Raw genomic sequence first — 54,174 nt, 5'->3', positions numbered from 1 at the left:
CGGCGTGCTGCGCCTGATCCTGGAAATGGATGGCGAAACCGTGGTGCGCGCCGATCCGCATATCGGCCTGCTGCACCGTGGCACCGAGAAGCTGGCCGAGTCCAAGCCGTTCAACCAGTCGGTGCCGTACATGGACCGCCTGGATTACGTGTCGATGATGTGCAACGAACACGCCTATGTGCGCGCGATCGAGTCCCTGATGGGCATCGAGGCACCCGAGCGTGCGCAGTACATCCGCACCATGTTCGACGAGATCACCCGCATCAAGAATCACTTGATGTGGGTCGGCTCCAATGCGCTCGATCTGGGCGCGATGGCGGTGATGCTGTACGCGTTCCGCGAGCGCGAAGAGCTGATGGACGTGTACGAGGCGGTCAGCGGCGCGCGCATGCACGCGGCCTATTACCGCCCGGGCGGCGTCTACCGCGATCTGCCCGATCGCATGCCGCAGTACAAGGAATCGCGCTGGCACAAGGGCGGGGCGCTGAAGAAGCGCAACGCCGGTCGCGAAGGCAGCATGCTGGACTTCCTGGAGGAGTTCACCAACACCTTCCCGTCGCGTGTGGACGAATACGAAACCCTGCTGACCGATAACCGCATCTGGAAGCAGCGTACCGTGGATGTCGGCATCATCAGCCCGGATCTGGCACGTGCCTGGGGCATGACCGGTCCGATGCTGCGTGGTTCGGGTATCGAATGGGATCTGCGCAAGAAGCAGCCCTACGCCAAGTACGACGCAGTGGAGTTCGATATCCCGGTCGGCACCAATGGCGACTGCTACGACCGTTACCTGGTCCGCGTGGCCGAGATGCGCGAGTCCAACCGCATCATCAAGCAGTGCGTAACCTGGCTCAAGGCCAACCCGGGCCCGGTCATGGTGCCCAATTTCAAGGTCGCCCCGCCCAGCCGCGAAGGCATGAAGGACGACATGGAAGCGTTGATCCATCACTTCAAGCTGTTCAGTGAAGGCTACTGCGTGCCGGCCGGCGAAACCTATAGCGCGGTCGAAGCGCCCAAGGGCGAGTTCGGCTGCTACCTGATGTCCGATGGCGCCAACAAGCCGTTCCGCGTGCATCTGCGCGCGCCGGGCTTTGCGCATCTGTCGTCGATGGACGCGGTGGTGCGGGGCTATCTGCTGGCCGATGTCGTGGCGATGATCGGTACTTACGATTTGGTTTTCGGTGAGGTTGACCGATGAAGGCGACGGGTAATTTCGAAGCGGCGCGCGACGTCGATCCGCAGGTGGTGCTGAGCGAGAAGACGCGCGCGCACATCGATCATTGGCTGAGCAAGTTTCCGCCCGACCGCAAGCGGTCGGCGGTGCTGCAGGGCCTGCATGCTGCGCAGGAACAGAACCAGGGCTGGCTGACCGACGAGTTGATCGTGGGCGTGGCCAAGTATCTGGAACTGCCGCCGGTGTGGGCGTATGAGGTCGCCAGCTTCTACTCGATGTTCGAGACCGAACGCGTCGGCCGCCACAACGTGGCGTTCTGCACCAACATCAGCTGCTGGCTCAACGGCGCCGAAGATCTGCTGGCCCATGCTGAAAAGAAGCTGGGTTGCAAGCTGGGTCAGTCGACGGCCGATGGCCGCGTCTACCTCAAGCGCGAAGAAGAGTGTCTGGCGGCCTGCTCCGCAGCGCCGATGATGGTCATCAACGGCCACTACCACGAGCACCTGACGAAAGAGAAGGTCGACGCGCTGCTGGACGGGCTGGAGTAAGACATGGCACATCATCACGCACCCACAGGCCCAGTCGGTCCGGCGCCGTTGCCGCATCAGGTCGTCTACACGACCCTGCACTACGACACTCCGTGGTCGTACGAGAGCTATCTGAAAGCCGGTGGCTACGCCGCGCTGCGCAAGATCCTGGAAGAAAAGATTCCGCCGGCCGATGTCATCGAAATGGTCAAGGCGTCGAACCTGCGCGGTCGCGGTGGTGCAGGCTTTCCGACCGGGTTGAAGTGGTCGTTCATGCCCAAGGGCACGATGCAGAAGTACATCCTGTGCAATTCGGACGAATCCGAGCCGGGCACCTGCAAAGACCGCGACATCCTGCGCTACAACCCGCATTCGGTGGTGGAGGGCATGGCGATCGCCTGCTACGCCACCGGCTCGACGGTGGGCTACAACTACCTGCGTGGCGAATTCCACCACGAGCCGTTCGAAAACTTCGAGCTGGCACTGGCTGATGCCTATGCCAACGGTTGGTTGGGCAAGAACATTCTCGGCAGCGGCGTGGATATCGACATCTACGGTGCGCTGGGTGCCGGCGCTTACATCTGCGGCGAAGAAACCGCATTGATGGAATCGCTGGAAGGCAAGAAAGGCCAGCCGCGCTACAAGCCGCCGTTCCCGGCGAACTTCGGCCTGTACGGCAAGCCGACCACCATCAACAATACCGAGACCTATGCGTCGGTGCCGGCGATCATTCGCAACGGGCCGGAGTGGTTCCTCGGTTTGAGCAAGACCAAAAACGGCGGCCCGAAGATTTTCTCGGTGTCCGGTTGCGTGCAGAAGGGCGGCAACTTCGAAGTGCCGCTCGGCACCACCTTCGACGAATTGCTGGAAATGGCCGGCGGTCTGCGCCCGGGTCGCACCCTCAAGGGCGTGGTGCCCGGCGGCGTGTCGATGCCGGTGCTGAAGGCCGACCAGGTCGCTGGCCTGCAGATGGATTACGACACCTTGCGTGCGCTCGGCACCGGTCTGGGTTCTGGCGCCATCGTGGTGCTGGACGACAGCGTCTGCTGCGTGCGTTTCGCTTGCCGCATTTCGCAGTTCTTCCACAAGGAATCCTGCGGCCAGTGCACCCCGTGCCGCGAAGGAACCGGCTGGATGCACCGCGTGCTGGAGCGCATCGTTGCCGGCAAGGCCACGATGGAAGACCTGCATCAGCTGCGCACCGTCGCCGGCCAGATCGAAGGCCACACCATCTGCGCGTTCGGTGAAGCGGCAGCATGGCCGATTCAGGGCTTCCTGCGCCAGTTCTGGGACGAATTCGAATACTACATCGTCAACGGTCGTTCGATCGTCGATACGCACGTCGGAGTGGCTGCATGAGCGCCCAACCAGTGAACCCGAACGTGCCACCGGACCATGTGACCGTCGAGATCGACGGGCAGTCCCTGGTGGTGCCGAAGGGCTCGATGATCATCCAGGCCGCCGACAAGGCCGGCATCCCGATTCCGCGCTTCTGCTACCACGAGAAGCTGCCGATCGCGGCCAATTGCCGCATGTGCCTGGTCGATGTCGAAAAGTCGCCCAAGCCGTCGCCCGCCTGCGCCACGCCGGTGATGGATGGCATGAAGGTCACCACGCGTAGCGAAAAGGCGCTGAAGTACCAGCGCAGCGTGATGGAATTCCTGCTGATCAATCACCCGCTGGATTGCCCAATCTGCGATCAGGGCGGCGAGTGCGAGCTGCAGGACGTCTCGCTCGGCTACGGCCGCTCGGTGAGCCGCTTCAACGAGCGCAAGCGCGTGGTGCCGGACGAGGACATCGGTCCGCTGATCGCCACCGAGATGACCCGCTGCATCCAGTGCACGCGCTGCGTGCGCTTCACTGCGGACATCGCCGGCACCTACGAGCTGGGCGGCATGTATCGCGGCGAAAACCTGCAGATCGGCACCTACGACGGCAAGCCGCTGACCACCGAAATTTCCGGCAACGTCATCGACGTGTGCCCGGTGGGCGCGCTGACCAACAAGGTGTTCCAGTTCCGCGCACGTCCGTGGGAATTGATGGCGCGCGAGTCGCTTGGCTACCACGATGCGATGGGCTCGAACCTGTTCCTGCACGTGCGTCGCGGCGAAGTGCTGCGCACCGTGCCGCGCGAGAACGAAGCGGTCAACGAATGCTGGCTGTCCGATCGCGACCGTTATTCGCACCAGGGCCTGTATTCGGATGACCGTGCGGTCAAGCCGCTGAAGAAGGTCAACGGTGAGTGGACCGAGGTGAGCTGGGTCGAAGGTCTGGCTGCCGCGACGCAGATCCTGCGCGACAATGCCGGCGATCAGCTCGGTGTGCTGGTGCATCCGGCCACCTCGAACGAGGAGGGCGCGCTGCTTGCGCGTCTGGCCGAAGGGCTGGGCAGCGGCAATCTGGATCACCGTCTGCTGAACCGCGACTTCTCCGACGCGGCAGTGGCCGAGCCGTTTGCCACGCCGCTGGCCGAGATCGAGCAGGCCGATGTGGTGGTGCTGTTCGGCAGCAATGTGCGTCATGAGCTGCCGCTGCTGCATGCGCGGTTGCGCAAGGCGCATATCCAGAACCGCACGCAGATCCATTCGGTCAATCCGGTCGATTTCGATTTCGCCTTCACCCAGGCCAGCCGCACCGTGGTCGCGCCGTCGCAGTTGGCAGCTGCGCTCGACGACGCCACCCTGCGTGATGCCGTCAAGGGTGCGACACGCGCGGTGATCGTGGTCGGCGCATTGGCCGAAAATCATCCGCAGGCTGCAGCGCTGCGTGCCGCTGCACGCGACTTCGCCGCCGCAACCGGCGCATCGCTGTGCCGCATCCCGCAGGGTGCCAACGCCGTGGGCCTGGTGTCGCAGGGTGTGCTGCCGTCCGCACGCGATGTGGCCGGCATGCTGGCGCAACCGCGTCAGGCCTATGTGTTGTACGGCATCGAGCCTGGCCTGGATTTTGCCGACGCCGCCGCTGCCCGCACCGCGCTTGCCGGTGCCAAGGTCGTTGCATTCAGCCAGTTCGCCTGCGCGTCGACGCGCGATGTGGCGGACGTGATTCTGCCGATCGGTGCATTACCGGAAATCGATGCCTCGCTGACCAATCTCGACGGTCGCGTGCAGACCGCACGTGCTGCAGGCCGCCTGCCGGTCGAAGCGCGTGAGGGTTGGCGCGTCCTGCGCGCGCTTGGTGGCGAGCTGGGTCTGGCCGGTTTCGAATTCATCGATCTGGTCGGCCTGCGTGCCGGCATGCAGAACCGCACGGTGAGCCCGGCCGCTTCGGCGCAGCCGGCTGTCTCCGGCACAGGTCTGGAAGTGGCGGCAACCGCGGCGATCTATCGCACCGATGCCGTCGTGCGCCGCGCCGCCGCGCTGCAGTCGCACCCGCTCAATATCGCCCCGTGTGTGGCGATGCATCCGGAGCAGGCCGCGCAGTTGCAGGTCGGCGAAGGGCAGATGGTCAAGGTAGGCACCGACGCGGGTAAGGCGACGTTGCCGGTGGTGCTGGACAAGCGCGTCGCACCGGGCACGGTGTGGATCGAATCCGGCCATGGCGCAACCGCGCCGCTCGGTGCCGGTCGTGTAACGGTGGTGGCTGCATGAACGAATTGCTGTTGAACGTGGTCGATCCCCTCCATCAATGGTTCCTTGGGCTGGGCGACGGTGGCGTGGTGCTCTGGGCCGTGCTGAAGATCCTGCTGATCGCCGTGCCGGTGATCGTATCGGTGGCCTTCTACGTGGTGTGGGAGCGCAAGTTGATCGGCTGGATGCACGTGCGCCACGGGCCCATGTATGTGGGCATGGGCATCTTCCAGGCCTTCGCCGACGTCTTCAAGCTCCTGTTCAAGGAGATCCTGCAGCCGGCCAGCTCGCACAAGGCGATGTTCATCATCGCGCCGCTGCTGACGCTGGCGCCGGCCTTCGCCGCCTGGTCGGTGGTGCCGTTCGATGCGCAGCTGGTGTTGTCCAATGCAAACGTGGGTCTGCTGTATCTGCTGGCGATGACCTCGCTGGGCGTGTACGGCATCATCCTGGCGGGCTGGGCATCCAACTCCAAGTACGCCTTCCTGGGTGCGATGCGCTCGGCCGCGCAGGTGGTCAGCTACGAAATCGCGATGGGCTTTGCGCTGGTTGGCGTGATGATCGCCTCGGGTAGCGTCAATCTGAGCCAGATCGTGCTGGCACAGGGCGGCAATTCGGGCTTTTTCGACTGGTTCCTGATTCCGCTGTTCCCGTTGTTCATCGTGTACTGGGTCTCCGGCGTTGCCGAAACCAACCGCGCGCCGTTCGACGTGGTGGAAGGCGAATCGGAAATCGTTGCCGGCCACATGGTGGAATACTCGGGCGGCGCGTTCGCGCTGTTCTTCCTGGCCGAATACGCCAACATGATCCTGGTCAGCTTCCTGATCTCGATCTTCTTCCTCGGCGGTTGGTTGAGCCCGATCCAGGGCTGGGTCAATGCGGATATCTCGCCGTGGATCGACTGGCTGTGGAAGGGCGGTTGGCCGTGGCTGCTGATGAAGGTGTTCTTCTTCGCCAGCGCCTACATCTGGTTCCGCGCCAGCTTCCCGCGCTACCGCTACGACCAGATCATGCGTCTGGGCTGGAAGGTGTTCATTCCGCTCACGATCGTATGGATCGCAGTGACGGCATTGATGGTGTTTTACGGCGTGATCCAGAAGGGCGTGTAACTGATGAACAAGATCACCCATTACTTCAAGAGCCTGCTGCTGCTCGAACTGCTCGGCGGTTTGTGGCTGACGTTGAAATACACGTTCAAGCCCAAGTACACCGTGCTGTACCCGATGGAGAAGTTCCCGCAGTCGCCGCGTTTCCGTGGCTTGCACGCCCTGCGCCGCTATCCCAACGGCGAAGAGCGCTGCATTGCCTGCAAGCTGTGCGAAGCGGTATGCCCGGCGCTGGCGATCACCATCGACTCGGCCAAGCGCGAGGACGGCACCCGCCGCACCACGCGTTACGACATCGACCTGTTCAAGTGCATCTTCTGCGGCTTCTGCGAAGAAAGCTGCCCGGTGGACTCGATCGTCGAGACGCACATCCTCGAGTACCACTTCGAGAAGCGTGGCGAGAACATTGTCAACAAGCCGCAGCTGCTGGCGATCGGAGACCGGCTCGAAGCCGAGATCGCCGAGCGTCGCGCTGCCGATGCCGCCTTCCGTTGAGGTCATGATGGACTGGGTCACTATTGCTTTCTACGCCTTCTCCGCCGTCGCGGTCGTTTCCGCCGGTGCGGTGATCAGCGTGCGCAACCCGGTGTACGCCGTGTTGTGCCTGATCCTCACCTTCTTCTCGATGGCCTGCATCTGGTTGCTGGTCGGCGCCGAGTTCCTCGGCGTCACGCTGGTGCTCGTCTACGTCGGCGCGGTGATGGTGCTGTTCCTGTTCGTGGTGATGATGCTCGACATCGACACCAGTCGCCTGCGCGAGGGCTGGGTCAAGTACATGCCGCTCGGCGTCATCGTCGCCGTGGCGATGCTGGCGCAGATGGTCACCTTGATCGGTGTCAAGGCGCGCAGCGTCACGCCGTTCCCGGCAGACAACGCAGCGGCACAAGCCGCAGACAGCTCGAACCTGACCTGGCTGGCCAAGAGCCTGTACACCGAATTCTTGCTGCCGTTCGAATTTGCCGCAGTGATCCTGACCGTGGCGGTGGTGGCGGCGGTGATGCTGACCCTGCGCAAGCGCACCGGCATCAAGATGCAGAATGCGTCCGAGCAGTCGCGGGTCAAGGCTGGCGATCGACTTCGCATGGTCAAAATGACGGTTGAAACGCCGGTACAGGTCGCACCGCAGGGCGACGCGGCCGACGGACAGGAGGCAAAGTCTTGATTACCTTGGGCCACCTGCTTGGACTGGGCGCGGTGCTGTTCTGCATCTCCCTGGCCGGCATCTTCCTCAACCGCAAGAACGTCATCGTGTTGCTGATGTCGATCGAGTTGATGCTGCTGTCGGTCAACGTCAACTTCATTGCGTTTTCGCGCGAGCTTGGCGACACCGCCGGTCAGTTGTTCGTGTTCTTCATCCTGACCGTCGCCGCCGCGGAGGCTGCGATCGGCCTTGCGATCCTGGTGACTCTGTTCCGCACACGCCGCACGATCAATGTGGCCGAAGTCGATACGTTGAAGGGCTGACCTGTAGATGGAAATCACTCTCTCCAAGAGTCTGCTGATCGCAGTGGTGCTCGCACCGCTGGTCGGCAGCATCATCGCCGGCCTGTTCGGTCGTCAGGTGGGGCGCAAGGGCGCGCAGTACGTCACCATCCTCGGCGTTGCGGTCAGCTGTGTGCTGTCGTGCCTGACGCTGTACCAACTGGTGGAGCAGGGCGCCAGCCCGTTCAACCAGAACCTGTACACCTTCTTCGACGTCGGCAGCTACTCGGCACACGTCGGTTTCATGGTCGATCGCTTGACCGCGATGATGATGGTGGTGGTGACCTTCGTGTCGTTGCTGGTGCACATCTACACCATCGGCTACATGGAAGAAGATCCGGGCTACCAGCGCTTCTTCAGCTATATCTCGTTGTTCACCTTCTCCATGCTCACGCTGGTGATGAGCAACAACTTCCTGCAGCTGTTCTTCGGCTGGGAAGCGGTGGGCCTGGTGTCGTACCTGCTGATCGGTTTCTGGTTCAAGCGCCCGACTGCGGTATTCGCCAACATGAAGGCGTTCCTGGTCAATCGCGTCGGCGACTTCGGTTTCATTCTCGGTATTGCCGGCGTGCTGCTGTGGTTCGGCTCGCTGGATTACTCCACCGTGTTTGCCAACGCGACCACCATGGCCGGTGCCAAGGTGCAGCTGTTTGCCGGTCACGAATGGAGCGTGATGACGCTGATCTGCATCTGCCTGTTCATCGGTGCGATGGGTAAGTCGGCGCAGGTACCGTTACATGTGTGGCTGCCGGACTCGATGGAAGGCCCGACGCCGATCTCGGCGCTGATCCATGCCGCAACGATGGTGACCGCCGGCATCTTCATGGTGGCGCGCATGTCGCCGCTGTTCGAGCTGTCGGAAACCGCGCTGAACTTCATCTTGTTCATCGGTGCGACCACGGCCTTCTTCACCGGCCTGATCGGCATCGTGCAGAACGATATCAAGCGCGTGGTGGCGTATTCCACGCTGTCGCAGCTGGGCTACATGACCGTGGCGCTGGGCGTGTCGGCCTATTCGGCGGCGGTGTTCCATCTGATGACCCACGCCTTCTTCAAGGCGCTGCTGTTCCTGGCGGCCGGTTCGGTCATCATCGGCATGCACCACGAGCAGGACATGCGCAAGATGGGCGGCCTGCGCAAGTACATGAAGGTGACCTACTGGACCAGTGTGATCGGTACCCTGGCCCTGGTCGGTACGCCGTTCTTCTCCGGCTTCTACTCGAAGGACACCATCATCGAGGCGGCTGCGCACCATGCGCACGAATCGCACAGCTGGGTGGCGACCTATGGCTACTGGGCGGTGCTCGGCGGCGTGTTGGTGACCAGCTTCTACAGCTTCCGTCTGCTGTTCCTGACCTTCCACGGCAAGGAACGCTTCCGCGATGCGCATGCGCACGACGCGCATGCACACCACGACAGTGCGCACACCGATGCCGGGGCGCAGGTCCACGCGCACGACAGTCATGCGCACGACGTACATTCACACGATGCGCACGGCCACGACGACCACGGTCATGGCCACCACGGTGTGCACGAGCCGCACGAGTCCAAGTGGGTGGTCACGCTGCCGTTGATCCTGCTGGCGATTCCGTCGGTGGCGATCGGTTTCTTCACCATCGGTCCGATGCTGTTCGGCACCGACTGGCAGGGCCACCACGCCGCGCATGCGCTGCAGGGCCAGGCGGTCTCGTTCTTCACCGGCATCGTCGATTTCTACGACCCGGCGCGCGATACCGTCGGCGCCCTGGCCGAAGAATTCCATGGCCCGGTCGCGTTCGCACTGCACGGCATGATGGCGGCACCGTTCTTCCTGACCGTTGCCGGCCTGTTGCTCGCCGCGCTGTTCTACCTGTGGAAGCCGGAGCTGGCCACCAAGTCGCGCAAGGCCTTCGCGCCCATCGTGTGGCTGCTGGAAAACAAGTACGGCTTCGACAAGCTCTGGATCAATGGCTTCGCCGGTGGCGGCGTTGTCCTTGGCAAGGCGTCACGTGCAGTCGATACCCATGTGGTCGACGGTGCGGTCGTCAATGGTTCTGCCCGACTGATCGACCTGGCTGCAAATCTGCTGCGTCGCACGCAATCCGGTTTCCTCTATCACTACGCCTTCGCAATGATCATCGGTTTGATCGCCTTGTTGGCGGTACTGATGCATTTCTGGCGTTGACCTGTACGGAATAAGAAAACGTGTCGAACTGGCCTTTACTGTCTATCTTGATCTGGCTGCCGATTATCGGTGGCGCCCTGATCCTTGCGTTGCGCAACGCCGAGACTGCCCGCTGGGCAGCGTTGGCGGTGTCGGTGGCGACCTTTGTGCTGAGTCTGCCGCTGCTGGGCTACGACACCGCCAACGGCGCGATGCAGTTCATCGAACTGCATGCCTGGATTCCGGCCTACAACATCGGCTACAACCTGGGCGTGGACGGCATCGCGGTTGCGTTGATCGTGCTGACCACGCTGGTGACGGTGCTGGCGTTGATCGGCGCCTGGCGCTCGATCGACAAGCGCGTCAATCAGTACGTGGCCGCGTTCCTGATCCTGGAAGGGGTCACTGTCGGTATCTTCGCTGCGACCGACGCGATGCTGTTTTACGTGTTCTTCGAAGCCATGCTGATCCCGATGTTCCTGATCATCGGCGTCTGGGGTGGCCCGCGGCGCATCTACGCGGCGATGAAGTTCTTCCTCTACACCTTCCTCGGCTCGGTGCTGATGCTGGTGGGCCTGGTCTACCTGTACCTGAAGGGTGGCAGCTTCCAGCTGGCCGACCTGTACGCACTGCAGCTGACCGCCAAGGAACAGACCTGGATCTTCTTCGCGTTCCTGATCGCGTTCGCGGTCAAGGTGCCGATGTTCCCGGTGCACACCTGGCTGCCGGACGCGCATGTGGAAGCGCCGACGGCCGGTTCGGTGATCCTGGCTGCGATCGCGCTGAAGATCGGTGGCTACGGCTTCCTGCGCTTCAACCTGCCGATCGTGCCGGATGCCAGCCATGATTTCGCCTGGCTGGTCATTACGCTCTCGCTGATCGCGGTGATCTACGTCGGCCTGGTGGCGTTGGTCCAGGACGACATGAAGAAGCTGGTGGCCTATTCGTCCATTGCGCACATGGGCTTCGTCACCCTGGGCACCTTCATCGCCTTCACCCTGGTGCGCGACTACGGCAGCATCGATGCTGCGCGCCTGGGCCTGCAGGGTGCGATGGTGCAGATGATCTCGCATGGTTTCGTCTCCGGCGCGATGTTCTCCTGCATCGGCGTGCTGTACGACCGCATGCACACCCGTCGCATCGCCGATTACGGCGGTGTGGTCAACGTGATGCCGTGGTTCGCCACCTTCGCCATGCTGTTCTTCATGGCCAACGCCGGCTTGCCGGGTACCAGCGGTTTCGTGGGCGAGTTCATGGTGATCCTGGCCAGCTTCCAGAAGCATCCGTTAGTCGCCTTTGCCGCCGCCACCACGCTGGTGATCACTGCTGCCTATACGCTGTGGCTGTACAAGCGCGTGTTCTTCGGCGAAGTGGCCAATGCGCATGTGGCCGAGCTGAAGGACATCAACGGTCGCGAGGCCTTCGTGCTGGGGGTGTTCGCCGCTGGCGTACTGGCCCTGGGCCTGTATCCGAAGCCGCTGACCGATCTGATGGAACCGTCGATCGCCAAGCTGGCGACCCAGATTGCTGCGACCAAGCTCTAACGGCTTGCCGTCCGTTTTGAATTCAGGATTTGATGATGACCACGCCAACGCTCGCGCCGTTGACCGCCGCTGACCTGGCTCCGCTCGTACCGGAGCTGGTGCTGATCGGCGGCGCCTTCGCCCTGCTGATGCTCGACCTGTTCTTGAGCCAGCGCAACAAGGTCTGGACCCACCTGTTCTCCGTCGCCGTCCTGGCCGTGGTGCTGGCGTTGCTTGCGACCGGAACAGGCGGGCAGGGCGAGATCTTCAGCGGCATGTTCTTGCGCGATACCGCCGCCGACGTGATGAAGACCGTCATCGTGCTCGTCAGCGGACTGAGCCTGATCTATGGCTGGACCTACCTGCGCGAGCGCAATCTCTATCAGGGCGAGATCCCGGTACTGGTGCTGTTCGCTACCGCCGGCATGATGTTGCTGGCCTCGGCCGGCAGCTTGCTGATGGTCTACCTGGGTCTGGAGTTGCTGGCGCTGTGTTCGTATGCGCTGGTTGCATCCAACCGCGACAACGGGTTGGCGACCGAAGCGGCGATGAAGTATTTCGTGCTGGGTTCGCTGGCGTCTGGCCTGCTGCTGTACGGCATGTCGCTGGTCTACGGCGCTACCGGCACCCTGAGTCTGGCCGGCATCCACGATGCCATCGAAGGCTCGGGCGAGCGCACGCTGCTGCTGACCGGCACCATCTTCATGATTGCCGGCGTGGCCTTCAAGCTGGGCGCCGCGCCGTTCCATATGTGGCTGCCCGACGTCTACCAGGGTGCGCCAGCGCCGATCGCGCTGTTCATCAGCTCGGCCCCCAAGCTGGCCGCATTCGGTATGGCGTACCGCTTGCTTGAAGTGGGCATGGGGCCGTTGTCGCCGGAATGGCACCTGCTGATCGGCGGTCTGTCGGCAGTGTCGCTGGTGATCGGCAACCTGATGGCCATTGCGCAGAGCAATCTCAAGCGCATGCTGGCCTACTCGACGGTTTCCCACATCGGCTTCCTGCTGATGGGCGTGGCCGGTGGCGGGGAAGAGGGCTATTCGGCCGCGATGTTCTATGCGGTGAGCTACACCATCATGTCCACCGCTTCGTTCGGCGCCATCATCGCGTTGTCGCGCAATGGGTTCGAAGCGGAGAACATCGACGACTTCAAGGGACTCAACGCGCGTAACCCGTGGATGGCCGGCCTGGTGCTGTGCATCATGGCCTCGCTTGCAGGTATCCCGCCGTTCCTCGGCTTCTGGACCAAGCTGGCCGTGCTTGGCGCCGCGGTGCGGGGCGATATGTTGTGGCTGGCCCTGGTCGGCGTGATCTGTGCAGTGATCGGCGCGTACTACTATCTGCGCGTCATCAAGGTCATGTACTTTGATGAGCCGGTCGGCGAGGCGCTGCCGGCCAACAACGACCGCGTGCTGGGCACCGTGCTGGGCGTCAATGCACTGGCCTTGCTCGCACTGGGCGTCGCTTGGAATCCGATCATGGTGTGGTGCCAGCGCGCGTTTGCGGGCCTCGCCTAAGCGGCGTGCCTGCGTTTCCCGTGCGTGCGTTGTGCTGGGCCGACGCGCAGCATGACTGAATTAATGTTGTGATTGGTGTTTCGTTTTTGTTGCATTGCGGTTATCATTCGCCGCGACGTTGAACAGCCATCACGGTGTCCAACAGATGAAAAACTAGGGCTTGCAATTGTCGCTCAAGTTCTTCATAATTCCGCTTCTGCTGCGGGGTGGAGCAGTCTGGCAGCTCGTCGGGCTCATAACCCGAAGGTCGCAGGTTCAAATCCTGCCCCCGCTACCAAGTTTCGAATTGTTGCTTCATCGCAGTGATTCAAGTTCTTGGATCGTAAGGACGCATGTTCCCGTCCTTGCGCCGACCCTGAGAGGTCGGGCTTTTTCCACGCAAGGGGCCCATCGGGCCCCTTGTTTTTTCCGGAACCGGAAAGTTTGCTGCCGGTTGCCGGGGTTCTACTGGCAATCATCTGATCAGGGCAGTCTGTGAGCGAAAAAGCGACCGAAATCGCGAATCTGCTGAGTCCAACGGTTGAGTCCCTGGGCTTGGAACTGCTGGGCGTGGAGTATCTTCCCGCGCCAGGTGGCGCTACGTTGCGTCTCTACATCGATGTGCCGCTGGCCGAACGGCCCGAGCGCGTGATCAACGTCGACGACTGCGAGCGTGTGAGTCGCGAAGTGTCTGCCCAGCTCGACGTCGAAGATCCCATCAGCGGCAACTACACCCTGGAAGTGTCCTCGCCGGGTGTGGATCGTCCGTTGTTCACGCTGGAGCAGTTCGCCCGCCATGCCGGCGAGTCGGCCAAGATCGTGTTGAAGCTGGCGCAGGATGGTCGGCGCCGCTTCCAGGGCCAGATCGTGCGGATCGAGCCCGCCGCGGACGCGGTGGTGTTCGCCATCGATGGCAAGGACGTGCAGATCGGCTTCGACAACATCGACAAGGCGCGCATCGTGCCGGATTGGGCTGCGCTGGGTCTGGCACCGCAAAAACCGAACAAACCCGGCCCGAAAAAACCCGGGCACGACAAGAAGAAACCATCCAACGAGTCGGCGGCTGGCAAGCCGCGCGCGGAGTGACGAAATGAGCAAGGAACTTTTGCTGGTAGTGGATGCGGTCGCCAACGAAAAAGGCGTGCCGCGCGAAGTGATCTTCGATGCGATCGAGGCCGCGCTGGCGTCCGCAGCGAAGAAACGCTATCCCGACCAGGACGTGCTGGCACGCGTCACCATCGATCACAAGGACGGTACCTACGAAACCTACCGTCGCTGGGAAGTGGTGGCCGACGACGTGGTGATGGAGTCGCCGGACCGCCAGGTGCGCCTGATGGATGCCATCGACGAAGCCGACGGCGTGGACGTGGGCGACTACATCGAAGAACAGATCGAAAACCCCGATTTCGGCCGTATCGCCGCCCAGGCTGCCAAGCAGGTGATCGTGCAGCGTGTGCGCGAGGCCGAGCGTCAGCAGGTGGTGGATGCGTGGAAGGATCGCGTGGGTGAATTGATCACCGGTGTGGTCAAGCGCGCCGAGCGCGGCAATATCTTTGTCGATCTTGGCGGCAATGCCGAGGCCTTCATTCCGAAGGACAAGGGCATTCCGCGCGACGTGCTGCGCCCTGGCGACCGCGTGCGCGGCTACCTGGCCGAAGTGCGTTCGGAGCCGCGTGGACCGCAGCTGTTCATCAGCCGCGCCGCGCCTGAATTCATGATCGAGCTGTTCAAGCTGGAAGTGCCGGAAGTGGGCCAGGGCTTGGTCGAGATCAAGGCCTGCGCACGTGACCCGGGCGACCGCGCCAAGATCGCGGTGATTGCGCACGACACCCGTACCGATCCGATCGGCGCCTGCATCGGCATGCGTGGTTCGCGCGTGCAGGCGGTGTCCAACGAGCTCAATGGCGAGCGCGTGGATATCGTGTTGTGGAACGAAAATCCGGCCAACTTCGTGATCAATGCGATGGCGCCTGCCGAAGTGCAGTCGATCATCGTCGACGAAGAGAAGCATTCGATGGACCTGGCGGTGGCCGAAGACCGCCTGGCCCAGGCGATCGGCAAGGGCGGCCAGAACGTGCGCCTGGCCAGCCGTCTGACCGGCTGGCAGCTCAACGTGATGACCGCCGACCAGGTGGCCGCCAAGTCCGAGGCCGAACAGGCTTCGGCGCGCCAGCTGTTCATGGATCGCCTGGAAGTGGACGAGGAAATCTCCGCCATCCTGGTGTCCGAAGGCTTCAACACGGTCGAAGAAATCGCCTACGTCCCGGTCGGTGAGTTGTTGGCGGTGGAAGGCTTCGACGAAGACATCGTCGAGGAACTGCGTGCCCGTGCCCGCGATGCGCTGCTGAACGCCGCGCTGGCCGAGGAAGAAGGCCTGGAAGGAACTCAGCCCACCGAGGACCTGCTGGCGCTGGAGGGGATGGACGAGGAGACGGCTTTTGCTCTGGCCGAGCACGGCGTGCGTACCAGCGAGGACCTGTCCGACCTGGCCGCGGACGAGATCGTCGACTTCGGCATCGAGGGCATGACCCAGGAGCGCGCCGCGGCGCTGATCCTGGCGGCCCGCGCCGAGGAGATCGCCCGGCTGGAGCGCGGCGAATGAGCCGGCAATGAACCGCGCCCTGACCCCATCAGGGCTTAGAATCAGCGTTTCCCTTGCTCTGGGCGAGGGGGCGCCAACCAGATCATAGGATCCGAATGTCGCAGCAAACCACCATCCGCAAGCTTGCCGAACTGGTCAATACGCCGGTCGATAAACTGCTGGTTCAACTGGCCGAGGCCGGAATGAAGTTCAGCGGTCCCGACCAGGTCGTGACCAGCACCGAGAAGATGAAACTGCTTGGCTTCCTGCGTCGCACGCATGGCAAGGCCGAGACGCCTGCCGAAGCGGCGAGCGAAGCAGCCAAGAAGATCACGCTCAACCGGCGCAAGCTGCAGGAAGTCACGGTCAACGCCGGCCGCACCAAGACCACGGTCAACGTGGAAGTGCGGCAGAAGCGTACCTACGTGAAGTCCGAGAACGAAGGCAGCGGCCGCGCCGCACCGATGACGCCTGACGAAGAGCGCGCCGATATCCTGGCCAAGCTCGCCGCCTCGCGTCAGCGCAATCTCGACGAGCAGCAGGCGCTGGCCGAAAGCGATCGTGTGCGCGATGAAGCGATTCAGCGCAAGCGCGACGAAGAGCAGGCGGCCAAGGACCGTGCAGAAGCCGAGCGCAAGGCTGCCGAGGAAGCCGCTGCGGCTGCCAGTGCGCCGGCCCCGGTGGCTGCTGCGCCGACGCCGTCGGCGCCTGCCGCGCGGGTATCGTCTTCGCCGTCTTCGGCACCGCGTCCGGCCCGTCCGGCTGGTGCCTCGCCTGCCTCGCGTCCGGCCACGCCGGCGCGTCCGGACGACCGCAACAATGCTGCCAAGCACAAGACGCGCGGTTCGCACGTCATGGTGGCTGGCGTCGAAGACGACGATGCGACCAAGCGCTTCGCCGGGCAGTTGCACCTGTCTGCGGCCGATCGTGCACGCCGTTCCAATGTGCGCGGCAAGCCGACCGGCCGCCCGGGTTCGTCGTCCTCGCGCCGCGGCAACGACAACGGTCGTGGCGGCAACCACGGCAATAGCGGCCCGCACGGGTTCGAGCGTCCCACCGCACCGGTGGTGCGTGAAGTGGCCATTGGCGAGACCATCACCGTTGCAGACCTGGCGCAGAAGCTCGCGCTCAAGGGTGGCGACGTGGTCAAGGCGCTGTTCAAGATGGGCGTCATGGCGACCATCACCCAGAGCATCGATCACGACACCGCCGCACTGGTGACCGAAGAACTTGGCCACAAGGCCGTGCGTGCCGACAATGCCGACTTCGAGGACGCGCTGCTGGCGCATGCCGAAGACGCGCAGGGCGAGACCACGTCGCGCCCGCCGGTGGTCACCATCATGGGTCACGTCGATCACGGCAAGACCTCGCTGCTGGATTACATCCGTCGCACCAAGATCGCCTCGGGCGAGGCTGGCGGCATCACCCAGCACATCGGTGCGTACCACGTTGAGACCAATCGTGGCGTCATCAGCTTCCTGGATACGCCCGGCCATGCCGCGTTTACCTCGATGCGTGCGCGCGGCGCCAAGATCACCGACATCGTGGTGCTGGTGGTTGCAGCCGATGACGGCGTGATGCCGCAGACCAAGGAAGCGGTGGCGCATGCCAAGGCGGCAGGCGTTCCGTTGATCGTGGCGGTCAACAAGATCGACAAGGCCGGCGCGGATCCCCTGCGGGTCAAGAACGAGCTGCTGGCCGAAAACGTGGTGGCCGAAGAGTTCGGCGGCGATACCCAGTTCATCGAAGTGTCGGCCAAGGTCGGTACCGGTGTGGACACGCTGCTGGACGCGATCTCGCTGCAGGCCGAAGTGCTGGAACTCAAGGCAGTGGCCGACGGACGCGCCAGCGGTACCGTCATCGAATCGTCGCTGGACAAGGGCCGCGGCCCGGTCGCGACGGTGCTGGTGCAGCAGGGCGCGCTGAAGCGCGGCGACTACCTGGTGTGCGGCATTCAGTACGGCCGTGTGCGTGCGCTGTTCGACGAAACCGGCCACCAGCCGGCCTCGGCGGGCCCGTCGATTCCGGTGCAGGTGCTCGGCCTGTCCGGCGTGCCGGAAGCCGGCGACGACTTCGTGGTCGTCGACGACGAGCGTCTGGCCAAGGATGTTGCGCAGCAGCGCGAAACCAAGCGCCGCGAGTCGCGTCTGGTCGCCTCGGCCACCAACCGCATGGAAGACATCCTGGCCCAGATGGGCAAGGGCGAAGGCCAGCAGGTGTTGAACCTGGTGATCAAGGCCGACGTGCAGGGCTCGGTGGAAGCGCTCAAGCAGTCGCTGGTGGCCTTGTCCAACGACGACATCCGCATCAACGTGATCCACTCCGGCGTGGGCGGCATCACCGAGTCGGATGCGAATTCGGCAGCGGCCTCCAAGGCCACGGTGATCGGCTTCAACGTGCGTGCGGATGCCTCGGCGCGCAAGATCGTCGAGTCCAACGGCATCGATCTGCGTTACTTCTCGATCATCTATGACGTGATCGATCAGGTGAAGCAGGTGGCCTCCGGTCTGCTCGGCGTGGAAATCCGCGAAGAGATCATCGGTATCGCACAGGTCCGCGATGTGTTCCGAAGCTCGAAGTTCGGTGCGGTTGCAGGCTGCATGATCATCGAAGGCGTGGTCAAGCGCTGCAAGCCGATCCGCGTGCTCCGCGACAGCGTGGTGGTGTTCGAAGGCGAGCTGGAATCGCTGCGCCGCTTCAAGGAAAACGTCGACGAAGTGCGTAACGGTACCGAGTGCGGTATCGGCGTGAAGGCTTATAACGACGTCAAGGCCGGCGACCAGATCGAGTGCTTCGAGCGTATCGAAGTGGCGCGTACGCTGTAACGAAGACGGGACCCGGGACCCGGAACCGGGGACCCCGGAGAAGCGAAAGCCACGGCTCTTGCTCTTCCGGGTCCCCGGTCCTGGGTCCTGGGTCCTGGGTCCCGAACCAAAGGCTCCGACCATGCCAACCAAATCATTCCATCGCACCGACCGCGTTTCGGCGCAGGTGCGTCGCGACCTCGGCACCATCGTGCACGCGGCCGTGCGCGATCACGGCTTGCCGTCGGTCAGCGTGTCCGATGTCGAGATCAGCCGCGACCTGGCGCACGCCAAGGTGTTCGTCACCGCGCTACAGCAGGAGCGGTCGGCCGAAGCGGTCAAGGGGCTCAAGGAAATCGCCGGGCAGCTGCGCACGCAGCTGGCGCGCGCCATGAAGCTGCGTCACGTGCCCGAGCTGCACTTTCACTACGACGACTCGGTCGACCGTGGCGAACGGATCGATAACCTGCTGCGTGACCTGGACGATGTCGGCCCGCAGGCCACCTCCAGCGATGAAGACGCCGAGCAGCGCTAAGCGCTGCGTTGGCTGGGCGAGATTGCTGCGCCCCTGGATTCCCGCGGACGCGCACGGCGTCCGATTCGAGCACCGATCTTTTGAAATCCCGCATCGTCTATCGCCCGCTGCACGGCATCCTGTTGCTGGATAAACCGGCCGGGCTCAGCTCAAATAATGCCTTGCAGGCCGCGCGCCGCTTATTGCGCGCAGACAAAGGTGGCCATACCGGCAGCCTGGACCCGCTGGCCACCGGCTTGCTGCCGTTATGCCTGGGCGAGGCAACCAAGATCGCCGGCTTGCTGCTGGGTTCGGCCAAGGCATACGACGCCGAGGTGGTGCTGGGCGTCACCACCGATACCGACGATGCCGACGGCGAGCCGCTGCGCGAGCGTGCGGTGCCTGCGCTGAGCGAAGACGCATTGCGTGCGGCCTTGGCTCCATTTGTCGGGCGCATCCAGCAGCAGGCTCCGATCTATTCGGCGCTCAAGCAGGGCGGTGAGCCGCTGTATGCCAAGGCACGCCGGGGCGAGGTGATCGAGGCCCCGGTGCGCGAGGTCGACGTGCATGCGATCGAGTTGATGAGCTACCAGGCGCCGCATCTGCAACTGCGCGTGACCTGCGGCTCGGGCACCTACATCCGCAGCCTGGGCCGCGATCTGGGCGAAGTGCTCGGCTGCGGTGCGCATATCGCCTCGCTACGCCGGCTCTGGGTGGAGCCGTTCCGGGCGCCACAGATGATGACCCTTGAAGCGTTGAGCGCGGCATTGGAATCGGGCGCGCGGGCGGAAGATCTGCTGTTGCCGATCCAGGCCGGGCTGGCAGATTTTGCGCAGATCGCCCTCGACCAGGCCCATGCGACCCGCTTCCGGATGGGTCAACGGTTACGCGACCCGGCGTTTCCGGTCGGTCAGGTGGCGGTTTTCGGGCCGGATGGAAGCCCGTCAGGCCTTGGCCTTGTTGACGCTGACGGTCGGCTGTCGCCGCAGCGCCTGTTCAACGGACTGAACCAGTCTGTGAGTTGTTAAGGCTTGGTCAACTTGTTCCTGGCGCCATGCAACGGTACAATTTCGCGGCCCCGATCGGGGCACCTCAGCGCCAAGCGCGCATATTCCTAGCAAACGGCGAGTCCGACGGTGCGTCACGCACGTTCCTGTCGACCACGCATCTATCGAGTAAACATCATGTCAGTCGACACCCAGAAAGTTATTGAAGACAACAAGCGCAGCGCCCAGGACACCGGTTCGCCGGAAGTGCAGGTTGCTCTGCTGACCGCACGCATCGAGCTGCTGACCGGTCACTTCAAGACCCACAAGAAGGATCACCACAGCCGTCGTGGTCTGTTGCAGATGGTCAACCGTCGCCGCAGCCTGCTCGACTACCTGAAGAAGAAGGACAACGACCGCTACAAGTCGCTGATCGAGAAGCTCGGCCTGCGCCGCTGATCGAGTCCTACCGCCGCGGCGCAGCGATGCGCCGCGGTTTTGTTTTGGTCCTTCGCAAACGCGTCATCGCATTACCAAGTTCATGGGCCGGAGCCTCCCGGCCGCCCGTTCTCGGCATGGGTCGACGACGGTCCAACGAAGACAGCAACACCTAAGGAAAAACCTCCGTGGCAAAAATCACCAAAACCTTCCAGTACGGCAAGCACACCGTCACCCTTGAGACGGGCGAAATCGCTCGCCAGGCAGGCGGCGCCGTCATCGTCAAGTTCGACGACACCGTACTGCTGGTCACCGCCGTCGCCGCCAAGAGCGCGCGCGAAGGGCAGGACTTCTTTCCCCTGACGGTCGATTATCAGGAGAAGTTCTACGCCGGCGGCCGCATCCCGGGCGGCTTCTTCAAGCGCGAAGGACGTGCGACCGAGAAGGAAACGTTGATCTCGCGCCTGATTGATCGTCCGATCCGTCCGCTGTTCCCGGAGGACTACAAGAACGAAGTGCAGATCATCGCCACCGTGATGTCGATGAACCCGGACATCGACGGCGATATCGCCGCGCTGATCGGCGCATCGGCCGCGCTGTCGCTGGCCGGCACCCCGTTCAACGGCCCGATCGCTGCAGCGAAGGTCGGTTACAAGAACGGCGAATACATCCTCAACCCGACCGTGACCGAGCTGAAGGATTCGCAGCTGGAGCTGGTTGTGGCCGGTACCGCCAATGCGGTGCTGATGGTCGAGTCCGAAGCCGAACTGCTGTCGGAAGAAGTGATGCTGGGCGCTGTGACGTTCGGCCATCGCGAGATGCAGAAGGTCATCAACATCATCAACGAGCTGACCGTCGAAGCCGGCACCAAGCCGTCCGACTGGGTGGCCCCGGCAAAGAACGACGGCATGATCGCCGCACTGAAGGACGCGGTGGGCGATCAGCTCGCGTCGGCATTCCAGGTGCGCGACAAGCTGCAGCGCCGCGATGCGATTTCGGCGATCAAGAAGGACGTGCTGGGTGCGCTGGCACCGCGCGCCACCGTCGAAGGCTGGGCTGCCGGCGATCTGTCGAAGGAATTCGGCGAGCTGGAATACCAGACCATGCGTGGCTCGGTGCTGAGCACCAAGGTGCGTATCGACGGCCGTGCGCTGGATACCGTGCGTCCGATCAGCGCCAAGGCCGGCGTGCTGCCGCGTACCCATGGCTCGTCGCTGTTCACCCGCGGCGAGACCCAGGCGATCGTGATCACTACGCTGGGTACCGCGCGCGATGGCCAGGTCATTGACGCGGTGTCGGGCGAGTACAAAGAGAACTTCCTGTTCCATTACAACTTCCCTCCGTATTCGGTGGGCGAGTGCGGCCGTTTCGGCGCGCCGAAGCGTCGCGAGATCGGCCACGGCCGTCTGGCCAAGCGCGGCGTGCTGGCCGTGATGCCGAGCCTGGAAGAATTCCCGTACACCATTCGCGTGGTCTCGGAAATCACCGAGTCCAACGGTTCTTCGTCGATGGCATCGGTCTGCGGCAGCTCCCTGGCGCTGATGGATGCCGGTGTGCCGATCAAGGCGCCGGTCGCAGGTATCGCGATGGGTCTGGTGAAGGAAGGCAACGACTTCGTGGTGCTGTCGGACATCCTGGGTGACGAAGATCACCTGGGCGACATGGACTTCAAGGTGGCCGGTACTGCCGAAGGCGTGTCCGCGCTGCAGATGGACATCAAGATCGAAGGCATCACCGAAGAGATCATGAAGCAGGCATTGCAGCAGGCCAAGGCCGGCCGTCTGCACATCCTGGGCGAGATGGCGCATGCGCTGACCACCCCGCGTCAGGAGCTGAGCGACTACGCGCCGCGTCTGCTGACCATCAAGATCCACCCGGACAAGATCCGCGAAGTGATCGGCAAGGGCGGCTCGACCATCCAGGCGATCACCAAGGAAACGGGTACGCAGATCGATATCCAGGACGACGGCACGATCATCATCGCCTCGGTCAACGCGATCGCCGCGCAAGCTGCCAAGTCGCGCATCGAGCAGATCACCTCGGACGTGGAGCCGGGCCGCATCTACGAAGGCAAGGTCGCCAAGATCATGGACTTCGGCGCGTTCGTCACCATCCTGCCGGGCAAGGACGGCCTGGTGCACGTCTCGCAGATCTCCAGCGAGCGCGTGGAGAAGGTCGGCGACAAGTTGAAGGAAGGCGATCTGGTGCGCGTCAAGGTGCTGGAAGTGGACAAGCAGGGCCGCATCCGTCTGTCGATCAAGGCAGTGGAAGAAGGCGAGGGCGTGCCGGCTTCGGCCGAGTAATCGCTGCTTGCTGATGCATCACGTAGGTGACGCATGACGAACAAGCGGGCTTCGGCCCGCTTTTTTGTTACGTGCGTTTGGTAATAATTCCTTCTCCCCTCGGAACAAGGTGGCGCGCAGCGCCGGATGAGGGTGCGTGGAAAGCCTGGTGATATTCGAAAGGTGAGTGGTTTCACCCGCACCCTCGCCCCAACCCTTCTCCCGCAGGAGAGGGGCTTTGAATCCGTCCTTACTCCGGTTGCTGTTGTTGCGTCGGCGCAGGCTGCGTCTCCGGGCGCGGCGGCACGACGCGTGGAAAGCCTGGCGGCATCGTTTGCTCCGCGGGCGCGATGCCGGGTGCCGGCAACAGCGCCGTCGGTGGCGGGCTAGCCACTGCCGCATCCGGGCGCAGTTTCAGCAGTGCGGCCCAGTCGCGTCGGTTGAAGTCGCAGAGTTCTTCCTTGGCTGGCGTGCATTCGCTGGCGATGCCCAGGCTGTCCTCGTTCTGATCCTGGTTGCTGTCCGACTGCGGCGTCGGCAGGACGACGCGGCCGGCGCGATCCAGCGGCATCTTGCGCATCATCACCGTATTGAACACGTTGCCGCCAATCAGATACAGCGTGCGATCACCGCCGACGTTGGCAGCTACCACCACATCGCAATGCGATTGCCACGGCATCGGTGCGCTGCCGCCGAGCGCGGCCTTCAGTCCGGCATAGCCGAGCGCGGTGCTGCGCCCGCGCAGCAGGCACAGCAGATCGCCAGGTGCGGGCTTTTCGACTGCCGGATCGCTGAACTGGTACGGGCCGGTGGCGCCGTCGTTGTAGGCGCTGCGGATGTAGTCCAGATGGCGCGCCGAACGATGGAAGCCGCTCAGCCCGGCTTGCGTCATCACCCAGGAGATGAAGGCGGCCGACCATGGGTTGTCGATCAGAAACGCGCGGCAATCGCTGGCGGTGTAGCGCGTGCCGTCCAGTGCGGCACAACTGGAGGCACCCGGACGCCCACCCATCGAGTCGAGCGTGCCGCTGTCGCGCCAGTAGCCTGCAACACGCTGCCAGGCCACCACGCCGTGGTCTGCCAGATAACCGGATTCGGCTTCGGTCACGCCCAGGCTGGCCAGCCGGCCCTTGGCATCGATAAACGGACGTTGCCACAGGCGATGTTCGTTACAGGCGCTGCGCACGATGGCGATGGCTGCCGGGCTGGTGCCGAAGCGCGGCGGGACATCGCACACTTCGGCAGCGGCGGCGCTGCCTCCCCATCCGGCAAGCAGCAGACAGATCCACGGCCAAGGTCTTGCAGTCATCGACTATTCCGCATGCAATCAATCATGGCAGGCTGCCAGAGCGGGCGGCGTGCACGCGTGAAATCAGTGCGGCGGCGGTCCGAGCTTGAGCGACAGATCCACCGCCTGCACGTGTTTGGTCAGCCCGCCGATGGAGATGCAGTCCACACCGTCTTCGGCGATGGCGCGAATGCCGGCCAGATCCACGCTGCCGGAGACCTCCAGAGGAATGCGCTGGTCGCGCGGCAGTGCGGCAACGATACGCACCGCTTCGCGGCGCATGGTCTGGTCGAAGTCGTCGATCAGGATGCGCGTGCAACCGACCTTTAATGCTTCGCGTAGTTGCTCCAGCGTTTCCACTTCGACCACCAGCGGCAACTGCGGTTGCTGCGCACGTGCTGCATGCACGGCAGCGCTCAACGAACCGGCGGCGCGGATGTGGTTTTCCTTCAGCATCACCGTATCGAACAGACCGATGCGGTGGTTATCGCCGCCGCCGCAACGCACCGCGTACTTCTGCGCCGCGCGCAGGCCTGGCAGCGTCTTGCGTGTGTCCAGGATGCGCGCGCCCGTGCCAGCCACGGCGGCGACATAGGCTGCAGTGGCAGTGGCAGTGGCCGAAAGCGTCTGCAGGAAATTCAGCGAGGTGCGCTCGGCGCTGACCAAGCTGCGGCTGCGACCCTGCAGCAGGGCCAGCACGGTGCCGGCGCTCACGTGCTGGCCTTCGTGGACGTGCCAGTCGATGCGCACCAGCGGATCGAGTGCGCGGTGGGCGGCATCGAACCAGGGACGGCCGGCGATCACCGCATCCTGCTTGCACAGCAGGTAGGCGCTGTCGGCCTGGTCGGGCAATAGCGCGGCGGTGACGTCGCCGCTGCCGATATCCTCGGTCAGCGCGCGCGCTACATCGGCTTCGACCACGGCCGCAGGAGGCGCCTCCGGCACGCTGGCACGCACGGACGAGCTCACTTTTCGGGGAAGTCGGCGATCTGCGCGGTGGCGATGGCCTCTTCGGCCAGTAACACCGGAATACCGTCGTCGACGCGGAAGATCTGCTTGCGGTCGCGGGTGATCAACGCCTCGCGCAGCGGCTGCGCCTGTACGCTGCCGTCGGCGCGCTGCAGGGTTCCGCCGGCAATGGCGGTGTTGAGTGCTTCCAGACCCTTGCCATCCAGCAGCGAAAGCGGCTGACGGGTATCGGGCGAGCACAGCAGGTCGAGCAGTTTGCGATCCATCGAAGTCTTGTCTTGCGTGGAGATTGGCTAGAATACGTCTTTACCGCAGGGCAGGGCCATGACCTCCAACCACTCCGCGCCGCTGGTCGGCATCGTGATGGGCTCCCGTTCGGATTGGGAAACCATGCAACACGCGGCTCAGAAGCTCGATGCGCTGGGCGTGCCGTACGAAGTCAAGGTGGTCTCGGCGCACCGCACCCCGGATGTGTTGTTCACCTACGCCGAGCAAGCGGGCGAGCGCGGCCTGCGCGCGATCATTGCCGGCGCCGGCGGCGCGGCGCACCTGCCGGGCATGCTGGCCGCCAAGACCGCGGTGCCGGTGCTGGGCGTGCCGGTGCAGTCCAAGGCGCTCAACGGCTTGGATTCGCTGCTGTCGATCGTGCAGATGCCGGCTGGTATTCCTGTGGCTACCTTTGCGATCGGCAATGCGGGTGCGGCCAATGCAGCGTTGTTTGCCGCGGCCATGCTGGCACCGGAGCAGGCGCAGATCGGCGATGCGTTGGCGCAGTTCCGCGCCCGGCAAACCAACGATGTCATGGCCAGCGACGACCCGCGCCAATGAGCACGGTCGGCATTCTGGGTGGCGGCCAGCTGGCGCGCATGCTGGTCCTGGCGGGCGCTCCACTGGGCTTGCGCTTTGCAGTGTTCGACCCGGCCGCCGACGCCTGCGCGGGACAACTGGCGCCGCTGCAGGTTGGGGCCTTCGACGATGCCGCCGCGCTTGCCGCATTCGCCGCACCGCTGGACGTGATCACCTTCGATTTCGAGAACGTGCCGTCGGCCAGCGCGCAGCACCTGGCCGCGCAGCGGCCGGTGTTTCCGCGTCCACAGGCGTTGGCGGTGGCGCAGGACCGGCTCAGCGAAAAGACCCTGTTTCGCGAGCTCGGCATCCCGGTGCCCGAATTCGCTGCGATCGACGACCGCGCCGGCCTGGATGCCGCGCTGGCGCGCATCGGCGCGCCCTGCGTGCTCAAGACCCGCCGCTTCGGCTACGACGGCAAGGGCCAGTTCCGCATCAGGACGCTTGCCGATGCCGATGCCGCCTGGGACGCGCTGGGTGCGCAGGCCGAGCGGGTCGGGCTGATCCTGGAGGCTTTCGTGCCGTTTCAGCGCGAAGTCAGCGTGGTGGCAGTGCGTGGTCGCGATGGCGAATTCCGCGCCTGGCCGTTGACCGAGAACTGGCATGTGGATGGCGTGCTGTCGGCGAGCCTGGCGCCGGCCAGCGTGGATGCCGCCATGCGGGCGCTGGCCGAAACGCATGCGCGCGCAATCGCGCAAGCGCTGGACTACGTGGGCGTATTCGCGCTGGAGCTGTTCGTGCGCGATGGCGAGCTGCTTGCCAACGAGATCGCCCCGCGCGTGCACAACTCCGGCCACTGGACCATCGAAGGCGCCGAGACCTCGCAGTTCGAAAATCATGTGCGTGCGGTCCTTGGCCTGCCATTGGGCAGCACCGCGATGCGGGGGCATGCCTGCATGTTGAACTGGCTGGGCAGCATGCCCGATGCGGGCGCGTTCCTGGCTGTGCCGGGTGGGCACTGGCACGATTACGGCAAGCAGGCACGCGAAGGGCGCAAGGTAGGGCATGCCACCGTGCGTGCCGATGCGCCGCAGGCGCTGGCGACTGCGCTGGTGCAGGCGGGCAAGGCATTACAGCGCGAGGCGCAGGTCGCGCCGGTTGTCGGGCGTCTGCAGGAAGGCTGAGCCAGCGCGTTACTGGCTGCTTGCGTGGCGGCGCCCTCGTCCGGCAGTGCCGGATCCCCGCGAGGACGTGCGTGCGCTGTTGCAGCGCGTGGGCTGCGCCACAAGCGGTAACCGGTTCGGCTACCGCGTCGAGGGTCAGCTCAGATCAACTCAATCGGCTGGCCACGAAATCCCAGTTGATCAGTTTCCAGAATGCGTTCAGGTACTGCGCGCGGTCCTGTTGGTAGTCCAGGTAATACGCGTGTTCCCAGACGTCGCAAGCCAGCAGTGGCCGGTCCGGTCCGGTGAGCGGGGTGGAGGCGTTGGGCGTGGCAACGATGGCCAGGGTGCCGTCCGGGCGTTGCACCAGCCAGACCCAGCCCGAGCCGAAGGTGCGCAAGGCCACGCGATTGAATTCCTGTTTGAAGTGCGCGAAATCGCCGAACGATTTGCCGATGCTGTCGGCCAGCCTGCCCAGCGGTTCGCCGCCGCCGCGAGGGCGCAGGCACTGCCAATAGAAATTGTGGTTCCACACTTGCGCTGCAAGATGGAACACGCTGCCCTGCGCCTGCCCGATGATCTCCTCCAGGGTCAGCTCTGCGAACTCACTGCCTTCGATGCAGGCGTTGAGTTGTTCGACTTCGCTGCGGTGGCACACATCATGGTGGGCTTGCAGTGTCGCGGCCGACAGATGCGGCTCCAGGGCCGCGCGGGAGTAGGGCAGGGCAAGGTGTTCGATCGGCATGGTGTGCAGGGCAGCGAAGGGAGTCCGGCGGCAGGTCGCGTGAAGGCTTACAATGCGCGCCTTTGCGGAAGTCTATCCGACCCGGCGGTCGGGCCTGCCGCGCCCAGTCAGGAGAGTCCAATGCCGGTGATGGAACGGATCCAGGCCGAAGTCGAACAGCACCCGATCGTGCTGTTCATGAAAGGCACCCCGCAATTCCCGATGTGCGGTTTTTCCAGTCGCGCGGTGCAGGCCCTGGTGGCCGCCGGCGCAGACCAGCTGCGCACCGTCAACGTGCTGGAAGAACCGGAAATACGCGCCAACCTGCCGCGTTACTCGAATTGGCCCACGTTCCCGCAGCTGTTCATCCATGGCGAGCTGATCGGCGGCTGCGACATAACGCTGGAGCTGTTCGAAGCCGGCGAACTCAAGCGCATCGTCAGCGAGGCCTACCAGCCGTGAGTGCAGCGCAGTCCGCCGCGTCGGCCGACCTGACCGGGCGCGTGGTGCTGATCACCGGCGCGGCCGGTGGCTTGGGCAGCGCTGCGGCGCGGGCGTGCGCACAGGCCGGTGCCACCGTGGTGCTGTTGGGGCGCAAGTTGCGCGCGGTCGAACGCGTGTACGACACCGTAGCGGCGCTGGGCGCCGAACCGTTGCTGTATCCGCTGGACCTGGCCGGTGCCACCCCGGACGACTATGCCGCGCTCGCGCAGCGCCTGCAGTCCGAACTCGGGGGCGTGTCCGGCGTGCTGCACTGCGCGGCCGACTTCGCCGGGCTGACGCCCGCCGAGCTGACGGCACCCGATGCCTTTGCACGCACCATCCATGTCAACCTCACCGCGCGCGCCTGGCTCACGCAGGCTTGCCTGCCGCTACTGCGCCAGCAGGACGACGCGGCGGTGGTCTTCGTCGTCGACGACCCGGCGCGCGTCGGCCAGGCCTACTGGGGCGCCTATGGCGCTGCCCAGCATGCGCAGCGTGGCTTGCTCGCCAGCCTGCATCACGAGACCGCCGCTGGCCCGGTGCGTCTCCACGGCCTGCAGCCCGGCCCGATGCGCACCGCCCTGCGCGCGCGTGCCTTCACCCATCAGGAAGACGTCGACGCAGCCGACCCCGCGCGCTATGCCGCTGCGTGCGTCACCCTGTTGTCCATGGCAGGTGCTCCGCACCGCGGTGCGATCTGGAACCCTTCGGCATGACCATTCTGTCGGCAGCCCTGCTGCTGTTCTTGATTCTCGACCCGCTGGGCAATATCCCGGTGTTCCTCAGCGTGCTCAAACCGCTGCCGCCCACGCGGCAACGCTTCGTGCTGGCACGCGAACTGCTGATCGCCCTGTGCGTGCTGATGGCCTTCCTGTGGGGCGGCAAATACGCATTGGAGCTGATGCACCTGCGCCAGGAGTCGGTGGCGATCGCCGGTGGCATCGTGCTGTTTTTGATCGGCATCCGCATGATCTTCCCGCGCCCGGAAGGGCTGATGGGCGAAATTCCCGACGGCGAGCCCTTCATCGTGCCGCTGGCCATCCCGCTGGTGGCCGGCCCCTCGGGCATGGCAGCGGTGATGCTGATGGGCAGCAACGAGCCTACCCGGCTCTGGGACTGGAGCCTGGCGCTGATGATCGCCTGGATCGGCGCCTCGTCGATCCTGGCCTCCGCACCGCTGCTGTACAAGCTGCTGGGTCACCGCGCACTGACCGCCATCGAACGCCTGATGGGCATGTTGCTGGTGGCGATCTCGGTGCAGATGTTCCTGGATGGCCTGGGGACGTATTTCAAGTTGCCGGTGTCGATCTAAGGCGCTGATGGAGTAGGGACATCGCACGTCTGGACGCGGGCGCTCCGGGGATGCAGATGCGCTGCGAGAGGCGCGGCGCATCTGGACGCAGTCGATTGCCATGCTTTGTTTGCTGCGAGCGTCTGGATGGCGAGCCTATCCGGAAAGAGAAAATAGCGCGCTGCCTGGCCCAACCGGCCGTGGCGGGGCGATAAAGGGTGCACGCATCGACAATGCGTCCCCCTAGACTCTTGTCGCGCAGTGCGAGCTCAACGCATACGGAAGGTCGCCAAGCCTAAGCGGCTTGTCACAATCGGACGACTTTCTGGCTACCAGGTCTGTGCGCACCGAGACGCACGAGAGGCCCTTTCCCGCGTCTGCCCGTTAAAAACCGGCGGAACTCGAGACCTGCATCGCGTTCCCGCTTGCGACCTTTCGCAAATTGGCGTTGCGAAGCCACATGTGCAGTTCATGTTGCGCTGCGCGAACTTTGTCACGCCGCCGTCACAATCAGGCTTTAGCGTGTTAATCTGTTGTTAACCGTTGCGGCAGCAACCAGCCGCGCGGCGAGGGACCCCAGATCATCGGCAGCCCAACTCCGGGAACGGTTGGGCTGACTGCGCTTTTTGTCACTGCCCAACCTGTATCGAGGCCACCGAAATGACCCACCCCCGTTGTCTCCGCATGTCCAAGCTCACGCTTGGCCTTGTCGCCGCACTCGCCGCCGCCCCCGTGTTCGCACAGAGCACCTCCGCCGGCGTCGCTGGCCTGGTTACCAGCAGCGGCGGTCAGCCGGTTCCGAATGCCGAAGTCACGATCACCCACGTGGAGTCTGGAACGGTCAGCCGTACCACCACCGATGCCAGCGGACGCTACAACGCGCGCGGCCTGCGTGTGGGTGGCCCTTACACCATCACCATCACCAAGTCCGGCGAAGGCACCAAGACCGAAGAAGGCGTGTACCTGAACCTCAATCAGGTCAACAGCGTCGATGCTTCGCTGGGCGGTGATGTGACGACGCTGGGCGCGGTGCAGGCCATCGGTGGCGATTACGGCTCGGCGCTGTTCAGCGCCAACAAGATGGGCACCGGCACCAACGTGACCCGCGAGCAGATCGAATCGCTGCCGTCGATCAACCGTAACCTGCAGGACTATGTACGTCTGGATCCGCGCGTGGCGCAGACCGACAAAGCACGTAACGAGATCTCGGTCGGTGGCCAGAACCCGCGCTTCAACCTGATCCGCGTGGACGGCATCAGCACCAACGATGCGTTCGGCCTGGAATCCAATGGGTTGCCGACGCCGCGCCAGCCGTTCTCGATGGACGTCATCGACGAAATCTCCGTCGACGTCGCCAATTACGACGTCACCATCACCGGCGCTACCGGCGGCGTGATCAACGCGGTCACCAAGTCCGGTACCAATGAATTCCACGGGTCGGTCTACGGCACCTACCGTGAGAATGACTGGTCGGGCAAGAATCAGAACGACATTCGTCCGCAGCTGTTCGATAACGAGGCCACCTACGGGCTGACCCTGGGCGGCCCGGTCATCAAGGACAAGCTGTTCTTCTTCGCCAACTACGAGAAGTACAAGGGCAAGGGCGTCTTCACCGGCGCCTCCGGCTATGGTCCGACCGGCTCGGGTGCAAGTAATATCGTTCCGATCTCGCAGGCGCAGGTCGATCAAATCATCGACATCTCGCGCAACACCTACGGGTTTGATCCGGGAACGTTGGCGCTGCCGGCTCTGGATTCGGAATCCGAAGAGAAAGGCTTCAAGCTCGACTGGAACATCTCCGACAAGCACCGCGCCTCGCTTCGCTATGGCGAGAGCGAGCAGAGCACGGCCAACCTCAACGGCTTCGGCAATCAGGCGCTGTCGCTGAACTCGTTCCATTACGTTCGCGACTTCAGCCTCAAGACCTATACGGCGCAGTTGTTCAGCGATTGGACCGATACGTTCTCCACCGAAGCCAAGGTGTCCTACCGCGATTATTCGGCCGTGCGTACCGCTGCATCGCAGCTGCCCGCCATCGCCGTGCGGATCGGTAACAATACCGTTAACCTGGGTACCGAGCAGAGCACCCAGGCCAATGAGCTGCGGACCGAAACCTGGAATGCGTTCTTCGCAGGCACGCTGTTCTTGAACGACCACACCGTCAAGTTCGGCTTCGACTACGAAGACAACGACCTGTTCAATCTGTTCGGTCAACGTGTCTTCGGTTCTTACACGTTTAACTCGATTGCCGACTATGCGGCCAATCGCCCGCTGAACTACCGTTACTCGCGCTCCAATAGCGGCAACATCGACGACATCGCCGCAGATTGGGGCATGCGTAACGTCGGCGTGTTTTTGCAGGATACCTGGGCCGTCAACAACAACCTGACGCTGACGTTCGGCGTGCGTTACGACGAGCCGATGGTCAAGAACAGCCCTGCCTACAACGCAACCGCCTCGACTCTGTTCGGCTTCCGTAATGACCAGACCATCGACGGAAACGGCCTATTTGAGCCGCGCTTCGGTTTCAATTACACCTTCGACAGCGATCGCCCCACCCAGCTGCGTGGTGGCGTGGGCCTGTTCCAGGGCGCCGCGGCAACCGTGTGGTTGTCTAATCCGTACTCCAACACTGGTCTGGCTTACACGGATTACAACTTCTCCAGCCAGGCGCTGGTCAACGCCAATGGCATTCGCTTCACGCCAGACATCAATAACCAGCCGACCGGTAATGGTTCGGTGAATGGCGCCACACAGTCCGTCGATTTCGTCGACAGCAAGCTGGGTCAGCCGTCGGTATGGAAGGCCAACCTGGCATTCGATACCGAGCTGCCCTGGTACGGCATTGTGGCATCTGCCGAGGCGGTGGTGACCAAGGTCAATGAGGCGATCTACTACCAGCAGCTCAATCTTGGCAATACCAGTCGCGTGGGCCAGGATGGTCGTAATCTTTACTGGAATACCGCCGGCTTGAACCCGGCCTGCTGGCTGGATGATGGCCGTAACCCGACCGGTGCAGGCGCCCCGGCTGCTTGTGTGCGTGGCACTGCATCCGTGGTCGATGCACGCGGCTCGCGCGATCCGCGCTTCAACGATGCCATCATCGCGCGCCCCACCGATAAGGGCGGCAGCGAGAGCTTTACCGTCGGCCTGAACAAACCCTTCAACGGCGGCGACTGGTCGTGGGGCCTGTATTACACCTATACCGATGCCGACGAAGTCAGCGGCCTGACCAGTTCGACCTCGGGTTCGCAGCTGGGCAACAACGCGGTATTCCAGGCCAACGAAAACGTCGCCTCGACCGCCGCGTACGAAGTGAAGAACAGCATCCTCGGCACGTTGAACTGGAAGCATGCGTTCTTCGGCGACTACGAGACCAAGCTGGGCCTGATCTACCAAGGTCGCAATGGTCGCCCGTATAGCTATGCGTTCGACAACGACGCCAATGGCGATGGTCGCTTGAACGACCTGTTGTATATCCCGGCCGGCCGTGGCGATGTGCTGTTCGGTACCGCTCGGGAAGAACAGGCGTTCTGGAACTACATCGAAGGCAACGAGTATCTGGCCGCCCGTCGTGGCCAAGTTGCCGAACGCAATGGCGCACGTAACTCCTGGATCAACCAGTTCGACCTGCACATCGAGCAGGAAATTCCGGGTTTCTTCAAGGACAACAAGGCCTCTGTCTGGCTTGACGTCATGAACGTAGGCAACCTGCTCAACAAGAAGTGGGGCCGTGTCGAGGAGTATGGCTTCCCGGGCATGCGTGGCGTGGTGGAATACGGCGGTGTCGATGCGGCCACTGGCAAGTACGTGTACCGCTTCAATACGCCGGACCAATCCACGGTCTACGACGATCGCGGCATCTCCCGTTGGGCGCTGCAGCTGGGCTTCCGCTACCAGTTCTGATCGCGGTTAGCGTGGCATGTGTTGCGGAAACGGCCGGGGTAACCCGGCCGTTTTCTTTTGGGCGGGTGAGTGCGCTAAAGTCCTGCGCAGACGACAGGAGCAAGCTATGGAACTCAGCAGTACGGCGGCGCGGGCGCTGCCGGTAGTGGATGCGCGGATCTATCCGCGTGGTGGCCTGGACGTGCTGTCCAAGGCGGAAGTGGCCCGGCTACGTGACGCCTCCAGTGGTGGCATGCACGAGTTGTTGCGCCGTTGCGCACTGGCCGTGCTCACCAGCGGTAGCGCCTCGGACGACCCGCGCGCCGCACGCGACTTGTATCCGGATTTCGACATCCAGGTGAACCAGCAGGACCGCGGCATTCGTATCGACCTGATCAATGCCCCGGCCATGGCGTTCGTGGATGGCGAGATCATTCGCGGCGTGGCGGAGCTGTTGTTCGCCGTGGTCCGCGACCTGGCCTACATGGCCATCGAGCTCGAAGCGCAGCGCGGCGATCTGGACACCAGCGAAGGCATCACCAACGCAGTGTTCGGCCAGCTGCGCAACGCGCGCATCCTGCAGCCGTCCGACCCGAATCTGGTCGTGTGCTGGGGCGGCCATTCCATCTCGCGCGACGAGTATCTCTACACCAAGCAGGTGGGCTATGAGCTCGGCCTGCGTGGCCTGGACATCTGCACCGGCTGCGGCCCGGGTGCGATGAAGGGGCCGATGAAGGGCGCAACGATCGCGCATGCCAAACAGCGCAAGCACAGTACTCGCTATATCGGCGTGACCGAGCCGGGCATCATCGCGGCCGAGTCGCCGAACCCGATCGTCAATCATCTGGTGATCATGCCGGACATCGAAAAGCGCCTCGAAGCTTTCGTACGCATCGGCCATGGCATCCTGGTATTCCCGGGCGGTGTCGGCACGGCCGAAGAGATCCTGTACCTGCTCGGCATCCTGCTACGCGAGGAAAATGCCAGCCTGCCGTTCCCGTTGATCCTCACCGGCCCGACCATCGCCGCGCCGTACTTCGAGCAGATCGACCGCTTCATCCGCCTGACCCTGGGCGACGCGGCGGCCTCGCGCTACGAGATCATCGTCGGCGACCCGGTCGCCGTGGCACGCCGCATGGCCGAAGGCATCCATGAGGTGCGCGCGCACCGCAAGGACCAGAAGGACTCCTATTACTTCAACTGGTCGGTGCACATCCCGCTGGAGTATCAGCAGCCGTTCGTGCCCAGCCACGAAGCCATGGCCGCGCTGGACCTGCACCACGGCCGCCCGGCGCCCGCCCTGGCGGCGGACCTGCGCCGCGCGTTCTCCGGCATCGTCGCCGGTAACGTCAAGGAAGATGGCATGCGCCGCATCGAAGAGTTCGGCCCGTTCGAGATCCACGGCGACCCGGACATCATGCAGGCCCTGGACGAGCTGCTGCGCGGCTTCGTCGACCAGCGCCGGATGAAGATCTCGGGCGATTACCGGCCTTGTTATCGGGTGGTGACGTAGTGGGGCCAGGGAGCAGGTGGGCTTGCGGCTGTTGCTGGTTTCGGACCTAAGCGCTTACGCCAGTAACCCTAAAACGACCGTTCGTCCCCTCAAGGCTTGTAGCTGAGGGGGCGTCGGGGCATCTTGGACAGGTCACGCTGGGGAGCGTTCAATGTCATTTCGCCGATCTGCCGGCTTCACACTTGTGGAACTCATGATCACGATCGTCGTGTTGGCGATCCTGCTTACGATTGCGTTTCCCAGCTTCCGTGGAGTCATCCGATCCAATCGTGTAGCGAGCAGTGCCAACGAGACTTTAGGGCTGTTATCACTTGCACGAAGTGAAGCGATACGCAATCGCCGGGGCGGAGGTGTCTGCGGTAGCGCATCGGGAACAGCATGTGACAACAATTGGGGAAGCGGCATGCTTGCCTGGGCAGACACGGACGGCGATGGAGCCTTCAAGAGCGGCGACACGGTGTTGCGCTTTGTCTCGATAGATCGGTCGTTGACGAATTCCGGGCCATCCGGCACCGCAATCGCATTTGACGGGCGCGGGCGCAGGGTTGCTTCCACTAATCAGCAGATCACGCTCCAACCGACTGTATGCGACGGGCAGGCGCTGCGCCGCACGCTGGCAGTCAATGGCGCTGGTCAGATCACTTCTCAAAAAGGTGCCTGTCAATGATTCAACGGCGACCCTGCACGTCGCGCTCCCGATCTGATGGTTTCAGTCTTCTCGAAGTACTGATCACCATCATCGTGCTTGCGTTCGGTTTGCTCGGATTCGCACTGTTGCAGACGGCTAACGTCCGCTTTGTGCAGAGTGCTAACTACCGTACCCAGGCTACCAATCTGGCGTACGACTTGCTGGACCAGATGCGTAGCAATCGCTTTCAGTCGGCCTGGTATACCGACGCCACGTTTTCAGCCAATACGGTGACCACCGCCAGTTGCAGTCGGCCGCTTGGGAATAACCTGACCATCACCGGCAACATCAACCGCTGGAAGTGCCAGGTGGTGCAGTCACTAGGTGAGGGTGCCAGTGCCACCGTTCTCAATACTAATGGCCAGGTTACCGTCGGCATAAGTTGGGGAGACCAGCGCTGGGATGCGAGCAATCCTGACGCACGTACTACATTCACTCTGGTATCTCAGCTATGACGCGCCGCCCTCTATCTAGGTACGATATCGCCGGCATCAGTCTGATTGAGATGATGATCGCAATGGTGATCGGTCTGGTATTGATGCTTGGGGTGATCCAGGTTTTCTCGGCGTCGCGTACTGCTTCAATGCTTGCCGAAGGGAGCGCGCGTGCTCAGGAGAACGGGCGTTTTGCCTTGGAATTTCTGCAGCGTGATATTCGTATGGCAGGGCACTTTGGCTGTGTCAATGACCAAGCGCATTTCGTTCGCGGCGAGGGTGATCCGATAGTCACCACAGGCGCTGCAAGCGGCTCTGGTCACCCGCTGGACTTCAGTGTCAGCGTCCAAGGCTACGAGGCACCAAATACGAAGCCGCCAGCCAGCCTGACAATCGGAACCACTTGGTCGGTGCCGACGGGCCTGCCTGCGGCAATCTCCAAGCTCAATCCTCGTGGTGGCAGCGATATTCTGGTGTTGCGTTACCTGGCGCCAGAGAGTGTGCCGATTACCGCGTTGACGTCGGGTAGCACCAGCGTGGTGGGGTTTAATGCCGACGCCGGCTTGCGTTTGACAGAGGGCGGCCAAACCGCGCCAAACGTGTTTGGCATCGCAGATTGTAGTCATGCAACGGTGTTCAAGGGTACCTACGCCAGCGGCAAGGTCACGGCGAACGGTACGAATTTATCTAACTATTCCACCAGGCCTAGTGGCCAGGCATTGATTTATCGAGCAGAATCGCTCGTTTATTATGTAGGAACTTCAGCAGCCTCAGGCGAGCCGGCATTGATGCGTGCACGCTCCAACGGTGTGGACGATTACGGTACTCCGGAGGAGTTGGTCGAAGGTATCGAAAATATGCAGTTGTTGTTCGGCCTCGACCAGACTGCAAACATGTCAAAGACATCTCCGCCGCTGGGTAATATCAATACCCAGGCAATCGCAAGCGATGTCTCTACAGGGACGGACGTTGCGGCTGCTGCGCAGTGGAGACGTGTCGGACAGGTCCAGGTCGGCTTGCTAGCACGTAGTCCCACACCCTCCACGGCGGAAAAGCCTGCCAACGCGCTGCGTAACTCCAGTGTACTAGGAGTGTCTTTCGCACCGCCTACCCAAGCAGATGGGCGCCTTAGACTGACTTACGAGTCCACCATCGCGTTGCGCAATCGCCTATTCGGAAATTGACTCATGAATGCATCCAGTCGTTTGCGTCCGATGCCCGCCCGCCCCCGCGGCGCGGTGCTCTACGTCGCGTTGATCATGCTGATCTTATTGGCACTAATCGGTATTGCCGGTATGCAGGTAGCGGGGATGCAGGAAAAAATGGCATCCAATTATCTGGCGACAAATATCGCATTCCAGAATGCCGAAGGCGTAACGCGGCGGAGCGAACGTGCCATTGAAGCCATTGCAAACCGTACGGACGCGCCAACTGGCGCTCCTTTGGTAGATACCGATATTCAGCAGAACTGCGATGCTGCCTTCGATCCAGTCGCATGGGGGCGTAGTAAGGCGACAGCGATGAAGGAGGCGGTCAACGTGCGACGCATCGACTCTTGCATCATCGGTGGCGGGTCGCTTGCGATGGGCGAGCCACTCGATCCCGTAACTCCGGTTTACCAAATCACCACATTCGCAAACGATGCTGCGACAGATGCTTCGTCGTCTGCATCGATCGATACCATCTTCAAGCTCTGAGGCCGCCGACATGTCGCGTCGCATTTTTCGAACCGTTGTTGCTTCTGCGATTGTCTTGGTCGCTGCGGGCGGTTACTTCGTCTATAGCCTGATCGCCGCGCAGGGGCAGGGTGCTTTGGCGCAGTCTCCGCTGAATAACGCAACATCTGTTCCGCCTGCGTTTATCATGGCAGTGGACGATTCGAATTCGATGACGTTCGAGCGCATCTTCAAGGGTGGGGATGGGCGTTTGCGTTGGAGTGGTACGAGTTTCTTTAGTTCTGCCGGTGTATTTTCCGAGGTTGGTGAGAGTTGTCAATATCAAAGTGGAAGAAATACGCTTAATTACAGCGATTGCTATCTTTATCTCTTTCCGTTCCCTAATTACAACTCGTCATACGATCCGGGTGTAGCTATTCCGCCGCTGGATCAATTCGGTTTTGCAAAGTCGTCAGCATATAACTCAGGTTATTACGATCCAAGTCTCACCTATGACCCATGGAGCCTGGCTGTAGGAAATGATACTAACAAAGGCCTGTGGCCGGCTGCTGATTTTGATAGGGCAAGGGCTGATCCGCGCGATCCCCAAGTCTACGGAGGGAGTGACAACGATATCAAAATGAGTAGGTATGGAACTGTTGTAAGCCTTGGTGTGCGTAGAGAGAGTGCGGACGATAATCCATTTAGGCTAATGGCTGGAATGACGATTCCCGCCCAGACACGGTATCGTACATCCGGTAATAACAGGGTGTGTAATAGTAATAATAATAATGGGCTTGCCGCCACCAACGGGTTTTGGGTAACTCTTGCCTCGAGCGCGTCAGTGGTTGTTGATTGCTTAGTGCAAATTTCCTATATTCCCGCGACATTCTATCTGCCAGCTGCGGCGCCTGCGCCGGCTGGCTACCTGGCTAGCGACGTTAATCGTCCGGTTATCGCAAATGCATGTGGTCCCGGTTGTGATTTGCGCCGATATCAGATATTGCAAGTAAATTACGGTTCTAATGCCGATGCTTACAACTCTGCGAAGCAAAATTTCGCGAACTGGTTCCAATATCACCGAAATCGAATTCTTTCCATTGTTGGCTCGGAATCGCGAGCCTTGGCTGCTGTTGATAAGATGCGGGTTGGTTATTTCACCATCAATAATCTATCTCCGGTGACCATGTACAACATCGATGATGATGCGTCACGGACATCGCTATTCGAACAGGTTTACCGTCTCGAGCCCAGCGGCGGCACGCCTAATCGTAGCGCCGTCGATTACCTTGGTAAGCAATTTGCCCGCACGGGGGACGGAGCCCCCGTGTTGCGTGCATGTCAGAAGAACGGCGGCATGTTATTCACCGATGGCTACACGAACACCAGCAATACCGTTAGTGGCTATGACAACGCCGATTCCACCGGGACGGTGAATTTTCCCGGTGCGCCATTCGCCGATGCTTACAGCAATACGATTGCCGACGTCGCTGCGACCTATTATTCGGGCGCCTCTACTCCGCTGGTGACCGGTCCAAGTTTTCCAGCAGGTCTGGTGCCCGTGGACGACAAGTGCGCAACACTTTCCAATACGTCTGCTGACTGGAAACGGCTGGACTGCCAAAAAGATCTGCATATGAACTTCTATGCGATCACGTTGGGTGCTCAAGGCAGAATATACGAGGTCAATCAGGCGGCCACCAACGATCCTTATGCCAGTGCTCCTGATTGGAATTCCAATGGTAATCCGAGTGCCGATGATGATGGTCGTGTCATTGACGAGCTTTGGCATGCCACCGTTAATAGCCGCGGCCAGTTCATCAATGCCAAGAGTCCCGCGGAAGTAACCGGCGCTATGCGACGGGTGCTGTCGGCTGCCAGCGCCGCCAATTCGCCATCCGGGACCCTGGCATTGACGGGAGCGCGTATCGGGGCCGGCTCGCTGACGGTCTCGCCTGAGTATGAGATAAAGAATAACGGGACTGATTGGTCCAGTAAGCTGAAAGCCAGCCAGGCCTCGGTCGATCCGGATACGCGAGAGGCGCGCTTTACGCCACTTTGGGAGGCTTCCGGACAGATGCCCGCACCCACTGCCCGTAATGTCTTCTTCAATGATGGCAGTAACGTACGTAAGTTCGACGGGACCACTGTCAGTCTGAGTGGTCTCTGCGGGCTCTCCCAGACGCTTTACCCCGGTCAAGCGCTTTGCTCAGCGCAGGACCTGACCGATCTGGGGGCGACCGCGGCAACCGCGGCTAGTTATTTGCTGGGTGACCGAAGCGGCGAGATTCAACAGAAGGGTAAGCTGCGCGATCGCAGCACGGTACTTGGCGACATCATCAACTCCGCACCGTTGATCAGCGCGCCTATCGATGACTACGGGTACCGTGCTTTGGGTGGAGCGCTGGCAACGAGCTATACCAATTACTTGAATGCCAAGCGCGCCAACCAACGCTACATGGTATACGCGGGGGCAAACGACGGCATGCTACATGCCTTCGACGGAGGGATGAATGGTGGTGGGGCGGTCAGCGGTAGTGGAGGGCGTGAGCGTTTTGCCTATATTCCAGCGACATCCTATGGCCACATGGGTAATCTGTTATTGCCCTATCAAGCCAATAAAGGATCTGCTCAACCGTTCGATCATCGCTATTTCGTCGATGGTCCGCTCGCGCTGGGAGATACCTACTACGACAATAGCTGGAAGACGACATTGGTCGGTACGACTGGGGCTGGTGGCCGCGGTGCGTTTGCATTAGATGTGAGCAATCCGGACGCGTTCGGTGCTGGGAGCCGTCTGTGGGAAATCAGCGATCTCAGTGGTGATGCCACGGTGCGTTCCAATATCGGACACGTGCTCGGCAAGCCCGTTATTGTTCCGGTACGTGCAGCCAATGGCTCGGTGAGCTGGAAAGCGATCTTCGGTAACGGTTATGACAGCGCAAGCGGTAAGGCCGTCTTGTTCGTAGTGGACATCGGAACTTCGTCAACGCCTGTCGTGCGTATGATCGAGGCAGTGGAATCCGGAAACGCGATCAGTGGTCGGAACGGGCTCGGTAATATTATTGTTCTGGATCGTTTGGACAACCTAACGACCGACCCGGCCAGCGGTTTGCCGGTTCGCACACGGGACGGCTATGCCGACACGGTTTACGCTGCCGACCTTCGCGGCGCCATCTGGAAGTTTGATCTCACCTCGACCGCAGCATCGGTGACCGTGCCTGCATTTACGACGGGGACGTATACAGAAGGTGGGCGTACCTACCGTCAGCCCATTACAGGTGGACTACAGGCCGCTTCCGGAGAAAATGGTGGGGTTCTCGTGCTGTTTGGCACAGGTAGCTTTTCGTTCAACGATGACAGTCTGCCAAGCTCGTCGCAACACATCCAAAGCCTGTACGGCTTTACCGATCAAGTGGATGGCGTGATCTCCACTACCGTGAGCAGGGCGAACCTGACGCCCTATTCGGTATCGACTGCTGCGGTCGGCACGACGCGCAGCTTGCAGGTAGGCACTGTCCCGACGACAGCGCTTGGATGGTATGTGGATTTGCCCGCTGGTGAACGTTTCGTCGGCTATCCGGAGCTTGTGTCGGGAATTCTGTTCATGCCGACTTATGCGCCGCTCGCGGCCACAAGTGGTTGCAGTACCGACGGCGTTAACTGGTTGTTCGGATTGAATCCGCGCACCGGTGTTGGTGCATTGTCTGGTGTTCGAATGGATGGCATTGGTGGTGCCACGCTTGCCTCCGGCTCGGCGGGCATTTCACTCAATACCGGCGGAAACGCACCTGTCAAGGATGTTGGGGTGTCGGTTGTGCCCCGGCTTGAACCGAAGGTCAATCCGAAAGATGGCTCTGCTGCACCGGTTGTTCCGGCGGGCTCCGGTTGCTGGATGGTTGTCAACGTGGCAGGTGCTGCGCCCATGTATGTCCCTTATCCTTGTGGTCGCCAGTCCTGGCGCCAGATTCAGTGACGGAGGTTTTCAATGTCGTTACGCTTGTCTCGTGCTCTCGCGCGCCGGCTATCCCAGCGTGCCGCAGGCAATGGCTTCACCTTGATCGAGTTGATGATTGTTGTGGCCGTTGTGGGAATTCTGGCTGCAGTTGCGTATCCGTCTTACGCTGAACATATCCGCAAATCGCGGCGAGCACAGGCGAAGGCAGATCTTGTCGAATATGCTCAGATGGCCGAACGCTCTCACACTACGAACAACACTTATGCGAGTTTTCGTTTCCTGATTAGCCCCATCCCTCAGCCATGGAAGTTGCTTGCCATACGCAAAACGCGTTCTGGGCAAGGTGTGCAGCGCAGCAGCGCCGTCGCCAGCCGCGGCAGCATCTGTNCTCCCACCTGCGTTGTATTCACGTGGGACCATTGTCCAACCGACTCGTCGCAAATCCTGCAACTGCCGGCTGAGCGATGGGGCTAATCAGGTTTCGTTTTGCAAACGGCTCAACAACTATCCAGTCGCCGCGTGAGGGCGGTACGGCGCAATACACCCTAACGGTCGTCGGTAATCAGTCCACCTTCACGATCACTGCTGCGCCGCAGGGCAACCAGGTTAAGGATACGTGCGGCACGATGACGTTGAATCAGGCAGGAGTGAAGACGCCGAGTGCCTCGGCCACGCCGGGCTGTTGGTAGCCGAATTTGGGTCTTGCACTATCGCACTCGTGCGTCTAGAATACGCCTCCCCGCCCGAATAGCTCAGCCGGTTAGAGCACTTGACTGTTAATCAGGGGGTCGTTGGTTCGAGTCCAACTTCGGGCGCCAAAAACATCAAGGGCTTGCGATTGATTGCAAGCCCTTTTTTGTTGCACCGGGAAAATTGGCGGGAAAATTCGCTGTTTCTACGGGTGTGGCACGTCGACCAGGTCAACGAACGCGAGCGCCTCATCAGTGGGCAGCGCCGGCGGCTCGACTACCTGCAGCTCATGATCGTATCGATGCGTCATCTGCGGCGTGACGTGGCCTGCAGCATCTTGCTTGTGCGCCCGGGTTCCGCGCGTGTCTGTGATTCCGCGATGCTTCAGGCCGTGGAGCGTGAACCGCTCTTCCGCCTCGATCACGCCCTCGTCGATCGCCGCAATGATCAGGCGCTGCCAGGCGGTCTTCAATGTCGACCTGGCCAGGCGAGTACCGGTCTGTGTTACCAATAGCCCTCGTTGCTCGGGGCGCATCGCCACTGGCCGCTTATGCGCCTGGACGCGTCTGGCGCGGTATTCCCGCAGCCAGGTCCACGCCCAGCGCAGATCGTCGTTCCAAAGCGTGATGTTGTCGCGGGAGCCCTTGCGGCGTGTGCAACGGACACCCTGCTGCAGGGCGTCGGCGTCGGTCAGGTCCGTCACCTCGACACCGCGAAGACGCGCGTTGTAAGCCAGCACCATCACCGCCGGCATGTACGGCGGGACCGATCCCTTTGCGTGCAAGGGCAAGGCGGCACGCGCCTTGGCAAACTCAAGCACGGCCAGGAAGGACTGCGGTTCAGGCATCTTGGCATCAGCACGCTCCTTCGCGGCCCTCACGCCGCTCGCCGGATTGGTCTTGCAGTGGCCGATGCGTATGCCCCAAGCAAACAACCTATGCAGATAGCGCAGCGTGTGATTAGCCGTTGACGGCCGGGCGGGCAAGCCGGGCTGTACGGCACTAGCTTCCCGTCCTTTGGCGAGCGCTTCGACCAAGCGCTGGACCAGGGGAACGGACAAGCGATCGACCTGCAGGCTTCCAAACGCACTGCCGTCCTTCAACACATAGCCGCATGCCACTTCTGCGTGGCGATCGTAGTCATCGCGAGTACTGCGCGATAGGTCGCGGTACTCCGTTGATAGCTTGAATGCATCGGCTACGTACTGCAGCGTGCCCACCAGGCCGGCGCCTCGAGCAGCCTCTCTGGCCGCATGGAGGTCAGATAGCCGCGCATCTGCGTAGGCAATGGTTCTTTTCCGCGTTGAGCCGCCTTCGGGGTGCGGTTCGATGATGTACCAGCGTCCATCCGCCCAGTAGACGCCCTTCGGGAGGGCGTCTTGGTCGATATGTCGAGGAATATCAGGGTTGAACTGGCGCTTCCTGCCGCGTCCCATCAGATCAGCTCCTTGTTGTGTAGCTCGGCGGGTACATGGGCAATGCCCAGTGCCGCGTTGAGCGCATCTACAGTTGTCCAGATTCCGCCTCGACCGTCGTACTTGTAGCGGATACCCTGGTCATGGGCCCAGCGCACGACCGTCGATGCACGTGGCGCCGGCCCGATCGGCGCGCATAGGCGCCGCAGATCCTCAAATGTCAGCACCGCATCGCTCATCTCTGTTGCCCCGTCATCCACTCCCGCCGGTAGCGCCACTGCTCGCGCATTTCCTCCACGAGCAAGTCCGCGGCCACATAGCCCCGCTGGGCGGCAATGCGGAGCCTGAGTTCTGTGACCTTTGCCGCATCCACATAGCCTTGCCGCAGCCAATGGCGCGCCTCGCAGGCTCGGCGGAAGCCCTCCATATTTGCGCTCTCGATCATCGCGTGCGCGTGCCTATGAAGCGCAGGCCGAGTTGCACCACGTTGGGGGCGCACGGTCGTGGCTCCCGAGGTGTGCGGATGCGATGCGCTCTGCGCCATTCGATCATGGCGAGCTCGTAGCTGGGATGCTTCTGCGTGCGCCCACACACGCACTCGATGAAATGCCCGCCGCCCGCCTCGGGGCGGCGGGCGTCGAGCATGTGGCGAGCCACGTGACCGTTGGAGCATGGCGGCAGCGGCGTGTCGTGGTCGACCTGACGTTGCGTCACGGCACCTCAGAGCGCAGCACGCGCTCAGCCTCCCGAAGATGTTGCACGGTGTCCGAATCGATCCGGTCCAGCGCCTGGACAATTGTGTAATCCATCTCGGCCAGCCAATCGGCACGGTTTAACACCAGAGCGGCTGTGAGCGCCTCGCCGGTGGACAAGGGGCCAGGCTCTCCCATGCGCGCGGCGGTACGAGCAATCTCGATCATGCGCTGCAGGTTCATGGATGCGTCCTCCATGCGGAGCCGAGCTGGCTGCGGGCTTCTTCGACACGAAGGACGCGAAGACCCCAGTGCACTGACCAGGTCTGCGCCTGCTGTTCATTGCAGGTCAGCATCAGCTGCCCTACGGGTTCCAGGCGATCAGCGCGGAAGGTGTGCAGGATGTCGTCCAGCTCGATCACCTCCTGCAGGCCCAGCACTTGGCGCAGTGCATCGACATTGAGCGATTTTCCCGTGCCTTGCGGGCCAAGAAAGATGACGGACTTAGCCATGGATGGCCTCCCGGCGCACCGCCATCCGGGCACGGCCCCGGCGGCGCTGTGGCACCTGGCCAACAGCTAGCCCGGTCCGAGTGAGGCGTGGGCGGCGGGTCGCCCACAGCCGGTAGACCAGGGCGCCACCGATCGCCGGCGGAAACACCATCGCGAGCGCGAGCAGCTCAGCCATTGGCCACCTCGCGTGCAGCCTGTGCCACCGCAGCGGCTGCAGCCGCAGTTGGGCGGCGCGGCAGCATGTTGGCCAGGTCGAATGGGAAATCCAGGCCGTCCATGAACTCGGCCAGCTCCGTGCTGATCGAGTCCTCTGCAGCCGTCCACAGGCGGGGGCCTTCGATGAGTTTCCAGCCGCCGCCGGAGCCGCGACGCCGCTCCCACGACTGACGTGCCTCGCGCAGTGGCCCCATGTTCAGCGCGGCAGTGACCACCACCGAACCATGCGTGACATGCAGGGTGATGGTGGCCGAGCAATCGCCCATGCCGCGATCGTAGGCGACGACGGCCGGCGTGCTAGCCTCCGCGTCGGGTCCGGTGCCCAAAGCCAGCGGGCGTGCTGCCGTGGCTGGACGTGTTCCAGTTTGCTGTTGCATATCGACTCTCCTGAGTTGCGTTGGTGGAGGGCCTTGGGGCGGTGTTCCAGCACCGCCCGCCGGCCCGCTGTTGCGGGGTCAGATCAGGTCAGCGCCAGATGGCGGAATGCTGGGGTCGGGTTCACGCAGGTGTTGCGCGCCATTGAGGACATCGAGCAGCTCGTGGCGGATGTAGTCGGCCACTGCCGCTGGTCCGTCGTGGTTGATGCCTGCCTCGATCGCCACATCGTTGGTCAGCGCGGCAAGCAATGCGGCCGCGTGGTAGGCGCGCCAAAGCCGGAACTGCTCTTCTTCGCTGATCGAGTAGTCAGCGCCCTCCGGCAGCTGGGCGTTTGGACTGGCTGCGTCCATCAGGCCACCTCCAAGACAGGCAGGCGGGCAATCATCCATTCGCTCAGCGAAGCAGCATCGGCTTCGGGCATCACCACGTGCATCGAACCGATGACCAGGCCGGTCCCGTCACCAACGAGGACTACGTCGGAAGGTGTTTCGATGACGCTGCAGGCAAACAGCACCGGCGCACGGTCGTGCAGGCCATCTGCATACAGCTCGGCGAGCACGTCCTGGCTGCGGGCTTGCAAGCTCAGGTAGACGCCAGGGGCGATGCGTTGGGTCTTGACCAGGGCGCGGCGGCTCATTGGCGCACCTCGGCCTGGTCGGCGTTGATCGTCGCAATGGCCGCGGCAACGTCGGCCAGGGTCAGCGCTTCAGGCGCCTTGCCGCCGGCCTGCAGCTTCGCCTGCAGGGCGAGCCAGGCTGTGTGGTTCCAGTCGAGGGTGTCGGCGATCAGGCCGAAATAGTGGGCGATCTGGCGCGCGGCAGCGGCCGGCGCTTCTTGAGCGTCGTAGGACATGCGGAACTCCGTTTGTAGTTTGGAGTCCGCCGCCCCGACGCCAATCGGGGTGGCGGACGGTGCGGGTTGGCGTACCGGACAAACGGAACCGGCGGGCCTTGCGGCCCCCACGCACCGCCCGCCGTAGAACTGGCAGGCACGCACCCGAGCGAACGCTGGGCGAGAAAAAAGCGCCTGGCATCGGTCGATGGGCGCTATTGCGCCGTTTGAAGTCGGGACGCCAATCCCGGCCGCCGATTTTGCGGCGACGGGATAATGGTTGCTCCGTCCATGGGGCGCTGTCAACGAAAAAATCCTAAAATTTCCAACACGTGCCAGAGCGCTCATTTCGCAAACACCCAGCATTTGACGATTTTGTTCGCAATAACGCTATTGCACGCCCAGTTGGCGCGGACAAAATAGGGGCTGGCACGCAATGCGCCATGCAGGCTCCGTGGGGTGGGCAGGGATAACCCAGTGCTGGCCGCCAGTTGCTGCACTTGGCGCAGATTGAGTGCCAGATGGCCTGCCGCGCGGGCATGGTTGATGTCATGGCCGGTGCTTTGCAGGGCACTCACCACGGCCCAGAACTGGGCTTGGGCGCTTTCCAGCGTATGGGCCAGCGGCAGGCAGGGTGGCAGTTCCGGGGCAGGCAGGCCCAAGGTCAGCGAGAGTTGGACTGCATGCTCAAATTGGGCCTGCTGCTCGGCCGCACCGCGGGCGCGGTACAGGCGGGCCACCACCTGGGAGCGGGTGTCATGCAGCGCGGCAGGTTGCATGGGTTCAGCCGGGGCGGTGCCCTGGGTCACCAGGGTGTCGTAGGCGTTGATTACGTCCAAATGGAACTCGGGTGAGATCCACATTGCAAAGGCGTACACCAATTGCTTGACGGCGTAGACACCGCCATACCGCCCCTCAGTGGTTTCAACTGGTTTTAAATCCTCAGATATGAGGATTTGAACCTCACATTTTGGATCGGATAGCGCTCCACGGGCTTTCAAGACACGAATCAGCTCAGTAGTTTGCTGCAAACGCAACCAATTGGAGGGTTGGTGGCGCTTGGCCCCGCCACTGGCTTGGTGCAGATCATTGAGGCAATAACGGCCAGCACCGTCACGCCGGATTTGGAAGTTGGCGACCATCAATGGAGTGGGATAGGTGTTCATGACTGAATCAACCTCGCTGGGGCTGAGACCATTTCTGGCGAGCGCGGGCTGATCCACATGGCGTAGGCGTAGACCAATTCCTTAATGGCGTAGGTGCCTTGCGTGAAACCGCCCTGTAGTACGACCAGGGGTTCATCCCGTTCCTCAGATCTGAGGAACGCCTCCTCAGATCTGAGGACGTCCCCCACCTCGGCAATCAGTTCAGTGGTTTGTTGTAACCGCAACCAATTGGCAGGCTGGTGCCGCTTGGCCCCACCACTGGCTTGGTGCAGATCATTGAGGCAGTAACGGCCAGCGCCGTCACGCCGGATTTGCAGGTTGTCTACTACCAGCGGGAGGTGACTGTTCATGATATTTCCAAGCTGGCAGGCCATAGCCGAAGTGCTGTGCGGAGGGCGCCTACAGCTTGTGGTTGGGTCGTTCGCCTCGCGCGCACGTGATATTGGCGGCCGACCCCCTGGGGCCTAGGATGGAGGTGCCAACCACCCATCCGACCCCAGGGGGCCGACCATGAACTGGATTCCAGACAACGACCGCAACGGCAATCGCGATTCCGATCACAAGCACGGTCACGTGACCCCGCCGTTTCGCAACCCGGTGCCAGAGCGCGAGCAGCAGCAGGACGGCGACCGCGACGAGCCCGAATAGGAGATGCATGCGTATGCCGCGCACCACACCTACCAACTACAGCCGCACCAAAGGGGAAGCGCTCCTCGATCTCGATTTCGCTATCGAGATCAGCGTGCTGAATCAACGCTTCTATGAGCGCGTGTCGAAGGGCATCGCGTTCCTGTCGTTGCTTGCAGGTAGTGCGGCTTTCGTGACGATCTTCAGTCCGAACTCGGTCGTTGTGACGGTCGCCGGATTTCTCGTTGGTGCCTTCGCACTCGCCGAAAAGGTCTACGACTTCAGGGGCAAGGCAGTCATCCATGCCGAGCTGATTCGTAGCTTCCTGCGCCTCAAGGCGCGAGCCAAGGATCTGACGTTGGAGCAGTTGGACGCGGCCTTTGGAAAGGCCAGCGAGAAAAGTATTCCGGTAGTCCAAGGTCTCCGCATGCCGGCATATAACAACAACGTCCGCCGCCATGGCTTCACGGACTACGCCAGACCACTGCGCCGATGGGAGAAGTTTCTTTACGCGCTGGTATAGGGCTGTCATTTGTTGAACACCCAGCACTTCACCGTCTGCCCGGTGCCCAGGGCGTCCTTGAGTACCGCGCTGTTGACGGCGGTGTTCGCCGCCAGCAGCTTGTGGCGGCGTGAGTCGCCCAATAGCGAACGCAAAATCTTCAGGTCGGGCACGTTCTGGCCAAAATGCGCCGCACGCGCCGCGAACATCGGCCGGCACGCGGCCATTGCTTCTCGATTTTGGGACTACCAGGGCGTCATAGGCCCGGATGACCTCAACGTGGAAGCGTGGCGAGATCCACATTGCGTAGACGTAAACCAATTCCTTGACGACATAGGTACCCGGCGCCATGCCGCCCCGGATCGACGCGAAGGGAGCAAACGCCATTTCTGGCGTTAGCTCGGTGACCAGTGACTGGAACGTGTTGGCCCGCGTGAAGCGGTTGGGACTATGCCGGACCTCTCCACCGGCCGCTTGGTGCAGGTCGTTGAGACAGTACCGGCTAGCGGCATCGCGCCGGATCTGCAGGTTTGCAACGAGCAATGCTGATCCGCTCATTTGGCGAACACCCAGCACTTAACGGTGGTACCGGAGCCGCTGTGCTCGTCTTTGAGGACTGCACTGTTGACGGCCACGTTGGCACCGATGAACTTGTGCCGGCGCGAATCGCTCAGCAGCGCTCGCAGCACCTTCAGATCCGGCACGCCCTGGCTGAACTGCGCTGCGCGTGCGGCGAAGTGGTTGAGGTTGATGGCGATGCGCTGCGCGTCGCGGCTGTGATTGACCACGGCTTTGCCGTGGCCGGTCGCCTCGAGGTACTCGTAGACCTCCCAGAACTCATTGACCAGGGCATGGTCGGCGCTGATCGCTTTCTGTCGCTCCAGGGCCATGTCCAGCAGTGCCAGGCGTGTTTTCTCGACCATGTCGTCGGGGATGGTGAGGACCAGGCGCAGGCAGTCGAATAGCGCGAGCATCTGCGCGTGGTTCTTGATGACGCGCTCCAGGCGCAGCTCTGGCTGGGCGCGCAGCTTGCCTTCGAACATCTTCACCCGTTCGGCGAATAGGTCCAGGATGGCGCGCTCCTGGCGTACCGCGCGCACCAGAAAGTGACTCAGCTCTTCGACCTGCAGGGCATTGAGGTTGTCGGCGGCGATGCGACTTTCCGTGGTGACGTTCGGCCGCTTGAAGTGCAGCTTGACGATACGGGTCAGGATCGCCTCGGAGGCATCCACTGCAGCGTTCTGGCTGATCACGATGGTGCCGCGGAACGGAGGCTCGTAGGTCTCGTTGCCGCCGTTGCGCACGCCACGTGTGGCCAGGGTGCCGCCGCCGAAAAAGTCCTTGAGCTCGTCCCACTCGAACGTCTTGGCGTGTGACTTGTCTGGCTCATTGCGATCGGCCTCCAGCAGCACCACCGGCATGCCGGACACCTGGCCCATGGCGCGGGCGCGGCCGGCCTTGGACGACTTGGCCGGGTCGAAGCCCTCATAGTCGGACCTGGCCAGCAGCTTCCACAGGAAGGTCAGCAGCGTGGTCTTGCCTGCACCCGCTTCGCCGGTCGCTTCGAGGAACGGGAAGCTCTTGTGCGCGGTGCGGATCTGCTCGGCGAACAGCGAGCCAAACCAGAACGTGAGCGCCACCATGCCGTGGGTGCCGAAGCACAGCCACAGCCAGGGCAGCCAGTCGGTGCGAAACGCCTCAGCGTCGCGCTGAATCTCCAAGCGGATGGACTTCTGCGTGGTCTTCAAGCGCAGCTTGTCGAACTCGAAGTAGTCCTCTTCGTTGGCCGTCACCAGCTCGCCGTCGCGCACGGCCATATCGCCGAGCAGGTAGGCGCGGTGTTCCTTGCTGTAGCCCACGAAGTCGATGGCGTCGACCGTCTTGATTGCCTCGGTCTGCTCTTCGATCAGGCGGTCTAGCTGGTGGCCGGTACCGGTGAACATGGCGCCGGCGGCCAGGGAGATCAGGCGCTTCTTGAACTCGGACGCGCTGGCGACGTGACCACCTGTAAAGGTGCCCTTTACGCTGGGGCCGTCATGCGGGAAATCGACGCGGAAGTAGTACCANGCCAGGGAGATCAGGCGCTTCTTGAACTCGGACGCGCTGGCGACGTGACCACCTGTAAAGGTGCCCTTTACGCTGGGGCCGTCATGCGGGAAATCGACGCGGAAGTAGTACCAGCTTTCGTCCGTGACCTCTTGCCGCTGGAAATACAGTGCCTCTGGGTAGCAGTTGGCGATCTTCTGCACGGAGCATGCTGCGCGCTTGATCTTCCTCAGATCCTCGGCAGCAACCTCGTCGCCTTCGTCCGCATCGATGTCGCCTAGCTTCTCCTTGCGCAGCTTGTCGAAGCGCTGCGTATCGAAATCGAACCAGTACAGGCGGGAGCGGTAGTCCAGCCAGAAGTCGTTGCGGCCGTCGTGCTCGAACATGAGCAGGCCTTTATCCACCGCCGAGCGAGCTACAAGCAGGTCGCCCTGGTAGCGGGCTTCGTTGACGTCGTTGTCCCATTGCTTGGGATCATCGGACGCGATAGCGCGCAGATGCAGGTCGTTCCAATCGGTCTTCTTGCCGTCGCGCTGGACGATCTGCGCGGCCCGCGAATCGAAGCCNTCGTTGTCCCATTGCTTGGGATCATCGGACGCGATAGCGCGCAGATGCAGGTCGTTCCAATCGGTCTTCTTGCCGTCGCGCTGGACGATCTGCGCGGCCCGCGAATCGAAGCCTAGCCCCGCTGAGCGCTTGATGTGCTTGTGCGTATACGCACGAGCACCCGGTTCGTTGTCTAGCGCCCACACGAGGGTCGGAAGATCGGCCATGCGTGCCTTGGCCAGCTCGCGCAGCGAGTCCTCCGGGTAGGCATTGGATGACATCGCCGACACCGCGCAAAGGCCGTGCTGCAGGAGCGCGATGGCATCGAAGATGCCCTCCACGATCCACACCTCGCGAGCGGTCTGCATAGCGGTCAGGGTGGCCGGCGCAGCCCACCACACGCCGGCATAGCTCTGGCCTGGGGCGAAGCGTGCTTTCTGCTTGCCGAAGCGATGCGGGCGATCGATCAGGCGCTCCCACCAGCCGCCTTTCACGAGCGCAAAGCGCACCGTTGCTGTGCCGGCGCTGATCTTCCGATCGTAGTGGCTGTCCTGGGTGTAGAGGCCCTTGAGGGGCACCAGGTCGAAACCACGCGCGAACTCCAAATAGGCGTCCGCTGCCGCGTTCGGGGCGGCCGGCGTTGGCACGAACCGCTTGGACCAGTCGTCGAACAGGTCATCGTAGAGGTCTTTGACATGTAGCTCGCGGCCGCACTTGGACTGGCGGCCGCACTTCACCACCCACGGCTTGAGGTGGTTGGTGTAGAGCTCCTTCTTGCTGCAGGACGGGCACTTGCCGCCGCGCATGTAGTGCGTGCCGCTACGGTGCTTGAGCCCGTAGTCCCGTTCCAGACGGGTCAGCACCTGTTGCCGCAGATCCTCTTGCATGTGCGCCCTTACGCGCCTGGCCGGCGCTGAGGCGCAGGCATGGCCGGTGTACTGTCGAGCACGATGTAGGCACCGCCGGCCAGGCGGTGTGCTTCGACAGCAGCGTGCAGGGCTTGCGCCTCCGCATGCTTGGCACAGGGGCGGACACGCTGCGGCGCGTGCGCAGCGGTATCGACAAAGCGCGGCTCCTGCGCGCTGTACCAACCGCAGGGCGCCCTCATGCGTTCGCCCCGACGTGCGGTGTGTTTGCATGAAACAGGACCATGGCTGACTCGGTCAGCGCTACACGGCGCTCATCGGCACAATCAGCAGTGGCTAGACCTTGCTGCATGAGCTGGGCGACTACAACTGCGCCGAAGCGCTCCTGCGTATCGGTAGGTGCATTGCCGCCGATGTAACCATGGTCGGTGTGCAGCAGACCGCCTTGCAGCAGTGCAACCTGCAGGCAAAGCTTCGCCGTGGGCGGCAGTGCCGCCCAGTCAAGGGTATTTCGCATAGGGGTGCCTCAGATGAGCGGGAAGACCGGCTCCCCGCCGGTGGTGATCAGATCCAGTTGGCGGTCGCCGTGCGACTCGCGGTACGCCTGTAGCGCCAGGGCGCGTTCGAATGCGGGTGTGGGTGGCAACTCACTGTGTGCGGTCGGTACGCCACTGGGACTTGCGATCCCGGTGAGCTCCGAGTAGCCGGTGTAGGTCGCGCTACACATCGGGTTTTCGCAGACGTACGAATCGTGCCGCAGGTACTTGTGCGCTAGCGAACTGGTGCGCTTGATGAGTCGGCTGCCGCACGCCTCGCAACTGAAAACGACCTTCTTCCTGCCGAACATGCTCACCCCTTCGAGCTCTTGGCGGTTGGGATTTGTGTGGCACCATTGGGTGGTGCCTTGAGCCCGAATGCGACTGCCGCCTTGTGCGACTCGCCGTATTTGCCCTGAGAGCGGCTGCGGAGCAGGTCATGAACCACTGACCGATCCACGCCGTGCTGTCGTGCAAATGCCGAGACCGTGATGCCATTCGCTTCAAGCCACTGTCGCGCCTGTTCTGGGCTGCGAGGCGTGAACTGCTGCATTTGACTCTTACGGGGCATGTGGCGGTTCTGTTTAGTTTTGGGGATTTTGTGGACTTAAATCAACATTGTCAAGAAAGGAAATGCCTGTATGACCTTCGGGAAGCGGCTGAAGGATGAGCGTAAGCGGCTCGACCTGACGCAAGACGAGCTGGCGACCCAACTGGGTGTCACGCGCTATGCGCAGATCAATTTCGAGAAAGACATCAACTTGCCGGGCGGAGCGTATTTGCTGGCCGCTCTGGATCGCGGTGTTGATGTCATGTATGTGCTGTCTGGACACCGCGTTCAGATGGATCCTGAAGACGCGCGGTTTCTTTCGGCGCTCAGGACTGCGTCAGCCAGTGCGCGCAGCGTTGCACTCGCGGCATTAGGATTGGAAGCAGGTGCACCACCGGGCGTGTCGGGAGCAGCGCCGACGTTGAATTTCAACAACAGTACAGTAGGTCCGGTGATCTCCAACAACGGTCCATTAGATCAGCGATATATGCAGATCACCGTGGGCGGTCGGAAAAAAAAGAAGTCGTGATGAAGTTGCAGATAGGACAGCTGGTCCTCGCAAAGGAGTGCGTCATCGGCGACCATTTAGCAGCTGACGCTCAAACCCATACAGGCATCGAAAAAAAGCCGCCGGTGTGTGCCGGCGGTTTCAAAGGTGTCGGCGCATAGCTCCTTGCGACCCAGTTGCCGCCGTCCTGGCAGCGCGAGATGACCTGACATCCAGCATCAACCCTACGCACATCGTATTCGTTCGGCTATCAGACAAATCCCAAATTCGAGGTCGGGACTGCGACCTCAGAGGCCGCTGCCGGATAAGCAGCGCGACGCGAGCGCTTACATCACGGCTTCTAATTCGAGTGCAGTGGTAAAGCCGCTGGAACCGCTGGCCGTGTGGGTGGCCTTCGCAATCAGCCAGGATTGAGCATCAATCTCAGGCTTGAAGCCGCTCACGGTGATGCGTTGCTCTGGAAATAGGTCTGCACGTCCGATTGCCAGGCTATAGTCGAACTTCGCAGCACCACGTCTGGCCCGTTCCAGTTCCGCATGCGCATGTTGGCGTGCCGTTGCCTCATTGGCATACGACTCGCGCAGGCGCTTGACGTTGTCGTCCTTGCCCGCCAACACCGATTGCCGCCGCGC

55 protein-coding genes, 2 tRNA genes and 6 pseudogenes (1 of these 63 only partly in view) are annotated in these 54,174 nt (G+C 62.4%); 37 read left to right on the top strand and 26 right to left on the bottom strand.

What is annotated here, in order from left to right:
* From XCSCFBP4642_RS0121530 to pnp, 19 genes are all read left to right on the top strand, one after another.
* Nucleotides 1-1,198 carry the 3' portion of an NADH-quinone oxidoreductase subunit D gene (locus XCSCFBP4642_RS0121530; RefSeq protein WP_029221583.1) on the top strand. 110 nt of this gene lie to the left of the window's left edge, so 1,198 of the gene's 1,308 nt are visible here — the last part of the coding sequence; its start codon lies beyond the left edge, outside the window; it ends in the stop codon at nucleotides 1,196-1,198.
* Nucleotides 1,195-1,722 (top strand): NADH-quinone oxidoreductase subunit NuoE, encoded by a 528-nt coding sequence (nuoE, locus tag XCSCFBP4642_RS0121525; protein ID WP_002810220.1) that lies wholly within the window; start codon nucleotides 1,195-1,197, stop codon nucleotides 1,720-1,722. Before XCSCFBP4642_RS0121530 ends, nuoE begins: the two co-directional genes overlap by 4 nt.
* 3 nt (nucleotides 1,723-1,725) lie before the next feature.
* Nucleotides 1,726-3,060 carry an NADH-quinone oxidoreductase subunit NuoF gene (gene nuoF, locus XCSCFBP4642_RS0121520; RefSeq protein WP_029221582.1) on the top strand — a complete coding sequence of 445 codons (1,335 nt, stop codon included), beginning with the start codon at nucleotides 1,726-1,728 and terminating at the stop codon, nucleotides 3,058-3,060.
* Nucleotides 3,057-5,291, top strand: a complete 2,235-nt coding sequence (nuoG, locus tag XCSCFBP4642_RS0121515) for an NADH-quinone oxidoreductase subunit NuoG (protein ID WP_029221581.1) — start codon at nucleotides 3,057-3,059, stop codon at nucleotides 5,289-5,291. Before nuoF ends, nuoG begins: the two co-directional genes overlap by 4 nt.
* Nucleotides 5,288-6,379, top strand: a complete 1,092-nt coding sequence (nuoH, locus tag XCSCFBP4642_RS0121510) for an NADH-quinone oxidoreductase subunit NuoH (RefSeq protein ID WP_029221580.1) — start codon at nucleotides 5,288-5,290, stop codon at nucleotides 6,377-6,379. Before nuoG ends, nuoH begins: the two co-directional genes overlap by 4 nt.
* 3 nt (nucleotides 6,380-6,382) lie before the next feature.
* On the top strand, nucleotides 6,383-6,871 hold the full coding sequence (gene nuoI, locus XCSCFBP4642_RS0121505; RefSeq protein ID WP_014508211.1) for an NADH-quinone oxidoreductase subunit NuoI: 489 nt from the start codon (nucleotides 6,383-6,385) through the stop codon (nucleotides 6,869-6,871).
* A 4-nt stretch (nucleotides 6,872-6,875) separates the two neighbouring features.
* Nucleotides 6,876-7,538, top strand: coding sequence for an NADH-quinone oxidoreductase subunit J (locus XCSCFBP4642_RS0121500; RefSeq protein WP_029221579.1), 663 nt, complete (start codon nucleotides 6,876-6,878; stop codon nucleotides 7,536-7,538).
* Nucleotides 7,535-7,840, top strand: a complete 306-nt coding sequence (nuoK, locus tag XCSCFBP4642_RS0121495; RefSeq protein ID WP_005914274.1) for an NADH-quinone oxidoreductase subunit NuoK — start codon at nucleotides 7,535-7,537, stop codon at nucleotides 7,838-7,840. The genes XCSCFBP4642_RS0121500 and nuoK overlap by 4 nt, the downstream gene beginning before the upstream one ends.
* 7 nt (nucleotides 7,841-7,847) lie before the next feature.
* Entirely contained in the window at nucleotides 7,848-10,022 is a 2,175-nt protein-coding gene (nuoL, locus tag XCSCFBP4642_RS0121490; protein ID WP_029221578.1) for an NADH-quinone oxidoreductase subunit L, read from the top strand.
* 20 nt (nucleotides 10,023-10,042) lie between these two features.
* Entirely contained in the window at nucleotides 10,043-11,545 is a 1,503-nt protein-coding gene (locus XCSCFBP4642_RS0121485; protein WP_029221577.1) for an NADH-quinone oxidoreductase subunit M, read from the top strand.
* 35 nt (nucleotides 11,546-11,580) lie between these two features.
* Complete coding sequence (nuoN, locus tag XCSCFBP4642_RS0121480) at nucleotides 11,581-13,041, top strand: NADH-quinone oxidoreductase subunit NuoN (protein ID WP_029221576.1); 1,461 nt, start codon at nucleotides 11,581-11,583, stop codon at nucleotides 13,039-13,041.
* A 200-nt stretch (nucleotides 13,042-13,241) separates the two neighbouring features.
* Nucleotides 13,242-13,318, top strand: a tRNA-Met gene (locus XCSCFBP4642_RS0121475).
* Nucleotides 13,319-13,515: 197 nt separating this feature from the next.
* A complete protein-coding gene (rimP, locus tag XCSCFBP4642_RS0121470; RefSeq protein WP_029221575.1) occupies nucleotides 13,516-14,106 on the top strand; it encodes a ribosome maturation factor RimP in 591 nt (196 codons plus the stop codon).
* Nucleotides 14,107-14,110: 4 nt separating this feature from the next.
* Nucleotides 14,111-15,622 (top strand): transcription termination factor NusA, encoded by a 1,512-nt coding sequence (gene nusA, locus XCSCFBP4642_RS0121465; RefSeq protein ID WP_029221574.1) that lies wholly within the window; start codon nucleotides 14,111-14,113, stop codon nucleotides 15,620-15,622.
* 95 nt (nucleotides 15,623-15,717) lie between these two features.
* Nucleotides 15,718-18,426, top strand: coding sequence for a translation initiation factor IF-2 (gene infB / locus XCSCFBP4642_RS0121460; protein ID WP_029221573.1), 2,709 nt, complete (start codon nucleotides 15,718-15,720; stop codon nucleotides 18,424-18,426).
* A 121-nt stretch (nucleotides 18,427-18,547) separates the two neighbouring features.
* Nucleotides 18,548-18,940 carry a 30S ribosome-binding factor RbfA gene (gene rbfA / locus XCSCFBP4642_RS0121455; RefSeq protein WP_005991395.1) on the top strand — a complete coding sequence of 131 codons (393 nt, stop codon included), beginning with the start codon at nucleotides 18,548-18,550 and terminating at the stop codon, nucleotides 18,938-18,940.
* Between the two features lie 80 nt (nucleotides 18,941-19,020).
* On the top strand, nucleotides 19,021-19,947 hold the full coding sequence (gene truB, locus XCSCFBP4642_RS0121450) for a tRNA pseudouridine(55) synthase TruB (RefSeq protein ID WP_029221572.1): 927 nt from the start codon (nucleotides 19,021-19,023) through the stop codon (nucleotides 19,945-19,947).
* 156 nt (nucleotides 19,948-20,103) lie between these two features.
* A complete protein-coding gene (rpsO, locus tag XCSCFBP4642_RS0121445; RefSeq protein WP_005991399.1) occupies nucleotides 20,104-20,364 on the top strand; it encodes a 30S ribosomal protein S15 in 261 nt (86 codons plus the stop codon).
* Between the two features lie 167 nt (nucleotides 20,365-20,531).
* Nucleotides 20,532-22,646, top strand: a complete 2,115-nt coding sequence (gene pnp / locus XCSCFBP4642_RS0121440; RefSeq protein ID WP_029221571.1) for a polyribonucleotide nucleotidyltransferase — start codon at nucleotides 20,532-20,534, stop codon at nucleotides 22,644-22,646.
* A 229-nt stretch (nucleotides 22,647-22,875) separates the two neighbouring features.
* Here the strand turns inward: pnp and XCSCFBP4642_RS0121435 are convergent, their stop codons facing one another.
* The 3 genes from XCSCFBP4642_RS0121435 to XCSCFBP4642_RS0121425 all read right to left on the bottom strand — a co-directional run bounded on the left by XCSCFBP4642_RS0121435 (nucleotide 22,876) and on the right by XCSCFBP4642_RS0121425 (nucleotide 25,148).
* Nucleotides 22,876-23,934, bottom strand: coding sequence for a DUF2272 domain-containing protein (locus XCSCFBP4642_RS0121435; RefSeq protein ID WP_029221570.1), 1,059 nt, complete (start codon nucleotides 23,932-23,934; stop codon nucleotides 22,876-22,878).
* A gap of 63 nt (nucleotides 23,935-23,997) precedes the next feature.
* A complete protein-coding gene (gene nadC, locus XCSCFBP4642_RS0121430; protein ID WP_029221569.1) occupies nucleotides 23,998-24,882 on the bottom strand; it encodes a carboxylating nicotinate-nucleotide diphosphorylase in 885 nt (294 codons plus the stop codon).
* Nucleotides 24,879-25,148 (bottom strand): Trm112 family protein, encoded by a 270-nt coding sequence (locus tag XCSCFBP4642_RS0121425; protein ID WP_029221568.1) that lies wholly within the window; start codon nucleotides 25,146-25,148, stop codon nucleotides 24,879-24,881. Before XCSCFBP4642_RS0121425 ends, nadC begins: the two co-directional genes overlap by 4 nt.
* Nucleotides 25,149-25,206: 58 nt before the next feature.
* Between XCSCFBP4642_RS0121425 and purE the strand changes: the two genes are divergently transcribed.
* Both purE and XCSCFBP4642_RS0121415 read left to right on the top strand, forming a co-directional pair.
* Entirely contained in the window at nucleotides 25,207-25,710 is a 504-nt protein-coding gene (gene purE / locus XCSCFBP4642_RS0121420) for a 5-(carboxyamino)imidazole ribonucleotide mutase (RefSeq protein ID WP_029221567.1), read from the top strand.
* Nucleotides 25,707-26,852 carry a 5-(carboxyamino)imidazole ribonucleotide synthase gene (locus tag XCSCFBP4642_RS0121415; protein WP_029221566.1) on the top strand — a complete coding sequence of 382 codons (1,146 nt, stop codon included), beginning with the start codon at nucleotides 25,707-25,709 and terminating at the stop codon, nucleotides 26,850-26,852. The genes purE and XCSCFBP4642_RS0121415 overlap by 4 nt, the downstream gene beginning before the upstream one ends.
* A gap of 145 nt (nucleotides 26,853-26,997) precedes the next feature.
* Here XCSCFBP4642_RS0121415 and XCSCFBP4642_RS0121410 read toward each other — a convergent pair whose 3' ends face one another.
* Nucleotides 26,998-27,576 carry a superoxide dismutase gene (locus XCSCFBP4642_RS0121410; RefSeq protein ID WP_029221565.1) on the bottom strand — a complete coding sequence of 193 codons (579 nt, stop codon included), beginning with the start codon at nucleotides 27,574-27,576 and terminating at the stop codon, nucleotides 26,998-27,000.
* A 120-nt stretch (nucleotides 27,577-27,696) separates the two neighbouring features.
* Here XCSCFBP4642_RS0121410 and grxD point away from each other — a divergent pair, with 120 nt between their 5' ends.
* The 13 genes and pseudogenes from grxD to XCSCFBP4642_RS0121355 all read left to right on the top strand — a co-directional run bounded on the left by grxD (nucleotide 27,697) and on the right by XCSCFBP4642_RS0121355 (nucleotide 42,280).
* Nucleotides 27,697-28,017, top strand: a complete 321-nt coding sequence (gene grxD / locus XCSCFBP4642_RS0121405; RefSeq protein ID WP_029221564.1) for a Grx4 family monothiol glutaredoxin — start codon at nucleotides 27,697-27,699, stop codon at nucleotides 28,015-28,017.
* Nucleotides 28,014-28,754 (top strand): SDR family NAD(P)-dependent oxidoreductase, encoded by a 741-nt coding sequence (locus XCSCFBP4642_RS0121400; protein WP_029221563.1) that lies wholly within the window; start codon nucleotides 28,014-28,016, stop codon nucleotides 28,752-28,754. The genes grxD and XCSCFBP4642_RS0121400 overlap by 4 nt, the downstream gene beginning before the upstream one ends.
* Nucleotides 28,751-29,350 (top strand): YhgN family NAAT transporter, encoded by a 600-nt coding sequence (locus tag XCSCFBP4642_RS0121395; RefSeq protein ID WP_029221562.1) that lies wholly within the window; start codon nucleotides 28,751-28,753, stop codon nucleotides 29,348-29,350. Before XCSCFBP4642_RS0121400 ends, XCSCFBP4642_RS0121395 begins: the two co-directional genes overlap by 4 nt.
* A gap of 639 nt (nucleotides 29,351-29,989) precedes the next feature.
* On the top strand, nucleotides 29,990-33,235 hold the full coding sequence (locus tag XCSCFBP4642_RS0121390; protein WP_029221561.1) for a TonB-dependent receptor: 3,246 nt from the start codon (nucleotides 29,990-29,992) through the stop codon (nucleotides 33,233-33,235).
* Between the two features lie 106 nt (nucleotides 33,236-33,341).
* The gene (ppnN, locus tag XCSCFBP4642_RS0121385) at nucleotides 33,342-34,727 is read left to right on the top strand and encodes a nucleotide 5'-monophosphate nucleosidase PpnN (RefSeq protein ID WP_029221560.1); all 1,386 of its coding nucleotides are present in this window, start codon (nucleotides 33,342-33,344) and stop codon (nucleotides 34,725-34,727) included.
* Between the two features lie 151 nt (nucleotides 34,728-34,878).
* The gene (locus XCSCFBP4642_RS27810) at nucleotides 34,879-35,394 is read left to right on the top strand and encodes a GspH/FimT family pseudopilin (RefSeq protein ID WP_084624626.1); all 516 of its coding nucleotides are present in this window, start codon (nucleotides 34,879-34,881) and stop codon (nucleotides 35,392-35,394) included.
* On the top strand, nucleotides 35,391-35,870 hold the full coding sequence (gene pilV / locus XCSCFBP4642_RS0121380; RefSeq protein WP_029221559.1) for a type IV pilus modification protein PilV: 480 nt from the start codon (nucleotides 35,391-35,393) through the stop codon (nucleotides 35,868-35,870). Before XCSCFBP4642_RS27810 ends, pilV begins: the two co-directional genes overlap by 4 nt.
* Nucleotides 35,867-37,033 (top strand): PilW family protein, encoded by a 1,167-nt coding sequence (locus XCSCFBP4642_RS25570; protein ID WP_033898638.1) that lies wholly within the window; start codon nucleotides 35,867-35,869, stop codon nucleotides 37,031-37,033. The genes pilV and XCSCFBP4642_RS25570 overlap by 4 nt, the downstream gene beginning before the upstream one ends.
* Before the next feature lie 3 nt (nucleotides 37,034-37,036).
* Nucleotides 37,037-37,546, top strand: coding sequence for a pilus assembly PilX family protein (locus tag XCSCFBP4642_RS0121370; RefSeq protein ID WP_029221557.1), 510 nt, complete (start codon nucleotides 37,037-37,039; stop codon nucleotides 37,544-37,546).
* Nucleotides 37,547-37,556: 10 nt separating this feature from the next.
* On the top strand, nucleotides 37,557-41,480 hold the full coding sequence (locus XCSCFBP4642_RS25565; RefSeq protein ID WP_033898635.1) for a pilus assembly protein: 3,924 nt from the start codon (nucleotides 37,557-37,559) through the stop codon (nucleotides 41,478-41,480).
* Nucleotides 41,481-41,492: 12 nt separating this feature from the next.
* A pseudogene (locus XCSCFBP4642_RS30940) lies at nucleotides 41,493-41,736 on the top strand (type IV pilin protein); the annotation flags it as partial.
* 190 nt (nucleotides 41,737-41,926) lie between these two features.
* Nucleotides 41,927-42,151, top strand: coding sequence for a type IV pilin protein (locus XCSCFBP4642_RS27800; protein ID WP_084624625.1), 225 nt, complete (start codon nucleotides 41,927-41,929; stop codon nucleotides 42,149-42,151).
* A 52-nt stretch (nucleotides 42,152-42,203) separates the two neighbouring features.
* Nucleotides 42,204-42,280, top strand: a tRNA-Asn gene (locus XCSCFBP4642_RS0121355).
* A gap of 77 nt (nucleotides 42,281-42,357) precedes the next feature.
* Here XCSCFBP4642_RS0121355 and XCSCFBP4642_RS0121350 read toward each other — a convergent pair.
* The 13 genes from XCSCFBP4642_RS0121350 to XCSCFBP4642_RS0121290 form a co-directional block, all read right to left on the bottom strand.
* A complete protein-coding gene (locus XCSCFBP4642_RS0121350; RefSeq protein WP_029221555.1) occupies nucleotides 42,358-43,587 on the bottom strand; it encodes a site-specific integrase in 1,230 nt (409 codons plus the stop codon).
* A complete protein-coding gene (locus XCSCFBP4642_RS0121345) occupies nucleotides 43,587-43,805 on the bottom strand; it encodes a hypothetical protein (protein WP_029221554.1) in 219 nt (72 codons plus the stop codon). Before XCSCFBP4642_RS0121345 ends, XCSCFBP4642_RS0121350 begins: the two co-directional genes overlap by 1 nt.
* The gene (locus tag XCSCFBP4642_RS0121340; protein ID WP_029221553.1) at nucleotides 43,802-44,011 is read right to left on the bottom strand and encodes a DUF7696 family protein; all 210 of its coding nucleotides are present in this window, start codon (nucleotides 44,009-44,011) and stop codon (nucleotides 43,802-43,804) included. The genes XCSCFBP4642_RS0121345 and XCSCFBP4642_RS0121340 overlap by 4 nt, the downstream gene beginning before the upstream one ends.
* Nucleotides 44,008-44,280 (bottom strand): hypothetical protein, encoded by a 273-nt coding sequence (locus XCSCFBP4642_RS27795; RefSeq protein ID WP_029221552.1) that lies wholly within the window; start codon nucleotides 44,278-44,280, stop codon nucleotides 44,008-44,010. Before XCSCFBP4642_RS27795 ends, XCSCFBP4642_RS0121340 begins: the two co-directional genes overlap by 4 nt.
* On the bottom strand, nucleotides 44,277-44,501 hold the full coding sequence (locus tag XCSCFBP4642_RS0121330) for a hypothetical protein (protein WP_029221551.1): 225 nt from the start codon (nucleotides 44,499-44,501) through the stop codon (nucleotides 44,277-44,279). Before XCSCFBP4642_RS0121330 ends, XCSCFBP4642_RS27795 begins: the two co-directional genes overlap by 4 nt.
* Nucleotides 44,498-44,770 (bottom strand): hypothetical protein, encoded by a 273-nt coding sequence (locus XCSCFBP4642_RS0121325; RefSeq protein WP_029221550.1) that lies wholly within the window; start codon nucleotides 44,768-44,770, stop codon nucleotides 44,498-44,500. Before XCSCFBP4642_RS0121325 ends, XCSCFBP4642_RS0121330 begins: the two co-directional genes overlap by 4 nt.
* Nucleotides 44,763-44,945 carry a hypothetical protein gene (locus XCSCFBP4642_RS30275; protein ID WP_029221549.1) on the bottom strand — a complete coding sequence of 61 codons (183 nt, stop codon included), beginning with the start codon at nucleotides 44,943-44,945 and terminating at the stop codon, nucleotides 44,763-44,765. The genes XCSCFBP4642_RS0121325 and XCSCFBP4642_RS30275 overlap by 8 nt, the downstream gene beginning before the upstream one ends.
* Nucleotides 44,938-45,363, bottom strand: coding sequence for a hypothetical protein (locus XCSCFBP4642_RS0121315; RefSeq protein WP_029221548.1), 426 nt, complete (start codon nucleotides 45,361-45,363; stop codon nucleotides 44,938-44,940). Before XCSCFBP4642_RS0121315 ends, XCSCFBP4642_RS30275 begins: the two co-directional genes overlap by 8 nt.
* Before the next feature lie 78 nt (nucleotides 45,364-45,441).
* Nucleotides 45,442-45,714: a hypothetical protein gene (locus tag XCSCFBP4642_RS0121310; protein WP_029221547.1), complete on the bottom strand. Its 273-nt coding sequence runs from the start codon at nucleotides 45,712-45,714 to the stop codon at nucleotides 45,442-45,444.
* Nucleotides 45,714-46,001 (bottom strand): hypothetical protein, encoded by a 288-nt coding sequence (locus XCSCFBP4642_RS0121305; RefSeq protein ID WP_029221546.1) that lies wholly within the window; start codon nucleotides 45,999-46,001, stop codon nucleotides 45,714-45,716. The genes XCSCFBP4642_RS0121310 and XCSCFBP4642_RS0121305 overlap by 1 nt, the downstream gene beginning before the upstream one ends.
* Nucleotides 45,998-46,216, bottom strand: coding sequence for a hypothetical protein (locus tag XCSCFBP4642_RS0121300; RefSeq protein WP_029221545.1), 219 nt, complete (start codon nucleotides 46,214-46,216; stop codon nucleotides 45,998-46,000). The genes XCSCFBP4642_RS0121305 and XCSCFBP4642_RS0121300 overlap by 4 nt, the downstream gene beginning before the upstream one ends.
* A 323-nt stretch (nucleotides 46,217-46,539) precedes the next feature.
* The gene (locus XCSCFBP4642_RS27790) at nucleotides 46,540-47,361 is read right to left on the bottom strand and encodes a KilA-N domain-containing protein (protein ID WP_029221544.1); all 822 of its coding nucleotides are present in this window, start codon (nucleotides 47,359-47,361) and stop codon (nucleotides 46,540-46,542) included.
* A complete protein-coding gene (locus XCSCFBP4642_RS0121290; protein WP_084624622.1) occupies nucleotides 47,358-47,711 on the bottom strand; it encodes a KilA-N domain-containing protein in 354 nt (117 codons plus the stop codon). The genes XCSCFBP4642_RS27790 and XCSCFBP4642_RS0121290 overlap by 4 nt, the downstream gene beginning before the upstream one ends.
* A gap of 160 nt (nucleotides 47,712-47,871) precedes the next feature.
* Here XCSCFBP4642_RS0121290 and XCSCFBP4642_RS30270 point away from each other — a divergent pair, with 160 nt between their 5' ends.
* Both XCSCFBP4642_RS30270 and XCSCFBP4642_RS30265 read left to right on the top strand, forming a co-directional pair.
* Nucleotides 47,872-48,009, top strand: coding sequence for a hypothetical protein (locus XCSCFBP4642_RS30270; protein ID WP_160170400.1), 138 nt, complete (start codon nucleotides 47,872-47,874; stop codon nucleotides 48,007-48,009).
* 7 nt (nucleotides 48,010-48,016) lie between these two features.
* On the top strand, nucleotides 48,017-48,511 hold the full coding sequence (locus XCSCFBP4642_RS30265; protein WP_152527317.1) for a hypothetical protein: 495 nt from the start codon (nucleotides 48,017-48,019) through the stop codon (nucleotides 48,509-48,511).
* Nucleotides 48,512-48,516: 5 nt separating this feature from the next.
* Here the strand turns inward: XCSCFBP4642_RS30265 and XCSCFBP4642_RS30260 are convergent, their stop codons facing one another.
* The 8 genes and pseudogenes from XCSCFBP4642_RS30260 to XCSCFBP4642_RS27775 form a co-directional block, all read right to left on the bottom strand.
* Nucleotides 48,517-48,699: a hypothetical protein gene (locus XCSCFBP4642_RS30260; protein WP_029221541.1), complete on the bottom strand. Its 183-nt coding sequence runs from the start codon at nucleotides 48,697-48,699 to the stop codon at nucleotides 48,517-48,519.
* A gap of 103 nt (nucleotides 48,700-48,802) precedes the next feature.
* Nucleotides 48,803-49,048 (bottom strand): annotated as a pseudogene (locus XCSCFBP4642_RS30935) (KilA-N domain-containing protein); the annotation flags it as partial.
* Nucleotides 49,045-50,556 (bottom strand): annotated as a pseudogene (locus XCSCFBP4642_RS30930) (bifunctional DNA primase/helicase); the annotation flags it as partial. The pseudogenes XCSCFBP4642_RS30930 and XCSCFBP4642_RS30935, both read right to left, overlap by 4 nt.
* An 18-nt stretch (nucleotides 50,557-50,574) precedes the next feature.
* A pseudogene (locus tag XCSCFBP4642_RS30925) lies at nucleotides 50,575-51,102 on the bottom strand (bifunctional DNA primase/helicase); the annotation flags it as partial.
* A 15-nt stretch (nucleotides 51,103-51,117) separates the two neighbouring features.
* Nucleotides 51,118-51,969, bottom strand: a pseudogene (locus tag XCSCFBP4642_RS30920) (toprim domain-containing protein); the annotation flags it as partial.
* Between the two features lie 217 nt (nucleotides 51,970-52,186).
* On the bottom strand, nucleotides 52,187-52,465 hold the full coding sequence (locus XCSCFBP4642_RS0121260) for a hypothetical protein (protein ID WP_029221538.1): 279 nt from the start codon (nucleotides 52,463-52,465) through the stop codon (nucleotides 52,187-52,189).
* Between the two features lie 9 nt (nucleotides 52,466-52,474).
* On the bottom strand, nucleotides 52,475-52,675 hold the full coding sequence (locus XCSCFBP4642_RS30250; RefSeq protein ID WP_228325806.1) for a hypothetical protein: 201 nt from the start codon (nucleotides 52,673-52,675) through the stop codon (nucleotides 52,475-52,477).
* 122 nt (nucleotides 52,676-52,797) lie between these two features.
* Nucleotides 52,798-53,037 (bottom strand): DNA-binding protein, encoded by a 240-nt coding sequence (locus XCSCFBP4642_RS27775; RefSeq protein ID WP_228325807.1) that lies wholly within the window; start codon nucleotides 53,035-53,037, stop codon nucleotides 52,798-52,800.
* 88 nt (nucleotides 53,038-53,125) lie between these two features.
* Between XCSCFBP4642_RS27775 and XCSCFBP4642_RS0121250 the strand changes: the two genes are divergently transcribed.
* Nucleotides 53,126-53,563, top strand: coding sequence for a helix-turn-helix domain-containing protein (locus tag XCSCFBP4642_RS0121250; protein WP_029221536.1), 438 nt, complete (start codon nucleotides 53,126-53,128; stop codon nucleotides 53,561-53,563).
* Between the two features lie 305 nt (nucleotides 53,564-53,868).
* On the opposite strand, the pseudogene XCSCFBP4642_RS0121245 reads toward XCSCFBP4642_RS0121250, so the two are convergent.
* Nucleotides 53,869-54,174, bottom strand: a pseudogene (locus XCSCFBP4642_RS0121245) (contractile injection system protein, VgrG/Pvc8 family); the annotation flags it as partial.

The organism is Xanthomonas cassavae CFBP 4642 (assembly GCF_000454545.1).
GTDB classification, from domain to species: Bacteria; Pseudomonadota; Gammaproteobacteria; order Xanthomonadales; family Xanthomonadaceae; genus Xanthomonas; species Xanthomonas cassavae.
The sequence above is the reverse complement of the archived record's forward strand: the minus strand, read 5'-3'. Positions and strand labels throughout refer to the sequence as shown.

Excerpts from the sequence above, each read along its gene's own strand:
- ppnN (WP_029221560.1), top strand. The coding sequence starts at position 33,342 with ATGGAACTCAGCAGTACGGCGGCGCGGGCGCTGCCGGTAGTGGATGCG.
- XCSCFBP4642_RS0121310 (WP_029221547.1), bottom strand. The coding sequence starts at position 45,714 with ATGGACGCAGCCAGTCCAAACGCCCAGCTGCCGGAGGGCGCTGACTAC.
- nuoG (WP_029221581.1), top strand. The coding sequence starts at position 3,057 with ATGAGCGCCCAACCAGTGAACCCGAACGTGCCACCGGACCATGTGACC.
- nuoI (WP_014508211.1), top strand. The coding sequence starts at position 6,383 with ATGAACAAGATCACCCATTACTTCAAGAGCCTGCTGCTGCTCGAACTG.
- XCSCFBP4642_RS0121290 (WP_084624622.1), bottom strand. The coding sequence starts at position 47,711 with ATGAACAGTCACCTCCCGCTGGTAGTAGACAACCTGCAAATCCGGCGT.
- XCSCFBP4642_RS27800 (WP_084624625.1), top strand. The coding sequence starts at position 41,927 with ATGGGGCTAATCAGGTTTCGTTTTGCAAACGGCTCAACAACTATCCAG.
- XCSCFBP4642_RS0121415 (WP_029221566.1), top strand. The coding sequence starts at position 25,707 with ATGAGCACGGTCGGCATTCTGGGTGGCGGCCAGCTGGCGCGCATGCTG.
- rbfA (WP_005991395.1), top strand. The coding sequence starts at position 18,548 with ATGCCAACCAAATCATTCCATCGCACCGACCGCGTTTCGGCGCAGGTG.
- infB (WP_029221573.1), top strand. The coding sequence starts at position 15,718 with ATGTCGCAGCAAACCACCATCCGCAAGCTTGCCGAACTGGTCAATACG.
- pilV (WP_029221559.1), top strand. The coding sequence starts at position 35,391 with ATGATTCAACGGCGACCCTGCACGTCGCGCTCCCGATCTGATGGTTTC.
- grxD (WP_029221564.1), top strand. The coding sequence starts at position 27,697 with ATGCCGGTGATGGAACGGATCCAGGCCGAAGTCGAACAGCACCCGATC.
- XCSCFBP4642_RS0121300 (WP_029221545.1), bottom strand. The coding sequence starts at position 46,216 with ATGTCCTACGACGCTCAAGAAGCGCCGGCCGCTGCCGCGCGCCAGATC.
- XCSCFBP4642_RS0121435 (WP_029221570.1), bottom strand. The coding sequence starts at position 23,934 with ATGACTGCAAGACCTTGGCCGTGGATCTGTCTGCTGCTTGCCGGATGG.
- nuoF (WP_029221582.1), top strand. The coding sequence starts at position 1,726 with ATGGCACATCATCACGCACCCACAGGCCCAGTCGGTCCGGCGCCGTTG.
- XCSCFBP4642_RS0121325 (WP_029221550.1), bottom strand. The coding sequence starts at position 44,770 with ATGGCTAAGTCCGTCATCTTTCTTGGCCCGCAAGGCACGGGAAAATCG.
- XCSCFBP4642_RS0121350 (WP_029221555.1), bottom strand. The coding sequence starts at position 43,587 with ATGGGACGCGGCAGGAAGCGCCAGTTCAACCCTGATATTCCTCGACAT.
- XCSCFBP4642_RS30270 (WP_160170400.1), top strand. The coding sequence starts at position 47,872 with ATGAACTGGATTCCAGACAACGACCGCAACGGCAATCGCGATTCCGAT.
- XCSCFBP4642_RS0121410 (WP_029221565.1), bottom strand. The coding sequence starts at position 27,576 with ATGCCGATCGAACACCTTGCCCTGCCCTACTCCCGCGCGGCCCTGGAG.
- XCSCFBP4642_RS27790 (WP_029221544.1), bottom strand. The coding sequence starts at position 47,361 with ATGAACACCTATCCCACTCCATTGATGGTCGCCAACTTCCAAATCCGG.
- nuoN (WP_029221576.1), top strand. The coding sequence starts at position 11,581 with ATGACCACGCCAACGCTCGCGCCGTTGACCGCCGCTGACCTGGCTCCG.
- XCSCFBP4642_RS0121305 (WP_029221546.1), bottom strand. The coding sequence starts at position 46,001 with ATGAGCCGCCGCGCCCTGGTCAAGACCCAACGCATCGCCCCTGGCGTC.
- XCSCFBP4642_RS30275 (WP_029221549.1), bottom strand. The coding sequence starts at position 44,945 with ATGGCTGAGCTGCTCGCGCTCGCGATGGTGTTTCCGCCGGCGATCGGT.
- XCSCFBP4642_RS0121425 (WP_029221568.1), bottom strand. The coding sequence starts at position 25,148 with ATGGATCGCAAACTGCTCGACCTGCTGTGCTCGCCCGATACCCGTCAG.
- purE (WP_029221567.1), top strand. The coding sequence starts at position 25,207 with ATGACCTCCAACCACTCCGCGCCGCTGGTCGGCATCGTGATGGGCTCC.
- XCSCFBP4642_RS0121390 (WP_029221561.1), top strand. The coding sequence starts at position 29,990 with ATGACCCACCCCCGTTGTCTCCGCATGTCCAAGCTCACGCTTGGCCTT.
- XCSCFBP4642_RS0121330 (WP_029221551.1), bottom strand. The coding sequence starts at position 44,501 with ATGAACCTGCAGCGCATGATCGAGATTGCTCGTACCGCCGCGCGCATG.
- nuoL (WP_029221578.1), top strand. The coding sequence starts at position 7,848 with ATGGAAATCACTCTCTCCAAGAGTCTGCTGATCGCAGTGGTGCTCGCA.
- XCSCFBP4642_RS0121250 (WP_029221536.1), top strand. The coding sequence starts at position 53,126 with ATGACCTTCGGGAAGCGGCTGAAGGATGAGCGTAAGCGGCTCGACCTG.
- nuoH (WP_029221580.1), top strand. The coding sequence starts at position 5,288 with ATGAACGAATTGCTGTTGAACGTGGTCGATCCCCTCCATCAATGGTTC.
- XCSCFBP4642_RS0121500 (WP_029221579.1), top strand. The coding sequence starts at position 6,876 with ATGATGGACTGGGTCACTATTGCTTTCTACGCCTTCTCCGCCGTCGCG.
- XCSCFBP4642_RS0121395 (WP_029221562.1), top strand. The coding sequence starts at position 28,751 with ATGACCATTCTGTCGGCAGCCCTGCTGCTGTTCTTGATTCTCGACCCG.
- nuoE (WP_002810220.1), top strand. The coding sequence starts at position 1,195 with ATGAAGGCGACGGGTAATTTCGAAGCGGCGCGCGACGTCGATCCGCAG.
- XCSCFBP4642_RS27775 (WP_228325807.1), bottom strand. The coding sequence starts at position 53,037 with ATGCAGCAGTTCACGCCTCGCAGCCCAGAACAGGCGCGACAGTGGCTT.
- XCSCFBP4642_RS0121370 (WP_029221557.1), top strand. The coding sequence starts at position 37,037 with ATGAATGCATCCAGTCGTTTGCGTCCGATGCCCGCCCGCCCCCGCGGC.
- XCSCFBP4642_RS0121345 (WP_029221554.1), bottom strand. The coding sequence starts at position 43,805 with ATGAGCGATGCGGTGCTGACATTTGAGGATCTGCGGCGCCTATGCGCG.
- nusA (WP_029221574.1), top strand. The coding sequence starts at position 14,111 with ATGAGCAAGGAACTTTTGCTGGTAGTGGATGCGGTCGCCAACGAAAAA.
- XCSCFBP4642_RS30265 (WP_152527317.1), top strand. The coding sequence starts at position 48,017 with ATGCGTATGCCGCGCACCACACCTACCAACTACAGCCGCACCAAAGGG.
- XCSCFBP4642_RS27810 (WP_084624626.1), top strand. The coding sequence starts at position 34,879 with ATGTCATTTCGCCGATCTGCCGGCTTCACACTTGTGGAACTCATGATC.
- XCSCFBP4642_RS25570 (WP_033898638.1), top strand. The coding sequence starts at position 35,867 with ATGACGCGCCGCCCTCTATCTAGGTACGATATCGCCGGCATCAGTCTG.
- XCSCFBP4642_RS0121340 (WP_029221553.1), bottom strand. The coding sequence starts at position 44,011 with ATGATCGAGAGCGCAAATATGGAGGGCTTCCGCCGAGCCTGCGAGGCG.
- XCSCFBP4642_RS0121315 (WP_029221548.1), bottom strand. The coding sequence starts at position 45,363 with ATGCAACAGCAAACTGGAACACGTCCAGCCACGGCAGCACGCCCGCTG.
- XCSCFBP4642_RS25565 (WP_033898635.1), top strand. The coding sequence starts at position 37,557 with ATGTCGCGTCGCATTTTTCGAACCGTTGTTGCTTCTGCGATTGTCTTG.
- rpsO (WP_005991399.1), top strand. The coding sequence starts at position 20,104 with ATGTCAGTCGACACCCAGAAAGTTATTGAAGACAACAAGCGCAGCGCC.
- XCSCFBP4642_RS30250 (WP_228325806.1), bottom strand. The coding sequence starts at position 52,675 with ATGTGTAGCGCGACCTACACCGGCTACTCGGAGCTCACCGGGATCGCA.
- XCSCFBP4642_RS30260 (WP_029221541.1), bottom strand. The coding sequence starts at position 48,699 with ATGTTCGCGGCGCGTGCGGCGCATTTTGGCCAGAACGTGCCCGACCTG.
- XCSCFBP4642_RS0121260 (WP_029221538.1), bottom strand. The coding sequence starts at position 52,465 with ATGCGAAATACCCTTGACTGGGCGGCACTGCCGCCCACGGCGAAGCTT.